This window comes from Candidatus Pelagibacter sp. (assembly GCF_052046145.1).
Taxonomy (GTDB): domain Bacteria; phylum Pseudomonadota; class Alphaproteobacteria; order Pelagibacterales; family Pelagibacteraceae; genus Pelagibacter.
In genome coordinates this window covers 57,672-110,000 of the sequence record NZ_JBNGZR010000001.1, presented here as the reverse complement: position 1 = coordinate 110,000, position 52,329 = coordinate 57,672, and the positions used below count along the sequence as shown (strand labels likewise).

Here is a 52,329-nt window from a genome sequence, read left to right as displayed (position 1 = left end):
CGGCTTTCAGTGCCAAGGCATCCACTACACGCCCTTAAACGCTTGATTTATGCACAGAAAAAAATTCTGTGTTGAATCAAATTTTTACTTTGAACATTAGCTAATAACATTACTAATGTTCGGATATAGATATTGATATTAATTATTATTTTTATTTACAATTTTTCATAACTAAGTGTTTTGGTGGAGGATAGCGGGATCGAACCGCTGACCTCCTGAATGCAAATCAGGCGCTCTCCCAGCTGAGCTAATCCCCCATGATCTAAAATTGGTGGGCCGAGAAAGACTCGAACTTTCGACCCCACCCTTATCAAGGGTGTGCTCTAACCAACTGAGCTACCGGCCCCCATGCAAGAGAAACACTTCTTTAAGAAGAGAAATGAGGACGGTCAACATTATCCTGTGTATTATTTAGAGTAAAATTTTACTTTCACTCATCCTTAGAAAGGAGGTAATCCAGCCGCAGGTTCCCCTACGGCTACCTTGTTACGACTTCACCCCAGTCGCTGACTATACCGTGGTCAAGGGTTTGAAACCTTGCCTTAAGGTAGAACCAACTCCCATGGTGTGACGGGCGGTGTGTACAAGACCCGGGAACGCATTCACCGTGGCACGCTGATCCACGATTACTAGTAATTCCAGCTTCATGCACTCGAGTTGCAGAGTGCAATCCGAACTGAGGTATCTTTTAAGGATTTGCTTAACTTCGCAGTCTTGCTTCCTGTTGTAGATACCATTGTAGCACGTGTGTAGCCCAACACGTAAGGGCCATGAGGACTTGACGTCATCCCCACCTTCCTCCAGCTTATCACTGGCAGTTCTTTCAGAGTGCCCAACTTAATGATGGCAACTAAAAGTGAGGGTTGCGCTCGTTGCGGGACTTAACCCAACATCTCACGACACGAGCTGACGACAGCCATGCAGCACCTGTGTTTCGTCCGGCCGAACCGAAAACTCTAATCTCTTAGAGTCGCGACGAACATGTCAAGTGTTGGTAAGGTTCTGCGCGTATCTTCGAATTAAACCACATGCTCCACTACTTGTGCGGGTCCCCGTCAATTCATTTGAGTTTTAACCTTGCGGTCGTACTCCCCAGGCGGTGTGTTTATCGCTTTCGCTGCGACACTGAAAATAAATTTCCAACGTCTAACACACATCGTTTACGGCATGGACTACGAGGGTATCTAATCCTCTTCGCTACCCATGCTTTCGTTCCTCAGTGTCAGTAATGATCCAGAAAGCTGCCTTCGCAATTGGTATTCTTTCTAATATCTACGAATTTCACCTCTACACTAGAAATTCTGCTTTCCTCTATCATACTCTAGCTGAAAAGTTTTGATGGCAGTTCCAGAGTTAAGCTCTGGGATTTCACCACCAACTTTTTCAACCACCTACGAACTCTTTAAGCCCAGTAATTCCGAACTACGCTAGGTCCCTTCGTATTACCGCGGCTGCTGGCACGAAGTTAGCCGGACCTTCTTATTCGGGTACAGTCATTTTCTTCCCCGACGAAAGAGCTTTACAACCCAAGGGCCTTCTTCACTCACGCGGCATCGCTGCATCAGAGTTTCCTCCATTGTGCAAGATTCCCCACTGCTGCCTCCCGTAGGAGTTTGGGCCGTGTCTCAGTCCCAATGTGGCTGATCATCCTCTCAAATCAGCTATTGATCACAGTCTTGGTAGGCCATTACCCTACCAACAAACTAATCAAGTGCAGGCTCATCCAATGGTGCATAAAGCTTTCTCCGTAAAGACTTATCCAGTATTAGCACAAGTTTCCTCGTGTTATTCCAGGCCAAAGGGCAGATACCTACATGTTACTCACCCGTCTGCCACTAAGTATTGCTACTTCGTTCGACTTGCATGTGTTAGGCGTGCCGCCAGCGTACGTTCTGAGCCATGATCAAACTCTCAAGTTTAAAAACGGCGCACACTAGCTTCCATATAAATTCTAAGAATAAAATTTATATGATGTTGAAGTGTGTACGACAAATTTTGGTAACCTTAACCGTCCACACTTCTCTTCTTAAATTTTAACGTTTTATATAGCTAATTGAGCAAAAAAAGCTCAATAATTCTCGTGTTTTTATTGTGTTAACAATAATTTTATTGAGAAAGTTCAGTGCTTATAGGCTAAAATTATAGGAAATCAAGCATTTAAGAATAAAAAAAAAGAGAAAAATCCTTTATTTTAAAGGGTTTTTTTTGATTTTTAGATGCCTCTAAACTAATAATTAAGGCACTTAAATAATTTAATGATTAAAAATTTAAAAAATAAGATTCAAAAAAATTTAGAAATTTTTGGTTTAACTGCCTTGATTTTGATTACTGTAATATCAACTAGTTATTTTAATTATAAAAAAAATATAAATAACAAAATTTATCATAACTTTATTGATAATATTTACTTCAAAAAAACTCTCAACCACATTATTGAAAATCTAGATCCAAAATATAAAAAAATAAAACATAAAATCAAGTCTGGAGAAACTTTTGATCAAATTTTAGAAGATTATAAAATTGATAATAAAGAAATAATAAAAATAAAAAATTCACTTAAAAAAAAAGTTGATCTTAATAAATTAAATACTAAGCAAATAATACAATTCACTTTAGATAAAACAAATAATAAAATTGAAGAATTTATATTCCAAATTTCAAATACTCAAAAAATATATTTAAAAAGAAATATTGAAAATGACAAATTTACTAATGAAATTAAATCAATTAAGTTAGAAAAAAAAATAATCTATGAAGAAAATATAATACTACAAAGCTTATATAAAGCTGCAACTGATAAAAATATACCTGCAAATGTAATAATTGAATTTGCGGGAATTTATGGTTTTCAAGTTGATTTTCAAAGAGATATTAGACAAAAAGATAAATTTCATGTCATGTATGAAATTTTTTTAAATGAAAAAAAAGAGATTGTTGAAACTGGGGAAATTCTTTTTGCAAATCTAAAACTTAATGGACAAGATAATAGTTTGTATTATTTTGATAAGGAAGGAAGTGAAGGTCATTATGACAGAAATGGTAAAAGTGTAAAAAAAGCTTTAATGAAAACACCAATCAATGGTGCAAGACTTTCTTCTCCGTTTGGAATGAGGAAGCATCCAATAGACGGATTTAATAAAATGCATAAGGGTACTGACTTTGCTGCACCAATGGGTACACCAATAATGGCATCGGGTGATGGTATAATAAAAAAAGCAGGATGGTGTGGCGGAGGTGGAAATTGTATAAAAATTAAACATAATTCAACTTATCAAACTGTATACGCTCATATGTCAAAATTTGCACGAGGAATAAAATCTGGAGTAAGAGTAAAACAAGGCCAGACAATAGGCTATGTGGGATCAACTGGTAAATCCACAGGACCACATTTACATTATGAAGTAATAGTGAATGGTAAAAAAGTAAATTCTCAAAAGTTGAAACTTCCATCTGGAAAAATTTTAAAAGATAAAGAAAGAAAACTTTTTGAAACTATTAAGATTAAAATTGACGTTCTTAAATCTGAAAAAATACTTGGAATAAACTAAATCATTTCGATTTGAGATTTTTCATCTTTCTCAATCTTATTTTCATCGGATGAAGTATCTTGTATTTTTTTTTCAGAATTTTCAATATTTTGCTCAATTTCAGAATTAACTTCAGATCTATTGTCTTGAAATTTTTCTTTTCTAAGACTTTCTTTTTCGTTAAGAATTCTTGTGAAATGATCTGCGTGTTGTAAATAATTTTCCGATAAAATTTTATCTCCATTTGATAAAGCTTCTCTGGCTAAATCATTATACTTTTCAATTAATTTAGGTGCATTATGGTTGTTTCTTCCAGGAGTTTTTCTTTTAAAATTTTCATTATTAGAGAAAGTAGAAGCAAATTTTGAGTTATCACCATTTGATTTAAAATTTCTTGGACTTCTTCTAAATCCACTTCTTCTATTATTGTTGCTATTATTTCTAAATGTTACCATCTTAATTTAATTATATTTTAGTACAAACTATGCATCTATCGTTATTAGCAAGATCTTTTTGAACACTATTTATATAAAAACCTTCTTTTTTTAATAAATTAATAACTTTATTTTTTTGATCAAATCCAATCTCTAAAATTACTTTCCCATTTTTTTTTATCAGTTCAGAGGATTTTTTTATAACTTTTCTGATTTCTGATAAACCGTCTAATCCACCATCTAGTGCTAACCTGGGCTCAAACCTAGCAACATCTCTTTCCAAATATTTAATCTTAGATGATTTAATATAAGGAGGATTAGAAATTATCAAATCATATTTTCCTAAATTGAATTTGTCAACATTTGATTTATATAATTTTAATCTAGCAATAACTTTTAGTGTAATAGCATTTTTTTTAGTTATATTTAAACATTTTTTACTTATATCTAAACCTACCCCATAAAAATTGTCCCTTTCTTTTAATAATGACAGAAGAATGCAACCTGAACCAACTCCAATTTCTAAAATATTAATTTTATTTTTATATTTTGTTAATCTTAATGCATTTTCAACAATAAGTTCTGTGTCAGGTCTTGGAATTAATGTATCATTTGTAACAAAAAACTCAGAGTTCCAAAAAAACTTTTTATTTGTTAAATATGCAATTGGATTACCTGAAGATCTACTTTGTATTAATTTATAAAAGTTGTTTTGATCTTTTTTGTTGAGGATATCATTAGAATTCAATAAAATATAACTTCTGTCCTTATTAATTGTTTTTGCCATTAAAATTTCAGAGTCTAAATGCGAATTAAGAATTAAATTTTTCTTTAAAATTTTTGAACCCTTGCTAATAACTGAACTTATATTCATTTCTTTAAGTTGCTTAAACTTTCTTCTTGTGCCTGCAATGTTAATGACTCGATCATTTCATCGAATGCTTCTCCTTCTAGGAATTCATCTAATTTATGAAGTGTCAAATTAATTCTATGATCAGTTACTCTCCCTTGGGGAAAGTTATAAGTTCTTATTCTTTCTGATCTGTCACCTGTGCCAATTTTTGTCTTACGGTCTTGAGATCTTTCTTGGTCTATTCTTGACCTCTCTAATTCATATAAACGTGCTCTTAAAATTTTCATACCTTTAGCTTTATTTTTATGTTGTGATTTTTCATCTTGTTGAGATACAGATAAACCTGTTGGAATGTGCGTAATTCTTACAGCACTATCTGTCGTATTAACAGATTGTCCACCAGGTCCGCCTGCTCTAAATACATCTATTCTTAACTCAGAATCATTTATTTTTAAATCTACCTCCTCTGCTTCAGGTAAAACAGCTACTGTTGCTGCTGATGTATGAACTCTTCCTTGAGTTTCGGTATCTGGAACTCTCTGTACTCTATGAACTCCACTCTCATACTTTAGTGTTGAATAAATATTAGTACCTTTAATTGATGCTATAACTTCTTTTAAACCTCCTGCATCACTTCTAGATATTGAGATTAATTCTAAAGACCATTTTTTTTTGTGACTAACTTTTTCATACATTTTAAATAAATCTGATGCAAATAAACTTGCTTCTAATCCGCCTGTTCCTGCTCTTATTTCAATAATAGCATTTTTTTTATCTGCTTCATCTTTTGGTAACAAAAATAATTTTAATTTTTTTTCATTAGCTTCATATCGATTTTGCAAATCTATCAATTCTATATCTGCCATCTTTTTTAACTCTCCATCAGCAGAACTATCATTTAATATTTTCTCCAATTCTTCTTTTTCAGTTTGAAAAGAAATATAATCTTTGGCACTTCCAACTATCTCATTTAAATCTGAGTATTCTTTTGATTTTTCGGCAAATAACTTGTTATCTAATACACCGGTAGATAAATCTTTTTCTATGGATGAATGTCTTATTATTAATTCCTCAACTGTTTTTAAGGGTATCATAATTAGTTCTCTAGTTCAGATGCTTTTTTCTCAACTTCGCTTATAACCTTATCAATTATGTCATCAGTCAAAACTTTTTCATTCTGAACACCAGATAAATAAAGCATATTATTTCCTTTTCCCCCTCCAGTAATTCCTATATCTGTCATTGCAGCTTCTCCTGGTCCATTAACAACACAACCAATAATTGACAGTGTTATTGGTGTTTTTATATGGGCTAGTTTCTCTTCCAATATTTTTACAGTGTCGATTACCTGAAATGCTTGTCTTGCACAAGAAGGACAAGAGATGATCTTTACTCCTCTATTTCTCAGATTAAGTGATTTTAATATCTCATTACCAATTTTCACCTCTTGGGTTGGGTCATCAGATAAAGAAATTCTAATAGTATCTCCGATTCCATCCATTAATAAACTACCAAGCCCTATGGATGATTTTATGCTCCCAGATACAAAACTTCCTGCCTCTGTAATTCCAAGGTGTAAAGGATAATCTATAACTTTGGATAGTTGTCTATATGCTGCTATCGAAAGGAATACATCTGATGATTTGACACTTATCTTAAAATTAAAAAAATCTCTATCCTCTAAAATTTTTATATTTCTTAAAGCGCTTTTAACTAATGCCTCTGGACAAGGCTCTTTAAATTCCTCTAAAATATCTTTTTCTAGAGAACCTGCATTTACTCCAATTCTTATTGAACAATTATTATTCTTTGCTGCTTTCAATACCTCGTGTATCTTTGTTTCATCTCCAATATTTCCTGGATTAATTCTTAAACAGCTAGCTCCATTTTCTGCTGCCTCAATAGCCCTTTTATAATGAAAATGTATATCTGCAACTACTGGTATTGATACATGTTTTATTATTTCTTTTAATGCTTTTGAAGAGTCCTCATCTGGACAAGACACTCTTACTATATCAGCACCTTCCTCAGCTATATCGTTAATTTGTTTTATGGTTGCTTTAACATCCGTAGTTAAAGTATTCGTCATTGATTGAACAGAGATTGGATTATCGCCCCCAATCTTTACAGTTCCAACATTTATTACTTTTGTTTTTCTTCTTTTAATATCTCTAAATGGTCTTAAACTCATTATAATTAATCTAATTTAAATTCTTTATGTAAAGCAGCTATTGCTCTTTTAACATGCTTAACAGAAACTAGAACTGAAATTTTTATCTCTGAGGTAGAAATAACTAAAATATTAATTTTTTTTGAGGCTAGTGCCTGGAACATTCTATATGTTATACCTGGAGTAGTTATCATACCAACACCAATGATTGAAACTTTAGAAACACCTTTATCAAAAGATAATTTTTTAAAAGATATTTTTTTATTTTGTTTAATTAATTTTTCTGTTTTTTTTAAATCATCAGCTTTTATAGTAAATGTAAGATCTGTCTCTTTTCCATCTAAAGATATATTTTGAACCACCATATCTACATTGATAAGATTTTTCGAAAGTGGTTTAAAAATAGAAGCAGCAACACCAGGTCTATCTTTTACTCCTACAATTGTAATTTTAGCATCATTTTTTGTTGATGAAATTCCAGTAATAATTTGGTCACTAAATGCTTTTTTAGAATTTGTTATTAAGGTACCAGATTTTGATACAAATGAAGATTTTACTTTAACATCAATCTTATTCAGCTTTGCATCCTGAACCGATGTAGGCTGCATTACTTTTGAACCTAGAGATGCCATTTCTAACATTTCGTCATAAAAAATTTTTTTAATTTTTTTTGCTTTTTTATACTGCCTTGGATCAGTAGTATAAACTCCATCTACGTCAGTATATATTATACACTGATCAGCTTTAATAAATTTTGCAAGCATAATTGCAGTTGCATCAGATCCGCTTCTTCCGATTGTTGTTATTCTTAAATCTTTACTTACACCCTGAAATCCTGTGATTATAGGTATTCCACCTGAATTTATATATCTATTTAGTTCTTTGATACCTACTGAACTAATCCTCGCACTTGAATGAGGGCCATCTGTTAAAATAGGTAATTGCCATGATGTCCAAGATCTCGATTTAAATCCTTTATGTTTTAGTCTGCCAGCAATAAGTGCACATGATGCTTGCTCTCCAGTCGATACTAATGCATCATATTCTGCTCTATCAAAATTGCTACTTATCAGTTTAGACTTATTAACTAACTCATTTGTCACACCACTCATTGCCGATGAAACAACTACTACCTTACTATTTTTCTTTTTGTAAAAAGCAATAATTTTGCATACCTTTTTAATTCTATCTATAGTTCCTACAGATGTTCCACCAAATTTTAATACGATAGTTTTCATGCTAGCTTTAATTATTAATATTTAATAAATAATGGATAAAATACATCTAAATTATTATGTCAACTATTTATCACAATGACTAGTGTAAATAAAAAAGAAATAGATAAATTTTCTAAAATGGCCAATGAATGGTGGGATCCAGAGGGTAAATTCAAACCACTTCATAAATTTAATCCAACACGAATAAAATATATAAAAGAAAATATTATTAATAATTTCAAATTAAAAAATAAATTAAGACCTTTGTCAGGAATAAACATTTTAGATATTGGATGTGGTGGAGGGTTACTTTCCGAACCAATGTCAAGAATGGGAGCAAATGTTACAGGTATTGATGCATCTGATAAAAATATAAAAATTGCAAAACTCCATTCAAAAAAAAATAAACTAAAAATTAATTATTTATGTTCATCGCCTGAAAAGCTTAAAATTACAAAAAAATTTGATGTAATTTTAAATATGGAAATTATCGAGCATGTAGAGGATATAGATTTTTTTTTAAAGTCTTGCTCAAAACTTTTAAAAAAAAATGGACTTATGTTTGTTGCAACAATAAATAAAACTTTAAAATCTTATATTTTTGCAATTGTTGGAGCAGAGTATGTTTTGAGATGGCTTCCAATTGGAACACACGAATGGGAAAAATTTGTTAAACCTGATGATCTTAAAAAGATTTTAATGAAATATGATTTATCTCTAAACAAATTAGAGGGTATGAATTTTAACATTATTAAGGATGAATGGAGTATTTCTAGAGATTTATCTGTAAACTATATAGCAAAATTTATTAAAAACTAATTTTCTTTTTCATCTATCCAAGGGATCATTTGAGCATCTATACCTTCTTCTTTTAATTCTTTCAAATCTTCCTTTGATGCACTACCATAAATACCCTTTGATTTTTTTTTACCATTATAATGAATTGATCTCGCTTCATAAGCAAAATTATCACCAACATAATTAAAATTATCTTTAATAAATTTTTGATAATCTTTTATAGTTTTTTTAACTTTATTATATTTTTCTAAGTTTAATTTTTCATCAGTTTTTGATTTATGACTTATTAGCTGAGGTGCCATAATTGTTTTTTCAACTTTTTCTGAATTGCAATTATGGCAATTCAAAAGTTTTTTCTTTTTTAGTCTTTCATACTCGTTTGAGGATGCAAACCAACTATCAAATTTTAAATTACATTTTTTACAAGAAAGTTTATATTTAATCATGATTATTAGTTAATTATAAAATTTAGGTTTTCAATAAGTTAACTTCTATAGTCTGCATTAATTTCAATATATTTTTTTGTTAAATCCATAGTATAAACTGTGAAGTTTTTATTTCCTGTAAAAGTTTCAATGTTTATTTCTATATTTTCTGATTTCATATAATTTGCTGTTTGTTTTTCATCATAACTTTGATTTAATTTTCCACCTTCTACAATTGTTATATTTCCAAAATTAACAGATAATTTTTTTAAATTAATTTTAGGCCCAGCTTTACCGATTGCCATTATAACTCGGCCCCAATTTGGATCTTCTCCAGAAATTGCGGTCTTCACTAGCGGAGAATTTGCGACAGATAATGCAATTTTTTTTGCATCTATCTCATTTTTACATTTGCTAACATTTATTGTTATGAATTTTGATGCTCCTTCACCATCTGAAACAATTCTTTTAGCTAAATTCAAAAGAACATTATTTAATGCTTTATCAAAATTTTTAATTTTATTTTCATTCACACTTTTTACTTGAGAATTTTTTACTTCATTAGTTGCAAAGATAGTTGCCATATCATTGGTGCTGGTATCTCCATCACAAGAAATAGCATTAAATGTATTGGTTATATTTTTTTTTAATAGCTTTCCTAAAACGTCATTAGATAAAGTTGCATCAGTAAATATATACGCAAGTGTTGTAGCCATATTCGGATGTATCATTCCTGAACCTTTGGCAATTCCGTATATTTTTACTTTTTCACTTCCAATATAACATTCCTCCATAGCTAATTTTGGCTTTGTATCCGTAGTCATGATTGCAAGTGCTGCCTTCATCCAAATAAATTTATTTTGAGTATAAGTAATTTTTTTTATTAAATTTGGAATATTGTTAGAGATTTTTTCATGTGGAAAAATTTCTCCAATAGTACCAGTACAACCAAACATTATATTCTTTGAGGTAATTTTCTTTGGACTCTCTTCGTCTTCTTCTTGTTTTTTATTTAATTGTTTAGCAGTTAAATCTGCTATTTTTTTTAAACTTTCATACCCTTGCTTTCCAGTGAAAGCATTTGCATTTCTTGTGTTTACAATTAGAGAATATATTTTTTTTGGTCTTTGATTGATATTCCATTTTATATTTTCAGATACTATTTTTGACTGTGTATAAACAGAGGCATAATTTGCACCTTCTCTAAAATAAAACATAGTTAAATCATCTCTAATATCTTTATATAAATTTGCTGAAACAACTGAAATTGAAAGACCATCTAGATGATCAAGGTCTTGAAAATCAATCATTTTTGTATTTTTTGATTGAGATGATAAAAAATTTGTTAAATTAATTCCCATATTGTTTAAATTATTTATTTAATACATATATTAAACAATATAAGTAAAGAATAAATCAAATAGTCATGTTTAACCCATTAAATTTAATAACAAAATTTATCAAATCTAGTAATCAAAAAGAGCTAGATAGAATTGGTAAAATTGTTGAAAAAATAAACTTATATGAGGAAGAGTTAAAAAATTTAAATGACGACAACTTTCCAAAAAAAACTAATGAATTTAAAAATCAGATAAAAGATGGGAAAACATTAAACGAGTTACTTCCAGAAGCTTTCGCTTTAGTCAGAGAGGCTGCCAAACGAATACGAAATGAAAGACACTTTAACGTTCAGTTAATAGGAGGTGTGGCCTTACATGAGGGTAAAATTGCTGAGATGAGAACCGGAGAAGGAAAAACCTTAACCATAACACTTGCTGCATACTTAAATGCATTGAGCGGTAAAGGTGTTCATATAGTGACTGTAAATGATTATCTTGCAAAAAGAGACTCGATTGAAATGGGGCAAATTTATAATTTTCTAGGTCTTACATCGGGGTTTATTAACAACTATCAAGATGATGCTGAACGTAAGAAAAATTATAATTGTGACATTACTTATGCAACTAATAGTGAATTAGGTTTTGACTACTTAAGAGACAATATGAAATTTTCTGAAGAACAAATGGTTCAGAGAGATCATAATTTTTCAATAGTAGATGAAATAGATTCATGTTTGATTGATGAAGCAAGAACACCTTTGATAATTTCTGGAGCAGCTGAAGATAAAACAGCCCAATATCTAGCAATTAATAAATTAATCATAAACTTAAATAATAAAGATTTTGAAATAGATGAAAAAGAAAAGAGTATTTTATTAACAAATGATGGAATTAATAATGTTGAAAAAATTTTTTCTGACGCTGGAATTTTAAAAAATAATAATTTTTATGATCCTGAAAATTTACATTTAGTTCACCATGTTAATCAAGCTTTACGAGCAAATCATTTATTCGAAAAGGGTAGAGACTATATTATTAAAGATGGAAGTCTTAAAATTATTGATGAACTTACTGGAAGAATTTTAGAAGGCAGACGCTTCGGAGATGGTTTACATCAAGCATTAGAAGCTAAAGAAAAAATTCAAGTGCAAGCTGAAAATCAAACTTTGGCTTCAATAACTTATCAAAATTATTTTAAACTTTATAAAAAAATATCTGGTTGTACTGGTACAGCTGCTACAGAATCTGAAGAGTTTTTTGAAATTTATAATCTTCCTGTTGTTGTTATTCCAACAAATAAAGAAATGGTCCGAAAGGATTTTAATGATTTAATTTTTAGAACAGAAAAGGAAAAGAATGATGCAATTATAGAAAAAATAATTGAAAAAAATAAATTAGGTCAGCCTATTTTAGTATTTACCTCAAGTATTAATAAATCTGAAGTTTATTCAAATTTACTAAATAAGAAAAACATTAAACATGTAGTGTTAAATGCAAAAAATCATGAAAATGAAGCTGAAATAATTGCAAATGCAGGAAAAGAAAACTCATTAATTATTACAACAAGTATATCTGGAAGAGGAGTTGATATTCAACTTGGCGGTAAAAAAGGTTCTATTCCAGAAGACCAACTTAAAATAAATAAAGATAAAATTAAATCCTTAGGTGGTTTATTTGTAATTGGTACTGAGAGAATGGAGTCTAGGAGGGTGGATAACCAGGCTAGAGGAAGATCTGGAAGACAAGGAGATGAAGGTAGTTCTGTATTTTACGTTAGTCTAGAGGATGATTTGATGAGAATTTTTGGATCAGAATCTATGAATAGTATGCTCGAAAAACTTGGACTTAAGGACGGTGAAAGTATTGATCATCCATGGATTAATAAAGCATTAGAGAGAGCACAGCAGAAAGTAGAAACTAGAAATTTTGATATAAGAAAAACACTTATCAAATTTGATAATGTTCTTAATGATCAAAGGCAAGTTGTATTTTCACAAAGGAAAAATGCGATGAACAGTGAAAATATCTTTGATTATTCAAATGAATTTTTAAAAGAAATATCTGATGATTTGATAAGGTTAAAAATTTCAAATTTATCCAATCCAAAAAGCAATGAATTTATTAATAAAACTAGGCAAATTATTGGAAAAAGTTTTAAAGAAACAGAATTTAAAGATTTAATTGAGGCAAAAGACAAAGATTTTAGAGAAAAAATTTCTAATAAATTTCAAGAAACAAGAAATGATAGGATTAAACTTCTAGGAGAGGATCATGCAAAAGAAATTGAAAAAAGAATTTTTCTTCAATCAATCGATTTAAATTGGAAATCACATATCCAATATTTGGAGCAATTAAGACAAGTTATAGGTTTAAGATCTTATGGTCAAAGAGATCCATTAGTTGAATATAAAAAAGAAGCATTTGAATTATTTTCAAATCTTTTAGAAAAATTAAAGTTAGATTATTTAACAATCCTTATGAACCTAAAAGTAGTAACGGAGTCAGATAATGAACAAATTAATTCTAAGAAAATAAATCCATCTGACAATCCAAAGTGTTTATTGCTAATTAACAAAAATCAAAAAATATCTAGGAATGATAGATGCGAGGCTACAGGAAAAAAATTTAAAAATTGCTGTGGAGCCTTATAGAATTTAAATAAATAAGAAAATTGAAGAAACTAAAATTAATCCACCAATAATCGCTAGTAATATTTTTTTTGATTTAAAAATTTGATCCAAATTATTTTTCTTAATAGTTAATGTACTTAGATCTTCAGTACTAGTCATAAAACCATCATTTCTTCCAATTTTAAGAAATTTATTTTTTCTCTCATTCATTATTTCTTCAGAAGATAATTCATCAAAATAATTTAAATTTTTTGTTAAAGTTTCTCTCACGTTATTTAATATAATATCTCTATCCCTGTGCGCACCACCTAAAGGTTCCTCAATTATTTCATCAATAACTTTTAATTTTAATAAATCTTTAGCTGAAAGTTTCATAGCTTTTGCAGCATCAAGCATTTTTTTTGGATCTCTCCATAGAATAGTTGCACATCCCTCTGGAGATATTACTGAATAAATTGCATTTTCTAGCATAAGAACTTTATTTGATGAAGCTAAAGCAATTGCTCCACCAGAACCACCCTCACCTATAATAATTGCAATTGTTGGAACTTTAAGCTCCATACAGCATTCGATTGATTTTGCAATTGCTTCGGCTTGCCCTCTCTCTTCTGCTCCTACGCCTGGATATGCTCCTGGTGTATCAATAAAAGAAATTATGGGAATATTAAATTTGTTTGCTAAGTTCATTAATCTTATTGTTTTTCTATAACCCTCTGGTCTCATCATTCCAAAATTTCTCTCAATCCTACTATCTAAATCTTCTCCTTTTTCTTGACCTATAACTAAAACAGATTTTCCATTGAACTTTGCAAATCCAGTTAATACTGATTTATCTTCTCCATAATATCTATCCCCAGATAATGAAATGAAGTTTTCAAACAAATTATCAATAAAAAATTTTGCTTTAGGCCTATCTTCATGACGAGCAACCATAGTGGTCTGCCAAGGATCTAAATTAGAATAAATATTTTTTAATTTTTCATCTATTTCTGTTTGAGTGCTTGAAATTTTTTGAGTATCGACTTCTGATAATCCTTCTTGATTGTAAGGATCTTTTAATTTTTCTAGTTCGTTTTCTAGATCTTTAATTTCTGTTTCAAAATTTAGATAATTTTTCATGTTTTATTTATAGCGGATGGTTAAAATACAAAAAAGGCAATAAAATGATGTTAAATAAGGTGTAATTCTTATTAATTGACTTAAATCATTTAACAGATACAAATTCATTATCGGGAGAGACTATTTATAGCGCCGAAGGAGCAACCACCCCGGAAACTCTCAGGCAAAAGGACCGATTAAAGCATAACACTCTGGAAAGAGATTGATTTCCGCCGAAGGAGTAAAGCTCTCAGGCAAAAATACAGATGGGGTACGAAATTAAGTGCTATGCAAGAAAAATACATTAAAATCAATAGTCTTCAAGTATCTGAAAAGCTATCAAACTTTGTAAATGATGAATTATTAATAAATACAAATGTATCTTCTGAAAATTTTTGGTTAGGTCTAGAAAAAACTCTTGATGACTTAGCACCAAAAAATAAACAATTAATTAAATTAAGAGAAGATTTACAGAAGAAAATAGATGATTGGCATATCAAAAATAAAGGTAAAGAATTTAATTTAGATCAATACAAAAAATTTTTATTAGAAATTGGTTATTTAAAAAATGAAGGACCTGATTTTAAAATAGAAACTGAAAATGTTGATGAAGAAATTGCAAGTATAGCTGGACCTCAGCTAGTTGTGCCTGTAATGAATGCGAGGTATGCATTAAATGCTGCTAATGCAAGATGGATGAGTTTATATGATAGTCTTTATGGTACAGATGTAATTGAACAGTCTGAAGACAGCGTATCTGAACGGTATGACCCTCTAAGAGGTGAAATGGTTATTAAATATGGAAGAGATTTTTTAGACAAATACTTTCCATTAGCCGGATTAAGTTGGAATAAAATTACAAGTTTTGCTGTAAAATATGGGAAATTAAAAGTTTTAAAAGGTGCTGATATTTTTGATTTGGAAGATGAAAATAAATTTATTGGGCACAGAGGCGAAAGCGATAATCCGTCAGCAATTATTCTAAAGAATAATAATTTACATATTGAAATTCTAAAAGACTCAAGAGCTTTTGCTGCTCAACAAGATCATGCAGGTATTAGTGATATTATACTAGAATCAGCAGTTTCAACAATTTGTGATAATGAAGATAGTGTAGCAGCTGTTGACTCTGAAGATAAAATTATTTGTTATCGAAATTGGTTAGGTCTAATGAAAGGTGACCTTAAATCCAAATTTGAAAAAGAAGGGAAATTATTTGAGAGAAAATTAAATCCTCACAGAAGTTATATCTCAAAAGATGGGAAAGGTTTAAAATTACATGGTAGAAGTCTTTTACTTGTAAGAAACGTTGGTCATCTAATGACTAACCCTTCAATTTTATTGAGTGATGGAAGTGAAATACCTGAGGGTATTATGGACGCATTTATAACTACAGCAGCAGCACTACATGACATTAAAAATAAAAATAATTCAAGAACTGGATCAGTTTATATTGTAAAACCTAAAATGCATGGCCCAGACGAAACAGCATTTACAGATTTAATTTTTTCTAAAGTTGAGGAAGTTCTTAATTTACCAAAGTACACTTGTAAAATTGGTATTATGGATGAAGAGAGAAGAACGTCAGCAAATTTAAAAGAATGTATTAGAAGTCTTAAAAATAGAGTTTTTTTTATTAATACTGGCTTCTTGGATAGAACCGGTGATGAAATGCATACATCAATGGAAGCTGGTCCTATGATTAAAAAAGGCGATATGAAGTCATCTAAATGGATTACTGCATACGAAAACAACAATGTTGATATTGGTTTAAGTTGTGGGTTTTCTGGTAAAGCTCAAATTGGAAAAGGAATGTGGGCAATGCCTGATAAAATGAAAGATATGATGGAGCAAAAAACAGGACACTTAAAAGCAGGTGCAAACTGTGCATGGGTTCCTTCTCCAACAGCAGCTGCACTACATGCTTTACATTATCATGAAATAAATATTTTTAACGAACAAAAAAAATTAATTGATAGAGAGCCAGCTAAGCTTGATGATCTCTTAACAATCCCAATAGCAGACAGACCTAATTGGTCTGTAGAAGATATAAATAAAGAAATTTCTAATTCTGCACAAACTTTATTAGGGTATGTTGTAAGATGGGTTGACCAAGGTGTAGGTTGTTCAAAAGTTCCTGATATTAACAATATTGGCTTAATGGAAGATAGAGCAACACTAAGAATTTCTTCACAACATATAGCCAATTGGATTCATCATGGAATTACAACAAAAATACAAGTAACTGAAATAATGAAAGAAATGGCCAAAATAGTAGATGATCAGAACAAAGATGATCCACTATATGTTAAAATGAGCAGTGATTATGAAAACTCTATAGCATTTCAAACTGCATGTGATTTAGTATTTAAAGGTAAAGAGCAACCTTCAGGTTATACTGAACCATTACTTCATTTAAATAGATTGAAAAAAAAATCTAATCTGAGTTCGAAACCAAATTAGACCTATTTTTAAAAGCAGAAAATAAAGTTCCGTCATCTAAACTTTCAATTTCTCCACCAACAGGTAATCCTTGTGCTAATTTAGTAATCTTAACATTCAAGTTTTTTAAACTATCTTGAATATAATATGCAGTTGTTTGACCTTCAACAGTTGCACTAGTTGCAAGAATTACCTCTTCAATTTTATCTCTATTAACTCTTTCAACTAATGAGTTAATCAACAAATCTTCTTTTCTTTGGCCAACTGAAGAAATTGTGCCTCCTAAAATATGAAAATAGCCCTGAAATATATTTGAATTTTCAATCGACCATTGGTCTGCAATATCCTCTACTACACAAATTTTATTATATTTTTCTTTTGTGTTCTCACAATTTAGGCATCCATTTGAATTTGACTTTAATGTACCACATGAATTGCATCTAACTACATTTTTATAAACTTGCGCCAACGTATTTGCCATAGGTTTTACAAGTTCGTCACGATTATTTATTAATTTTAAAACAATTCTTTTTGCTGATTTGGGACCTAACCCTGGAAGTTTTGAAATTAATTTAATTAATTCTTCTATCTCACTGATGTTTTGCATCTATCATAAAGGCCATTTAAAACCAGGAATTCCAAAACCTCCAGTTGCTTTTGAAATTTCCTCAGTTGTTTTTGATTTAAGTTGAGATTTAGCACTATTATGTGCTGCAACAATTAAATCTTCAATTATGGTTTTGTCCTCTTTCATAATTTCATCAGATAACTTTATTGTTTGCATCTCTCCCTCTCCATCCAAAGTTATCTTCACAGAATTTGAACCCGAAACTCCCTCAACTCTAATTTCCTTAATTTTTTGTTGGCTTTCTTTCATTTTTGACTCAAGTTCTTTTGCTTTATCTAAAATTTTACTAAAATCAGTCATTATCAACTCCATCTTTGTTTGAATTTATATCTATTAATTCGGCATCAGGAAATTTATCAATTACACTTTTAAATATTTCTGAATTTTTCATTTCATCCATTAACTGTTTTTTTACATGTTTTTCTTTATCTTTTACTGACATTTGCCCTTTTAATTTACTAAACGTAATAATCCATCTTTCACCGGTCCATTCAAAAAGCTTTGATGATAAATCTTTTACAAAATCTTTATCTAAACTTTCATTAAAAGATATTTCAATTCTATTTTTTTCAAATTTTACAAGGTTAACATTTTTTTCTAACTCGTATTTAAGTTTGATCTCTTTTTTTTTTGAACAAATTTCAATTAAATCCTCAAATGCATTTATATTAGTTTTATTTTCTGCTTTAATTTCTGTCTGAACTTCTGGTTTGATTTTTTCTTCCTGTGCAACATTCTTAATTTGATTTATTGTTTTAGAAGTTAATTCAGTTTCTGTATTCTTTACAAAATTTTCACTCTTCAAATTGGCCTCAACATTTTCAATTTTATTTTCAGATTTTACAGAACTTAAATGCATTAGTCTTATTAAGAACATCTCAATTGAAAGGTGTTGATTAGAAACTATGTCTATCTCTTCGAGAGAAGAGATGGCAAATTGCCAAAATAATATTAATACCTCTGAGTCTATTTGATTTGATAAATTTTTAATTTTAGAAAATTCTTCATCATTTAATGAAAAGTTTGTACTTTCTATAGTTAAAGAATTAATATTTTTAAAGTAGTAAAGTAACTCTAAGAAATCATTAATAAAAACCTTTGGTTCAACACCTTGATCATAAATTTTTCTATAAATACTTATTACTTTTGTTTCTTCACCTTTTAAAATTAACTCGAACAAATCGATTAATTGAGATTTATCAAAATATCCAAAAATTTTCTGAGCTGAATTTAAGTCTAATTCTTTTCCTTCATCCAAACTTAATAGTGCTCTATCGAGCAACGATAAAGAGTCTCTAACAGAGCCCTCAGAAATTTTTACTATAAGCTTTAAAGCATCGTCGCTTATTTTTCCATTTTCCTTATCCTTAATTTTTTTAATAAACTCCAATAATTCTGAGGATTTAATTCTAGATAGATCAAATCTTTGACATCTAGATACGACTGTAATTGGAATTTTTTTAATTTCTGTAGTTGCAAAAATAAATTTTAGATATTCTGGTGGTTCCTCTAAAGTTTTTAATAAAGCATTAAATGCTTGTTTGCTTAACATATGAACTTCATCAATAATGAAAATTTTATATTTAGACGAGGTCGGCCCGTATCTTGAAAATTCGATTAAATCTCTTACGTCATCTACACCTGTTTTGCTTGCTGCATCCATTTCAAGCACATCTATATGACTAGACTCACTTATAGATTTACAGCTTTCACAAAAGTTTTCTTTACATAAATTATCGATACTATTTGAACAATTAAGTGCTTTTGCAACAATTCGTGCTGTTGTGGTTTTTCCTATTCCCCTTATTCCAGTGAACAAATACGCATTAGGTGTTTTGTCAGCTTTAATAGAATTAGTAATAGTTTCAGCAACAACCTCTTGACCAATAAGATCATCAAAAGTTTGTGGTCTATATTTAAGCGATAATACTTTTGAGTTATTATTCATATATCTATTAGGAGACTAGAACCTGAATAACTGTCTCTACGACTGCTTCCGTTAAGATCTGGTCGGGTTCAAGCAGCATCCACCTCTAGCCTCCAAGTCTATTATAGCAGTTAAAATTTCTAATCTACAAGAAAAGATTCTTATTTATTTTGTCTCAAACTATCAGCTTCAAAAACACCTAGAACGTGAAAATCCTCACAATGTAGGCCTAGCTCTTCAAGAGATTTTTGAACTTTTAAGTCTTCAATATGTCCATCTAAATCACATAAGAAAAAATAAGAATCGAAACTATTTTTTTCTGGATAACTTTGTAGTTTAGTTAAATTTACACCATTAATAGCAAAACCTCCTAGTGATTGATAGAGGGCAGCTGGCTTACTTTTCAATTTAAATAAAAAAGAGGTTATGTAAGTTTTGTCTTTAAATTCTGGTTGAGAAATATTTTTTCCCATAACCAAAAATCTTGTCAAATTTCCACTTTCATTTTCTATATTTTTTTTAATTACTTCTAAGCCATAAATTTCAGCACTTAAGGAAGATGCTATCGCAGATTGTTTGATATCTTTTGTTTTAGAAATCATTTCAGCAGATCCAGCAGTATCTGCTCTAATATGTTCTGCTAAATTATTTTCTTTTATAAATTTTGAACACTGAGACAATCCTTGAGCATGTGAGTATACTTCTTTAATATGTTTTAATTTAGCTCCAGGTTGTCCTAATAAGTTGTGTTCAATTTTTTGAAAATGCTCTTTATAAATATTTAGCCTATGTTTAAATATTAAATATTCAATTCCAATATTACCAGTAATTCTGTTTGATTCCGGAATTATAATTCTGCTATCTGGCTCTTCGGATGCTTTGTTAAAACACTCATCAAAAGTTTTACATGGCAAAATCTCAGCTTTAGGATCAATAGAAAGCGCTGCTAAATGAGAATACGCACCAAAAGTTCCCTGAAAATAAATTTTACTCATCAATTCTTATATTCCATTATTTTTTTTAAGGCTAGATAATCTTCCTCTGTATCCACACCTATTGGAGATGACATAGCAAGTGAAACATTTATATCAATATTATTATCTAATGCTCTTAACTGCTCTAGTCGATTTTCTATTTCATTTTTGGATTGATCCAATTGAACAAATTTTTTAAGACAATCTCTTGAATAACAATAAATTCCAATATGGTGATAAATATTTTCTACCTGCTCAGATTTTCTTGAAAAAGATAATGCCTTTGGAAAATGATCTCTTTCAAGGCTGTTTTCGGTGATAACCTTAACAATATTTTCATTCTTGAGGTTTTTATTATCTTTTAACTTTGCGGCAAGAGTTCCTAAATTAGAATTATTTTTTACCATTTTGTTATTCAAACTTTTGATATCATCAATGTCGATTGCTGGTTCATCACCTTGTAAATTCATAATAAAATCAACATCTCTAACATTTGATTTTTTAAGTGCTTCGTGAATTCTATCTGTTCCTGTCTTGTGTTTATTGCTTGTTAAAATAGCATTGAAACCATTACTTTTAACATCATCAATAATTTCTTGATCCTCTGTAGCTACAATCACGTCTCCAATATTGGCTTCTTCCGCTTTTTTAGACACATGTGATATAATTGATAAACCATTTATTTTTAATAACGGTTTACCTGGAAGCCTAGTTGCAGACATTCTAGAGGGTATAATTACTAAAGTTTTCATTATATTATCAAATTATTATACTCATTAAACAACTATAGGGGCAAATTTATACATTAAATTTTAGCTTTTTTTTAATTTATCGTGTTATACGTTCACTACATAAATTAGAAAAAATGGATTCTTTTGAAATAAACAAAATAGTTGCTGCAGTTTTAATGGTTGCCCTACTTGTTATCGGTATTGGAAAGTTATCTGATCTTATATTTCACGTAGAAAAACCTGAAACACCTGGTTATTCAGTCGAAGTAGAAACTGCAACCACTATATCCACAACTAGCTCAAGTACAACGTCAGACAAAATTGATATATCGGCCTTAATGGCAATGGGAGATATTGCGCATGGTGAAAAAGTTTTTAAAAAATGTGCAGCTTGTCATTCAATTATTAAAGGAGGAAAGAATGCTATAGGTCCAGCTCTATATAATGTTGTGGGAAGAAAAGTTGGAGCGGTTGAAGATTATAAATATTCTAAAGCTTTAGCAGCGTATGATAAAGAATGGACTTTTGAAGAACTAAATGGATTTTTAATAAAACCTGCAAAATGGATTAAGGGAACAAAGATGGCTTACGCAGGTTTACGAAAAGAAAAAGATAGAGCTTCTGTAATTAAATATCTAAATGAAAATTCAGACAGCCCTTTGCCGCTACCTTAATTTTCCGAAACAATATAATAAAATACTTTTTTGCACATGAACTCTATTAAGTGCTTGTTTCCATACATGAGATTTTTTTCCTAAGAAAACATCGTCACTCACTTCATCTCCTCTTGGCAAACAATGTAAAAAGATGCAATTTTTTTTTGCATAACTCATTAATTTTTTATCAATTTTAAAATTTTTAAATGCTTTTATTTTTTTCTTCTTATTAACTTTGTCATTTAAAGAAATAACTTTATCAGAAAAAATTACGTCTGCATTTGAAACCGCTTTTTTCGCATCATTATAAATATAAATTTGCTTATTATTTTTTTTGACCCAAGCTCTAACTTCTTTTCCTGGTTCAAATTTTTTTGGACAACCAATACTTAGCTTGAAAGAAAATTTAACTGATGCAGCTATTAAACTATCTAAAACATTGTTGGAGTCACCAATCCAGCAAATATTTAAATTAGAAATAGGTTTCTTTATTATTTCCTCAACAGTAAAAACATCTGATAAAACCTGTGTTGGATGAGATGAAGGACTTAGACCATTGATTATGGGTATAGATAAATATTTTTCAAAATTTTCAACCTTTTTATCGCTATCAGTTCTGAGCATAAATCCATCACCATAGGTCGAAAGAATTTTGGCCGTATCAGCAATACTCTCTCCACCTTGACCTAAATGAAGCTCATTAGATCTCAAAGTTAAAGTACCACCACCTAATTGTTTGATAGCTAAATAAAAGCTTAGTCTTGTCCGCAAACTAGATTTTTCAAACATTTGGATTAACAATTTTCCTTTTAGGGGTGCGCCCTTATCAACCTCTAATATATTTAGTTTTTTTCTTAAAATTTTTCTTCTCTTTGCATCAATAATAATCTTTCTAAGATCCTTTGCAGGTATATCTTTTAAATTAATGAAATGTTTCATATCATTTTATCTGTGAACAGACCTTTTCAATAATTTTTAATGCTAAATCTAGCTCATTTTTTTTGACATTTAGTGGAGGTAAAATCCTAACAACATTTTCTGCAGCTCTAATAGTCAGTAGATGATTGTTCATCAATTTTTTTATAAATTCAGTTTGATCTTTATATAACTGTATCCCAATCAAAAAACCTCTTCCTCTTATTTGCTTAATTATATTTGGGTATTTTTCTTTAATTTTATTTAGTTTTAATAAAAAATATTTTGATAAATTTTTTACATTATTTAAAAATTTCTTATTTGATATAATATCCATTACAGTATTTCCAACAGCCATAGCCAAAGGATTTCCTCCAAATGTTGATCCATGAGTGCCTGGTGTCATACCAGAAGCAACTTTTTTGTTCATTAAAACTGCTCCAATAGGAAATCCCCCGCCTATTCCTTTTGCAATTGGCACAATATCAGGTTTAACTTTTGATTTTTCAAAAGCAAAGAAATCACCAGATCTTCCTATTCCACATTGAACTTCGTCAAGAATTAATAATATTTTTTTCTTATTACATAATGCTCTTAATTCTTTTAAACACCAATCTGGAATTACTTTTATACCACCCTCACCCATAATTGTTTCAACCATAATTGCAGCTGTATTTTTATTAATTTTCTTTTTAAGAGAGTAATGATCTCCAAAACTGAAGTGATCGAAACCAGTTACTTTTGGACCAAATCCTTCGGTCATTTTCTTTGATCCACTTGCAAAAATTGTTGCTAAAGTTCTTCCATGGAAGGAGTTTTTAATGCATAAAATTCTATTTTTATTTGGTTTACCTATTGAGTAAAAATATCTTCTAGCAACTTTAATTGCTGCTTCCGTAGCTTCAGCACCACTATTTTGAAACATTACATAATCGGCAAAAGTTTTTTTACATAACTTTTTAGCCAACATTTCTCCCTCTGGAATTTGAAATGCATTAGATACATGCCACAATTTTTTCGATTGTTTTTTTACAGTTTTTACTAATTTTGGATGTGCATGACCTAAAGAATTAACCGCTATTCCCTGTACAAAATCTAAATATTTTTTTTTATCAATGGAATATAGATTGCTACCTTTGCCGTATTTAAAGGAAATATTTTTTCTATTATAATTTTTTGCTAAATAACTCATAAATTTAGTTTGTTTTATAAATTATAATTATTAATACAAGTTAGGATTGAAAACATATATATACTTAATTTGCATATTAATGTTGATAACTCTTAATTTTTGATTGTTTAATTTAATTTTATAACAGTATATAGTTATTCTAAACAAACAAGATACAAGATATTGATAATGAGTTGGACTGAAGAAAAAGTAGCTAAATTAAAGGAACTTTGGGGAAAAGGAAATACTGCCAGTCAAATTGCAGGTATTATTGGCGGTATAAGTAGAAATGCAGTAATAGGTAAAGCTCACCGCCTAAATTTATCAGCTAAAATAAAAACTAGAACAGCTACTTCAAATCAAAAATTTGAAAATTCTTTAGATGAAAAAAATACTAAATCCAAAAGAGTTCGAAGAAGTAAATTCAAATCATTAATAATAGAAAAAGATTTTGAACCAGAAAATCCTAAACAATTAGAAGAGCTTGATGAAAATTCATGTAAATGGCCTATTGGACATCCAGATGAAAAATCATTTTATTTTTGTGGTAGGTCATCATTGAAAGATTTTTCATATTGTAAACTTCATCTACTTTATGCTTACCAGCCTAAAGGGAAAAAAGAAGAGGTAAGTGAAAAAGAAGATGTTCCAGAATTTATAGAAAAAAAAATACAGTCAGCTTAAATATTAACTTATTTTATTTTTTTTGATCATTTTTAGATGAATATTTTTCTGTAGAAAATTGGCCACCATCTCTCCACATATAGCAATACTTTTTAACTTCATCATCAAAATACCTTACGCTAGGCACTCCAATTTCAGCATTAGATTTATATTTTCCAGTTAATACGTTATCATACTTAAGAAGTCTCAATTGATCTCTTGTAAGAAGGGGTTTTGGTAAAATTTCAAATAAACGTGCAGACATATCCGCTAAAAGAAATGGTAAAGGTATTAAAATTCTTTTTTTATTTAAAAGCTTAAGCAATCTCTGTAGAATTTCTTTAAATGTAATTTCCTCAGGACCAACACATTCAATAATTTTAGAATAAATATTTCTCGAAATTATATGATAAATTGTATCGGTCAAATCTGAACAATGAATTGGTGTAAACTTAGTATCACCACCATAATAAAGAGGGAAAAAAGGAAGCCTACTAAGTAATGTCATAAAATTTGTTGTAAAGTTATCATCTACTGAATAAACTACAGATGGTCTTAATATTGTAGCTAAAGGAAAATTATTTAAAACTTCAGTTTCTCCGTTAAGTTTACTTTTAGCATAATCAGAATTTTCAGCTTCATTAATACCTAATGCAGATAAATGTATAAAGTGTTTTAAATTATATTCTTTACAAAGTTTTGCCAAAAGTCCTGGGAAAACAGTATGAATATTTTTAAATGTATTTCCTTTTTTTTGCTCAAATAGGATACCAATTAAATTAATGCAAATGTCAGCTTTCTTAAAAAGTTCTCTTATTTTATTCTCCTCAAAAATATTTGACTCAACAATGTCTATATAACCAGCATTGGCCTGGGTTTTAATAATATAACTTTTTTGATGTACATTTCTCGTTACTACAGTGACTTTATAGTTGTTCTTAGTCAGTTTTCTTATTAAGTTCCTGCCAATTTGACCACTACCACCAAAAATTAGACAATTTTTTGCTTTCATATATATATATTTTAAATGAGTAATAATATTCAATTACACAAAAACGATCTACCAGATGATTTGAAATTAGGCAATACAATAGCAGTGGATGGTGAATTCATGGGTCTTAATGTAAGGCGTGATCCACTTTGTTTGATCCAAGTCTCCTCTGGCAATTCAGATGCTCATATTGTTCAATTTGACAGGAAAAATTATAATTCTCCAAATCTAATAAAGCTACTTGGTGATGAAAAAATAACAAAAATTTTTCATTTTGGTAGAGCAGACATAGCTCATATTAAACATTATCTAAAAACTGATGTAAACAATATTCTAGATACAAAAATTGCTTCAAAACTTGCAAGATCTTATTCAGATAATCATTCATTAAAATCTTTAATTAAAGAATTTATTAACATAGACATTAGTAAACAATTTCAAAGTTCGGATTTTGGAGGTGAACTTGCACCTGCTCAATTAAAATATTGTGCCAATGATGTAATTTATTTACATAAAATTCATGAGGAACTTAACAAAATATTAGTTAGGGAAAACAGAATAAATCTATATAGAGATTGTTTAAAATTTTTAAAAATTAGAGTTGATCTTGATTTAGCTTTATTCAAAGATGATATTTGGGCACACTAGTAATGAATAAAAAATTTTTATTAACTGCTAAAGATGTAATTAATCTTGAGATAAAGGCTCTTCAAAATTTAAAAAGGAGTTTAAATAATTCTTTTAACGAAGCGGTATTTCATATTGCTAAATGTCAATCTAAAATAATTTTATGTGGTGTTGGCAAAAGTGGACTTATTGCATCTAAAATTGCTGCAACCTTTGCGTCAGTAGGTACGCCATCGTTCAGTCTATCTGCTGGTGAGGCTTCTCATGGTGACCTGGGAATGGTTTCAAAAAAAGATATTTTAATATTAATTAGCAACTCAGGTGAAACAAGTGAATTAAAAAATATAATTCAATATGCAAAAAGAAACAGGATATTATTAATTGGAATTGTTTCTAAAAAAGATTCTATTTTGTATAAATCTTCAGATATAAAACTTTTTATACCAAAGATGGCAGAAGCAGAGGGAATTATACCTACAGCCAGCACAACATCACAACTTGCTCTTGGTGATGCTTTAGCAATAGCAACAATGAAATTTAAAAAATTTGGTAAAATGGATTTTAAAAAATTACATCCTGCAGGAAGTCTTGGAGCTCAATTAAAAACCGTTGAAGATATTATGATTACAGGAAAAAAAATTCCTTTTGTAAGTGAGAATCTACGAATGTATAAAGCTTTAAAAGTTTTAAGTGAAAAAAAATTAGGAATTTTAATCGTAAGAGATAAAAATAAAAAAACTTGTGGTATAATCACAGATGGACAAATTAGAAGATTTAGTCAAAAAAAATTAGATTTTCATTCATTGCCTGTAAAAAAAATTATGACAAAAAAACCTATTTACGTTAACAAAGATGAATTGGCTGCAAAGGCCCTTTCGTTGATGAACTCACAAAAAATAACGTCTCTTGTTGTTTATGATAAGAAAAAACCTCTAAAAACAATAGGAGTCATCCACGTGCATACTATTTTGCAATCAAATATTTCTTAATGCAAATAAAAAAAAATTTTAAATTTTTTTTTATATTTTTATCTATTTTTATTATCTCAATATTTGTTTATTCAAAATTTTTAGATAAAAAACAAAAGATATCTGAAGAACCTGAGATAAATGAAGATGAAATTTATCAATCAAATATAATTCAAGACATTTATTATAGTACTAAAGATGCAGATGGAAATGAATACATAATAAAAGCAGATAAAGGAGAAATAGACTACTCTAATAGAAATGTTTTGTATCTGACTAAAGTGGATGGTTTAATTAAATTAAAAAATTCTGACAGTATATTAATTGAATCAAACTTTGGAAAATATAATATTGACAATTTTGATACAATTTTTTCTAAAAATGTAATAATAAATTATTTAAATAATAAAATTACCGGAGAATATTTAGATTTTTCTTTAGAAAGAAATTTAATGATAATCTCTAAAAATGTAATTTTTAATAATTTAAAAAATACTTTAAAAGCTGATGTTATTGAAATTGATATTATGACAAAAGATACTAAAATTTTTATGTATGAAAAAGAGAAAAAAGTAAATATTAAAACTAAAAATAAAGATGGCAATAATTAAAAAATTTAGAATTAAGTCATTTAAAAATATTAATACGATAATTGAGTTTGAGAATATTTCTCTTGCTTATGGTAATCGACTTATTTTAGATAACATAAATTTTAAAATCAATGAGGGTCAAATATTTGGTATGCTAGGACCTAACGGTGTAGGTAAGTCAACTATTTTTAATTTGATTACTGGATTAATTAATCCTGGTAGTGGAAAAATAAAAATTTCTGGTGAGGATGTAACAGATTATCCAGTTTATTTAAGAACAAAAAAATTCAAAGTTGGATATGTCCCTCAGTATGGTGGTTATTTTAATGACTTAACTCTACATCAAAATTTAAAAGCTATTAGTGAAATTGTAATAGATAACAAAAATTATAGATCTGAAAGGATAAATTATTTAATTTCAAAATTTGAGTTAGATAATTTGAAAGATATTAAAGCAAAATTTTTATCAGGTGGTCAGAAAAAAAAATTAGTAATTGCTTTGTCATTACTAAGTGAACCAAAAGTTTTACTTTTAGATGAATGTTTCGCGGCATTAGATGTATTAACAATTAAAATGTTGCAAGAAATAATTGTTAATTTACAAAATGAAAATCAAATTACAATTTGCATATGTGATCATCAAGCTAGAGATCTACTAGCTTGTGTTGATATAGCAATGATATTAAGTAACGGTAAAATAATTGCTGAAGACACTCCATCAAATCTAGTAAAAAATATTAATGCTAAAAATGCTTACTTTGGTGATAATTTCAAATTTAATTAATCTCCAATGTCAAAAATTCTTATAATAAAAAAAAAAATAGATAATTTTAAAAAAGTAATAAAAGTTAGTGGTGATAAAAGCATAAGTATTAGATGGGTTTTATTTTCATCACTAGCAGATGGAACCTCAACTGCAAAAAACTTATTAATGTCTGAAGACGTAGTAGCGTCTTTAAAAGCAATCAAATCCCTGGGAATCAAATTTAAAGTTAATAAAAATATATGTAAAATTTATGGAAAAGGAATTAATGGTTATAATTACAAAAAAAACTTAATTATAAACGCAGAAAACTCGGGAACTTTAGGTAGGTTAATACTTGGTTTAATAATAAATACCCCAAAACCTATTAAGTTGATAGGTGACAAAAGTTTATCTAAAAGAGATTTTAAGAGAATTTCTGATCCCTTAAGTAAATTTGGTACAAGATTTAAGTTAACAAATAACAAAAACTTACCACTAACAATATATAGATCAACAAAACTTAAACCTATAAAATATTTTGAGCAAAAAGGGTCAGCCCAATGCAAAAGCTCTGTGCTTTTTGCTGGGATGAGAACGAGTGGAACTACAGTAATAAGAGCAAAAAAATCAAGAAATCATACTGAACTTTTATGTAAATACTTAAATTTACCAATAACTATTAAAAATAAAAAAAAATATGACGAAATAAAAATTAAAAAAATAAAAAATATAAAAAATCTTAACTATGATATTCCTTCCGACATTAGCTCAAGTGCTTTTTTTATTGTACTAACTGTTCTATCAAATAACTCTGAGCTTATTATAAAAAATGTTAATATAAATGATACAAGAATAGGAATAATACAAATTTTAAAAAAAATGGGTGTTAAAATTGTATTTAAAAACAAAAAAATTTATAAAGGGGAAAAAATAGCTGATATCAAAATTAAAAGTCAAAAATCAATTACTGCAATTAATTGTCCTGAAAAACTTAATAGTGGTGCCATAGATGAATTTTTAGTAATTTTTTTAGTTGCTGCAAAAGCAAAAGGTATTTCGTATTTCAAAGGTTTGAGTGAATTAAATCAAAAAGAAAGTCCAAGACTTAAATGGGCTGAAATAATTCTAAACAAAATGGGAGTTAAAAATATTACTACAAAAGACTCTATAAAAATTTTTGGTAATCCTAATTTAAATATTAGCAAAAAAATCATAATTAAAAATTATTTAAAAGACCATAGGGTATTTATGACCTCTGTAATTGCAGCTTTATCTTTTGGTGGTATCTGGAAAATTTATGATAAAGATTCTATCAAAACATCTTTTCCAAATTTTTTAAAGATTGTAAGAAATTTAACAAAAAAATGATTAAAAGAAAAAATATTATCAAGGTAGCTATAGATTCACCAGCTGCAGCTGGGGCTGGGACTTTAGCAAAAGCTATATCTAAACATTATAATCTGTTTTATTTAGACACAGGTAAAATATATAGGTTTATTGCTTATTTAAAATTAAAATTCCCAAAAAAATATAATGATAGATTTATTCGGTCAAAAATTAAAACTTTAAAAACAAAAGACTTATCAAACAATAACTTATTATCAGATGAAATAGGAACTGAAGCGTCTAAAATATCAAAATTTAAAAGAATAAGAGAAATAGTTCATTCCTTCCAAATAAATTTTGCATATAACCCACCAAAAAAATACAAAGGCTCATGTCTGGATGGTAGAGATATAACTTATAAAATAATACCTGATGCTGAATTTAAATTTTTTATAACTGCAAACATAAATACAAGAGCTCGGAGAAGATACAAAGAATTAAAAAGGCTTAGAAAAAAAATAACTTATAATGAAGTGCTTAAAAGCATTAAAAAACGTGATAAAAGCGACTTTAATAGAAAAATTTCTCCTCTAAAGAAAACAAAAGATTCCCTATTGATTAATACGACAAACCTTAATAAAAGGGCATGTTTTTTAAAAATAAAAAAAATAATAGACAAAAAACTTAAAGATTAATGGAAATATACAAAGATTTATCTAGTCAAGCATCTAAGGAATTTGAAAAATTACTTAATAGTCAGCTCTCAAAAGTACAAATAGAAGAAGGAAAAATTATAGAGGGAAAAATAAATAAAATTACAGAGAAATTTGTGTTTTTATTTGTTGAAGGACTTAAATCTGAACCTGTTTTAGATATAAATGAATTAAAGACTATGGGTCTTAGTGAAAAAATTAAAATCGGAGAAAAAATATCCGTTTTATTAGAAAAAATTGAAGATAAAAATGGAGAAGTTTTAGTTTCAGCAAGTAAAGCTCAAAAAATCAAAGGTTGGGATAAATTAGTTGAAGCGTACGAGAAAAATGAGCCAATTATGGGCAAGATCACTTCTAAATGTAAAGGTGGATGCATTGTGGAGCATATTGATACTGGTTCTCTGATGTTTTTACCAGGATCTCAAATCAGTGACAAACCTCTAAAAGATATAAGTCATTTAATGAATGAACCACAAAAATTTGCATTGATAAAATTAGATAAAATTCGTGGAAATGCATGTGTTTCGAGGAGAGAAATCATTTCTAATTTTAAAAAAGAAGATAAAGCAAAAATTATTGAAAAATACAAAGTTGGAGACATAATAAAAAATGCTGAGGTAAAAGGATATAGCTCATTTGGATGTTTCTTTAATGTTAATGGTGAACTAGATGTATTGGTTCACTTACAAGAAATTTCATATTCAAGAGTGAACCATCCTGATGAAGTTTTTAATATAGGTGAAAAACATGATCTTAAAGTCATAAGTGTTGATAAAGATAAATTACAAGTAGGTTGCTCAGTAAAACAACTGTCACCTGATCCTTTTGAACATATTGAGAATTATGAGTTAAATAAAATTTATAAAGTGAAAGTAGTAAAAATAATGGATTTTGGAGCATTTTGTGAATTAGAACCTGGATTAACAACACTGCTTCATTCTAGTGAGTTAAGTTGGACAAAGAAAAACATTTCAGCAAAAAAAATGTTTAAAGTTGGTGACGAAATAGACTGTGTGATAACTGAGATCGATAAAGATAAGCGAAGAGTTGCTATTTCTCACAGATTGACTAAGGAAAACCCATTCGAAACTTTTGAAAAAAAATATCCTGTTAATAGCGTAGTAGAAGGCGAAATTGTTAACAAAAATGAATACTCATTATTTGTAAAAGTTGAGGATTTAGATATTGATACTTTTTTACATTGTAATGATTTAACTTACTTAAATAATGGTGAGGAAGAATTAGCAAAATATAAAAAAGGAGATAAAATTAAAGTAAAAGTTTTAGAAATTAAAACTTCAGAACAAAAAATAAGAGTTGGTTTAAGACAAACCCAAGCTGATCCTTTTGATTGGTTCAAAGATAAATCCAAAAATCAAACAATAACAGTGAAAGTTATTTCTACAGATAATAAAGGATTAACTGTAAGACCTGAAGGATGTGAAATGGATTTTCAAATTAAAAAATCTGCAATCGCAATTAATTCTGCTGATGCTAGACCAAGTAGGTGGACAGGAGGAGAGAAGCTTGATTGTGCTATTGCTGACTTAGATTTAAACAAACGTAAAGTAACACTAAGTATTAAATTATTAGAAGAGATAGAAAAAAAAGAGGCATTAGAAAAATACGGATCTGAAGGATCTGGTAAAAACCTTCCCTTCTCGTCTTTATCTGATGATTTAAAGAAAAAAAAAGAAGAAAAAGATTAATTAAAAAGAAATTAAATTGGCTATTGTAAAATCAAAGCTTTTAAAACAACTCTCAAATAACTATCCAAATTTCTTAAAAAAAGACTTAGAAAAATTTGTAAATATAGTTTTAAATGAAATGAAAAGAGCTCTCAAAAGAGGCGACAGAGTAGAGTTAAGGGGTTTTGGTATTTTTTCTACGAATATACAAAAAGCTAGGATATCAAGAAATCCAAAAACTGGAGAAAAAGTTAATACTCCAGAAAAAAAAACAATTCACTTTAAAATGTCAAAGGACTTGTTTAAAAAATTAAATAACAATGAAGAATAATACTATATTTGTTGCATGTGATACCTCAAATCTTAAGAAAATTAAAAAAATAATTAACCAGACAAAAACAATAAAACTTAAAATTATTCCAAAATTTGGTCTTCAGTTCTTTTACTCCAAACAAGGAAGGAAATTCTTAGAAAATATTAAAAGTGACTTTTGGTTAGATTTAAAGATTAATGATATTCCGCAGACAGCCTTATCTGCAATAGATAGCTTAAAAGATTTAAAAAAATGTAAATATATAACGGTACATGCAAGTGGTGGAATTGAAATGCTTAAAGCAATAAAAAAAGAAGCAAAAAGTATAAATAAAAATATTAAAATATTAGGTGTTACTATTTTAACAAGTCTTGATAATAAATCTCTTAAAGAAATAGGTCATACTAAAAAAGTTAAACAACTAGTTTTAAAACAAGCAGCATTAATTAAAAAATCAGGATGCGATGGTATAGTTTGTTCTGCTAAAGAAGCTTTGATGGTTCGTAAAAGATACAAAAATTTATTAATAATAACTCCAGGAATAAGACTACCCGGTGATAGTTCAAATGATCAATTGAGAGTTATGACTCCTAAACAAGCATTTGAAAATAAGGTTTCTGGTATTGTTATAGGAAGATCTCTTACAAAAGGTAACATTAGAAACAATACTAAAAAACTTATTGATCATTTAAACAAATGATCAAAGGTTGCAAGATTTGTGGTGTAAAAGATTCTGATACTTTAAATTATATAATTAATCATACACATCCCCCAAAATTTATTGGCTTCATTTGCAATTACCCAAAAAGCTCAAGATATGTTGAACCTCACTATCTAAATAAATTGTTAAATGTAAAAAAAAACAAAAGTGAATTTGTTGCTGTTTTAGTAAAGCCTAACAATAAAACTTTGGAAGAAATAAAAAGTTTACCTTTTGATTATTATCAATTGTATGACTGTACCCCAGATGAAATTAAAATTATAAAAAAAAAATATCAAAAAAAAATTATTACAGCTTTAACAATAAAAGATGAATCTGATGTTCTTAGGTATAAGTCATTTGTTGACGTAACAGATGTATATTTATTTGATAGCAAAGGTTATGAAAAAAGTCATAGCTTTGATCATAACTTGATTAAAAATATCAAATTAAACAAGGAATTGATGCTAGCTGGTAATATAAAATTCGATGATAATCTAAAAAATTATGAGAAAATTGCTAATTACTTAGATTTATCTGGAGGCTTAGAAACTTCTGGATTAAAAGATGTATCCAAAATAAATATTTTTTTAAACAATTTAAATAAATTAATAAATGAAACTTAAAAAAAAAATTCCTCTAATTGACCAGCATGATCGTTACGGTTTTTGGGGTGGTAAATTTGGAGGAAGTTTTATTCCTGAAACTTTAAAAAAACCTGTAGAGGATCTAACACAGGAGTTTTCAAAATTAAGAAATAATAAGAAATTTTTAAAAATGAGGGATTATTACTTTAAGAATTATATAGGATCACCCACATCATTTGTAAAATTAGAAAATTTATCTAATCACCTAGGTGGTGCTCAAATATGGGCTAAAGTTGTATCAGAGGCTAATGGTGGAGCCCACAAAATATATAATGCAACTGTTCATGCTTTAATTTGTAAGGCAATGGGTAAGAAATATATCGTTGGAGATACAGGTGCAGGTTATGCTGGTAAAATGTTAAGTATGGCTGCTAAGAAATTTGGTTTGAAATGTAAAATTTTTATGGGTGCAAAAGATATCAAGAGACAAAAACCAAATTGTGATGCTATGAGAAAAAATGGTGCCGAAATAGTTCCTGTATATTCAGGCAGTCAAACCTTGGTCGATGCAGTCAGTGAGTGTATGAGATATTGGGTATCAAATTGTGATACTACGCATATGTGTGTTGGAAGTACAGTTGGACCAAATATCTTTGTTAAAATTTGTGGATGGAGTACAGCACAAATTTCAAGAGAATTAAAAATACAAATTAAAAAAGAATTCAAAAAAATTCCAAAAAAGATTAAATTAATTAATTGTGTGGGAGGTGGAAGTTCGGCATATGGTTTTTGGAGTGAATTTATAGATTTTAACAAATCACAAATAGAGTTGGTTGGTGTAGAGGCTGGAGGTCCAAAAAAATCTAAACTTCATGCAGCTCCTCTAAGCAGAAATGCTAAAATTGGAATTTTACATGGTGCAGCTTCTTATGTTTGTCAAAACAATGAAGGTCAAATTAATGATACTGAGTCGATTAGTGCTGGATTGGATTACCCGGGTGTAAGTCCTATACATTGTTTTTTAAAAGATACAAAAAGAGCTAGATACACTTACGCAACTGATGAAGAAGCACTAAAAGCACATGTGATGGTAACTAAATTTGAAAAACTTAATCCAAGTTTAGAACCTAGTCATGCATTTGCTGAAGCGATAAAAATTGCACCAAAATTAAGTAAAGACACAATCATAATCGTTAACTCTTGTGGTGATGCTAAAAAAGATAGAGATATTTTAAGAGAAAGGTTAGGTAAAAATTAATGAATTCATTAATCAGCAAAACTTTCTCAAATGCAAAAAAAGAGAACAGACCAGCTTTACTGACATATACTGTTGCTGGTGATAATACTAAAAAAAAATCCTTAGAAATATTAAAATCAATTTCTAATTACGCAGATATTTGTGAATTAGGTTTTCCACATAACACTCCTATAGCTGATGGGGGACAAATACAAACAAGTGCTTACCGAGCAATTAAAAATGGTATAAAAATTAATGATGTATTCTCAATTGTAAAAAATTTTAAAAAAATAAAAAAAAATAAACCAATTATACTGATGGGCTATTACAATATGATCTATCAATATAATGAAAATAAATTTTTAGATAAATGCAAAAAGTCAAAAGTTGATGGCTTAATAGTTGTTGATTTACCTTATCCTGAAAACAAAAATTTTGCATCAAAATGTAAAAAAAAAGGAATTAATTTTATTCAATTAGTTTCACCAACTACTTCCTCGATAAGATTAAAAAAAATTATTAAAGATTCTCACGATATGATTTATTATATAAGCATGTTATCCACTACAGGTGGAAAGCTTAAGGTGTCCCCGAGGAAAATATTAGAAAAATACAATAAAATAAAAAAACAAAATAAATCAAAAAATGTTGTTATTGGCTTTGGTATTACAGAAAAAACAATCAAATCTTTAAAAAAAGCTGATGGTTTGGTGGTTGGTAGTGCAATTTGTAAGGAAATCTCCAAATCAATTGAAAAGAGACAAAATGCTGTCACAAATGTTACTAATATCGTTAAAAGATTAAAAAATAAAATTCTATGAACTGGATAACAAAAATTATTAAAGCAGGTGAAAAAATTAAAACTGCTATACGTGAAAGAGCTACAAAAGAAGATATTGCAAAGAGTGATTGGACATCTTGTTGCAAGGGTCCAATTTTAAAAAAAGAATTAGAAGAAAACTTATGGGTATGTCCAGATTGTAAACGTCATCATAGAATAAAACCACATCAAAGATTTGATATTTTGTTTGGAAAAAATAATTATGAGATTTTCAAAACTCCAATACCAAAAGACGATCCACTAAATTGGACAGATTCTAAACCTTACAAAGAAAGATTAAAAAGTGCTCGTAAAAAAACAGGTTTAGAATGTGGAATGATGGTTGCTTCTGGAACTATAAATAATATTAAAATTACAGCTGTAGCTTCTGATTTTGATTTTTTAGGTGCTTCTATGGCTGCCGCAGAGGGAGAAGCTTTTCTATATGGAATACAACATGCTATTGAAAATCAAACACCTTTTTTATGTATTAGTGCTGGTGGTGGGATGAGAATGATGGAAAGTTTAATTTCATTATCTCAAATGACAAGAACAACACTTGCAATCAATGAATTAAAAAAAAATGGACTTCCATATTTAGTTTGTATCACTGATCCAACAGCAGGAGGTATTACTGCATCATACGCTATGTTAGGTGATATTCACATTGCAGAACCAGGAGCTTTAATTGCATTTGCGGGCGCAAGAGTAATTCAAGGAACAGTTAAAGAAGAATTACCTGAAGGTTTCCAAAAAAGTGAATATGTTGAAAAAACTGGTTTTGTAGATTTAATTGTTGAGCGTAAAGAGCTTGGATCAAAAATTGGAACTTTATTATCAATATTGTTAAAGAAAAATTCTGATATAAGTGCTGAACAAAATGAAACTTCAGAAGATAGTCAGTCGCTTACAAGAGCTGCATCCTAAAGAAATAGATTTAAGTCTAGATCGTATTCAAAGTCTCTGCAAAAAATTAGGCAACCCTCAAGATAAAATCAAAGCAATTTCAATTGTTGGTACTAATGGAAAGTACTCAACTATCCAAGCAATGTTTTCTATTTTAAAGGAAGCAAATTTCAATTGTAATATCTACACTAGTCCTCATATCAAAAGTATCAATGAAAGGTTTGTTTTTAATAATGAAGAATTGAATGATGAAGATTTGGCAAATTTACTTGAAGAAGTTGAGGAAGCTAACAATGGTGAACCAATTACTTTTTTTGAAATACTGACAGCAGCCTATTTTTTAAAAGCATCTCAATACCCAGATAATATCAATTTAATTGAAAGTGGATTATTCTTTAGATTTGACGCTACTAATATCTTAAAAAATAACCTTGCTAGCGTTGTAACATCTATTGGCCTTGATCATTTAGATTGGCTACCTGAAAATGAACAAACTGTTGAAAAAATTATTTTTGAGAAAACATCAAGCTTATTAAACTCAAATATTATAATTGCAAAACAAAGCAATAAAGAAATTACAGATAATATAAAAAAAACAATTTCAAATAATAGATCAAATAAGTTTTTCCATAATGAAAATTATAGTTTTACAATGCAAGAAAATGACTTCTTTTATTATGAAGATCAATTTGGGGGAATAAAATTACCTATGCCAAATGTTAAAGGCCAATTTCAATTAGAAAATGTTTCAACAGCAATTGCGACCCTAAGAATTTTGAAAGACTTAAAAATTAAAGATGACCACATTAAAAAAGGTATTTTAAAAATAAATTGTATTGCAAGATTACAAGAAATTAAATCTGGAAAACTTAAAGAGCTTGTAAAAGATCACAAACTTTATGTTGATGGATCTCATAACCCATTGGGAGCAAAAGTTTTGAATGAATACTTGGAAAGTTTAGATTGCAATAAACACATCATTCTTGGAATGATGGCTAATAAAGATCATAATGAATATATGAGTTTCTTTAAGGATATCTCTACATTGACTACAATAGATATACCTAATCAACCTAATTCAATTAAAGGAGGAGAGCTTAAAGATAAGCTAAACGGCTTTTCAAATATAAATTATAAGGAAAGTATAGAAGATGCTATAAAGTCAATCCCGGTAAAAGAAAACGATATAATACTTATTACTGGATCGTTATATCTTGCGGGTGAAGTTTTAAGTTTAAATTAGATATTTTTATCTAAAAATTCCTTCATGTGACTTTCGGGAACTCCACCAACTTTTCTATCTACTTCAACGCCTTTTTTATAGATAATAACTGTTGGAACACCTCTAATACCTGCTGCACTTCCGGTATTTATTCCACCATCTTCAACATCAGCATAATAGAAACCAGCCTTATCTTTATATTCATCAGATAACTTATCCATTACTGGTTTTAGTGCCTTACATGGACCACACCACTCAGCTGAAAACTGGATGACTGAAACATCTTCATTTTTAATTTTAGTATCAAAATCTTCGTCTTTAAAATTTGTAAGCATATTTCCTTTCTATTAATTAGAGCCTTAAAGTCAACTAGGCAATTTCATATTTTTTTTCTATAGACATAATAAATTCATTTATTTCATCTAATTTTTTTAGTTCCTCTTCATCATCTCGATTTGATGCTTGATCTCTTAAGGTATCAATTTCTTGATAGGCCATTCCTATAGTTTGCCACTTTTCTCTATTTTTGCTTAAAATTCGTCTAGCAATTTCACTTTTTATATTTTTATATAAATCTGGTGGCAAAATATGTGGTGCTTCTTGATAAATAATTTTTTGCCCAAACCAACTACATCTTTTATCTTGAAACTTATCCAACATTCTTAATTTATCTTCCCAAGAAGAACTATGCCAAGTTTTAAATAATTGGGTGTCTTTATTGGGAATGAATTTTTCATATAAAGTTTCTTCAGGTAACAGGTCTTCTTGGGTTTGAGTTTGAGCTTTTTCTTCAGCGGCCTCTCTATTAATGACTTGAATATTTTTACAAAAATTTTCACTATTTCTAACCATTTTTGCTCTTTTCTGGATTGTTTCTAAATCTAAGTCAGCATATGCCTTCTCTTTTAATGCAAACTTTTTATCTAAAACTACAGGAGCTTTGTTGGTTTTGATTACTCTAAGTGCTTTTGGACTAAACTTTTTTAAATAAACTTTAAGATCATTTATTGATAAATTTAACAAAGGTTCAGGATCTCTTCTTAAATCAAATAAATATCCCCAAGATGCATATGATGGATGAAAACAATGATCTGGATGTAATGTAGAGACAAGATACATCATATTTTTTCCCTTAACATTTTCGAAAATTGAATAAATCCCCTCACTTTTTAAGATAGTTTCAACACTATTTTTTGTAGATGTACTTAAAAAATTTTCCCAATTGTCTTTATGTTTATCTTTTATAATTCTTAGAATTTTTAAGCTTGTGAATGCATCATGATAAGCAGTGTGTTGTTGAGATGTATCAAATCCTTGTTGTCTAGCTAAACCTTCTAAAGCTAGACTTTCATTTCCAGCTTCTGTTAATTCAGTCTTTAATGTTTCAGGATTCAAGGTTTGTGCTACTCTTGCAACATGTAAACCGTCATGTTCTTTATTGGGTGAAGAATGTGTAATGTAAGGATATCTATTCCCTTTGAAAAAATTAAAATGAAACATTCGTCTATCAAAATTTAAGTTACTCCAGCCCATAAACAATGCTGGACCAGCTTTAGAGAAAAAATTTTCTACTGCGCCTAAAAAATCATAATGCGAGTAATTGCCTTTGGTAAGTAAATCAATACTTGTTGAATTAACTAATAAGGCCTTTGCACTTGGAACCTCACCCTCAGGCATTCTGCCACGAATATTTAGCTTACCAATTTCTTTTAAGTTTTTATCTACAACTACAGCACCTACTTCAATTATTGAGCCCCAAATTGTACTATTTGTTGTTTCTGTATCGTAAATTACTATTTTATCCATAAAATCCTAAGTTAAATCCGATAGCTCATTAAATTTTTTTAATCTTCCCAAAAACAAATTTTGATAAACAATTAAATCATGCCCTTGAATTTTAAACTCTTGAAATAATTTATCTACTGTGCAAACCAAAATTACACAAGAAGTGATATTGGAGTTATACACAATGTTATGTGCTAATGAATATGCACTTGTTTGAAGAAGCCATGAGTCTATATATTCAGCTTTTTTAGGTTTATTACTTTGTTTAAAATCTATTATTGTTTCTTTTCCTTCATAAACTCCTACACAATCAGCAGTACCTGCATACTTCTCTGGGTAATAAAGAGTGCATTCAACACCCCAAATTTCATCCAATCTATTTTTCAAACCTTTTTCTATAATTTCTTTAGCCATTAATTTGTATTGTTCGTTATCCTCAAAAAAACTTAAATTTTCTCTTCCAAGTAAATAGGACTCTAAATAGTTGTGCATTTGAGAACCTCTACTGCTTGCTGCTTTTGTAATTGCCTCAGCCTCTTTTTGCCCAGTTCTTTCTCTCCAATTTGCTAATGCTGCTTTATCTTCTTCAGATCGAGTTGCATCTAAAATTGAAGTGACACTTGGTAATTTTGTTTCCCCTAATAAGTATCTTCTAATGCCATCAACTGTTGCTCTTGATGATTTTGGATAATCATATTTTTGATTCCACTGCATGAGATTTCTTATAGACGTTATTAATGAAAAAAAGAAATTAATTTTTAAGCTGCCTATTTCGTTCAACAAATTTTTCCACGTTTTCAGTTTGTACAGCTTTCTCAACCTGCTCGGGATCTTTAATATTTTCTAAGGTTCTTGAAATTGATCTTGCATCCGTTCCAAATTTATCAACAACTCCCATAGCATCTTCTAATTTTTTTCTAAGAACTATAATGTTGTCAAAATGTTTAGAAAATCTTGTACTGATTGTTTTTAAATGATTATAAATTTCCGTTGCACCTTTTTGTACCTTCAATGATTGAAATCCCATATGTAAAGACTGTAAGTAAGCAGAAAGAGTATTAGGTCCACATATCACAACTTTATATTTTTTCATTAACTCTTGAGTTAATAATTCTTTTGTACTTGGATCTTGATATTCAGTTAACTCTTTGTATAAACTTTCTGTAGGAGCATATACGATTGCAAAATCAGTAGTTTTTGGTGGAGCAATATATTTTTCATTAACACTTTTAGCTTTTGCTTTAAACGCTGAGGCTAATTTTGCTCTAGCATCTGCTACAGCCCTTTTGTCTTCCGCGTCATGACCATCGGTAATTGCTTTGAATTTTTCTACTGGAAAATGACTATCAACAGGAACTAAAACACCTCCTTGAAGCTTTATTGCAAATTCAACATTTTCACTGGTGTCCTCTTTCATTTTAACATTCGTCATGAATTGAGAGGCTGGTAGCAAATCTTTAATTAGAGCATCTAAGCTAAATTCTGCAAGAGTTCCATATTTCTTAACTCCAGCTAAAATTTTAGTTATCCCCTCTTGGCTTTGATTTAATAGTTGAACTTGTTGATTAAAATTACCAACCTTTTCCTCCACCTTAGTTAAAGTTTCAGTCATATCTTTAGTAACCCCAGTTGATAGATTATTAAATGAAGTCGACATTGCACCAAGTGAGCTATTGATTGTAGTGTTTAAGGTATCTTTTAAACTTGATATTTCTGATTTTAAATTAGCTATTTCCTCAGCTTCTTTGTTTTCATTTTCATCTTTTGGCTTAGTTTTTAAATTTAGATAAAGAATAGCTAAAACGCCGCCTAATAACAAAACTAGTAAAATTAACAATATATTATCCATGATTCTAATTGTTTATTTTATCGTAAATATTTGATTAATGAATTTAAATATTTAAAAATACTTTATGGAACTAATTTTAGTATTAAAAGTATTCTTTATTATTTGTGTTATTGTTGCACTTTATGCAATTATTAGAAATCTAGGTATTATCAAAATTATACTAATTTATTGGAAAGACTTAATTTTTAGAAAGTAATTTTACTATTTTTTTAAGACCCATTTTATTATTGAATGACTTAGAAATCATCATGCAGGCCTCTGATCTTAATATTTCTCCATCCTTTAAAATTCGTAGATTGTTTGCTTTTAACGTTTCTCCGGTAGAAGTGATATCTGTAATTATTTCCGATGAGCCCGTAAAAGGATAAGCTTCAGTTGCACCCAAACTATCAACTAATTTGAATTGAGTAACACCCTTTGAAAACAAAAATTCCCTTGTTAAGTTTGGATATTTTGTTGCTACTCTTAATCTTTTCTTTTTCTTATCTTTAAATTCAAATGCAATTTCTTCTAAATCTGCAACTGTTTGTACATCTATCCAAGGATCTGGAATTGCAACTACTAAAGTGGCCTTTCCAAAATTATATCTTTTTAAAACATTAATTTTTTTTTGAGTGTTAATTTCACTTTCCTTTAATAAATCAAAGCCAGAAAAACCTATATCCAAAGATCCATCTCCAAGTCTTTCGATGATCTCTCTTGCATGAAGATATAAAATCTTAATATTTTTAAATTGTTTTATAGATCCTAAAAGATCTCTTTCTCCTCTTTCTGAAATGAGATTTAATTTATTTTTTTTAAAAATATTTAAAACATCTTTTCTAAGTCTGCCTTTACTTGGGATTCCAATATTTAAAATATTTTTCGTCATTAGTAATTTAAGTTTAAAGCAGCGCCTACAGCTGGAGTTTGTTTTTTTGATCCTAAGTCTGAAATTAGACCATCATAACGACCACCATTAATAATATTTTTTAATGAGTTTTTAGATTTAATATCAATTTTAAAAACCATTCCGGTGTAATATTCTAATTGCCTTCCAAAGGATGTTGAAAATACTACATTTAGTTTTGAAACCTTGTTATCAGAGATTGGAAAATATTTTTGATCTACAGCTAAATTTATTCTGTTTTTTTTAAAAAATTTATTTAATTCTATGGCTGCTTTATTTATTGGACATTTTATTTTTAAGAAATCTTTAATTATTTTTGAAACATTTTTTCCTTTACTAGCTCTTCTAGGATCTTTTATTTTCTGATCAAATCTTTTTAATATTTCGTTAATTGTTCTTCCTGCCACAATGTTTGATAAATCTTCTTTAAGCATTTTCACGTAACGCTTTTTATCTATTTCTACAATTGTTGGATCAACATCTGAATTAGTTTCTAATCTTTTTAATAAATCATTAAAATATTCTTCTCTCCAGAAATGTCTGGCCAATCTTAGCTTCCATCTCTTTGGAATATCTAATTTTGAAATTAATAAATTAAATATTTCAACATTTCCAATAGTGAGTGTTCCTGAAGAATATTTAATATTTTGAAGTGATTTAAGAGATGTATTTATAATTTCTTTATCATCATTTTTCTCGTCCTTAGATCCTAAAATTTCAAATCCAATTTGATTTCTTATGATTGAGTCTTTTTTGTTTTGTGATTTTCGATAAGCTTGACCGCTATAAAAAATTTTTTCCTTACCCTTTAAATTATTTTCTAAATATCTTAGGCAAGATGCAATTGTTAAATCTGGTCTTAGACATAACTCACTTCCATTTTGATCAGTAAAAGAAAAAATAAACTTTCTAAAACTTTCTCCTGATCTTTGAACAATGTGATTAGCCTCAATTACTGAGGGTAAATCAATATATTTAAAACCCTTCGATTTTACAGATCTAAGGATATTTTCAGATAAGTTTTTTGACTTCATCGATTAAATTTTCTTTTGGAAATGTTTTATTATTTTCACCCTTAACACCTTTAAGGCTTTTTATAGTGACTGTATTTTCATTGAATTCATTTTCACCACATATTATTGCAACATCCAATTCGCGTTTATTTGCTAAGGTTAATTGCTTACCTAAATTTTTCTTTGTATCTAAAAAAATTTCAGCATTGATATTATTATCTCTTAATAAATCTAAAATTTCATAATAATTTTTAAGATATTTTTCATCCATTACACAAACTAAAACTGGTTTTTGACTATCTATTTTTATTTGATTTAATTGCATTAAAGCAAATAACAATCGATCTACTCCAAAACTAATTCCTGTACCTGGAATATCCACACCTTTAAATCTCGAGATTAATTTTGCATAGGCTCCTCCTGAACAAATACTGCCTATATCGACCTCTTTGCCTTTGTTATTTGTAACTTTAAAATTTAGATTTGTTTCAACAATGAAATCTGAATAATAAGCCAATCCCCTAACAATTGTAAAATTTGTTTTGACCTGATTTAAATTTGAACTGTAACCCAATACTTCAAATAATTGTTCTAATTCCTTTATACCTTCTTGAGATAATGGATTTTTTAATGTTTCTTTTAATTCTTTTAAATCTTTAATTTTTAAAAAATCTAGTATTTCAGATGCTTGTTCATCTTTTAAATCTGCACCCTTAGTGACTGCACCACTTATATCTTTTCTTTCTTTTTTAAGTAGATCTTCAACACCTTTTAAACCAAAACCTGGTTTATCTAATTTATCAATTGCCCTAATTACTTTTACTTGCTTTTCTTCTGATATTTTTAAGTCATCAATTAATCCTTGAACTATTTTCCTATTACTGATGTTAATTGTAAATTGATCTTTTTTAAGACCACAATCTAACAAAGTACTTGATATTAAATTGCAAAGCTCCGCATTTGCTTGGGCAGGATTAACATTTCCAATAATATCAAAATCTGCTTGCATGAATTCTCTGTATCTTCCATTACCAGCCTTTTCATTTCTAAAGACATTTTGAATGGCATACCTTTTAAAGATTGATGGAAGTTCTTGATTATTTTGTGCAACAAATCTAGCTAGCGGGCTTGAAAGATCATACCTAAGAGTAATGTTTTTTTCTCCATCCTGAAATGAGAATACATCAGACATAGGATTAGCGTCATCTTCTGCCAAAAAAGATCCTATATTTTCACTTATTTCAAACGAAGGGGTTTCCAGAGCTTCTGCTCCAAATTTAACAAAATTATTCTCAATAGCTTTTAAAAGCTTTTTTTTGAGAAGAAGTTTTTTATCCCAACGATCTTCAAATCCTGAAGGTAATCCAGGAATTAATTTTTTTTCTTTATTCATTTTTTGGTACCCGGGCTGAGAGTCGAACTCAAACTTAAAGTTCCACAAACTTCCGTGCTAACCATTACACCACCCGGGCTTATCCTCTTTGTTTTTATCTTATTTTATGTAGATTTAAAATTATAATATAAATAAATAGCCTACTGGCTATGGAAACAGTTTCTGTGAGTACTTCTAAAAGTCTTTCTGTATGTGATATTTATATTCATGAGCAGTCTTTTAGACAAAAAAAATTAATATTCAAGGCCTAAATAGAAAAAGGACGTTTATCTATTTAATAGATAAAACGCCCTTTTAAATAATTTCTAAATTAGTCTATTTTTTTTAAATTAACTGCAGAAGGACCTTTGGGACCATCTTCTAATGTGAATTCAAGTTTATCACCTTCATTGAGATATCTCATACCAGCAGCTTTTACCGCTGAAGCGTGAACAAAGGCATCTTTTTCTTTATCATCTCTTTCAATGAAGCCATATCCCTTTTTACCATTATACCATTTAATTTTTCCTTGTAGTGTACTCATCTTATTTCTTAGTCCTATTGTTATTTATTATCTCTTAAAGTTAATTTCTTTTAAGATTATTTCAAGACGAAAGTTTGTGGTGGTGGCTGAGGAAGGATTCGCACCTCCGACACAAGCCTTTTCAGGGCTCTGCTCTACTCCTGAGCTACTCAGCCTTATTTATCCTCTAAAGATAATTCTTCCTTTAGTAAGATCGTAAGGTGTCATTTCAACTGTCACATTATCACCTTGGAGAACTCTAATTCTGTTTTTTCTTAGCTTACCAGCTGTATGGGCAGTAACAGTATGTCCATTTTCTAATTTTACTCTAAACATAGCATTAGGAAGTAGATCTATCACTGTACCTTTAAATTCCAGTAAGTCTTGTTTTGACAAATTTATTTTCTCCTTATTCGTTTTACTACAGATTGGGCGTGTCCAACCAACCCTTCGTAATTTGCAAGTGTTATAACTGATGGTCCAAGACTTTCAATACCCTTTTTTGATAAGTTTATGTATGAAATCCTTTTATAAAATTCATTTACACTTATACCGCTTGAGTATTTTGCAGAACCATTAGTTGGCAACACATGGTTTGATCCAACATTATAATCAGTCATTGCCATAACTGCATATTTTCCTAAACATATTGATCCTGAATTTTTTATTTTTGGAACTAACGATTTATAATTTTTAATATTTAATTCTAAATGTTCTGGTGCAATTTTATTCACAACACTTATTATTTTAGCATCTGAAGAAATATACATAAGAATTCCATTATTAATTAAACTTCTTCTTGCAACAGAAGCTCTTGGAATTTCTTTTAATTGTTTAGTAATTTCAATTTTTACTTTATCTAGCAAATTTTTATCTTTTGAAATCAAAATACATTGTGCAAGAATATCATGTTCAGCTTGTCCAATTAAATCACTTGCAACCCACTCAGGATTTGAAAATTTGTCACAAACGACAGTCACTTCTGAGGGACCTGCAGTCATACTTTCAATTCCAACAACACCAAAAACTTCTTTTTTTGCTGCTGCAACATATGCATTTCCTGGACCAACTATTTTATGAACTTTTTTAATTTTTTTAGTTCCATAAGATACTGCTGCAATAGCAGAAGGCCCCCCGATAGAATAAATTTCTTTTATTTTGCATTTTTTTGCGGCGTATAATACAGCTGGATTTTGTTTTCCTTTATGGCCTGGATTAATCATAACTATTCTCTTAACACCTGCTACAATTGCTGGAATAGCATTCATCAACACACTCGATGGATATGAAGCTGTAGACCCAGGAACATAAATGGCAACAGACTCTAAAGGCACATATTTATAATCAAGTTTGTTTTTTAATTTATCCGTATAAGAAATATTTTTAAATTTTTGAAGTGAATGAAATTTATAAATTCTATTATAAGCCTCATCAATTGCTTTCTTTACTTTTTTATCAAGTGAATTTACAGATTTTTTTATTTGTTTTGAGCTTGGAATAATTATGTTGTTTTGATTAAATTTTTTCTCATATTTTAATAATGCTTTATCTCCATTTTTTTTAACATCTTTAATTATATTTGTTACAGAAACAGAGTTTGATTCAATTTTTTTCTTTCTCTTTAAAAGCAAATTCTCTAATAATTTATCAAAATTTTTTCTTTTACTATTTAGTATCTTCATAACTATTTAATTTCACTTTGATCCTCTAATCTTGCTTCAATAGTTTCTGTAGTTAAAGCAATATGAGCATTATTATTAAAAATAAGATTTATTTCATAAACATCATTATTTTTCAAATAATCTATACCTATTAATTCTAAAACTATTTCTTGATTTGATTGATCGATGTTTTTTGATCTTACTTTATCAACAAAATCAAACCTACAAATGCTATTGATTTTTTTATCTTCCTGATCACTTTCAACCTTGGTTCTTTCAATTGATAATAAAAAAACCTTATTGGATGCGAGATATTTTATATCTGCAATTTTAACCTTAGCCCCTGAACTACAAGCTGAAATCATTTGCAACCCTTCTTGGTCGCTTGCTATTATTTTTGCTAAATATTTATTCACTATTTTAATCTTTTAATTTTAACACCTATTTTTTTTAATTTATTTTCTATTTTTTCATAACCTCTATCTAAGTGATAAATTCTGTTGATATATGATTTACCAGTAGAAACTACTGCAGCTAGAACTAAAGCAACAGAAGCTCTTAAATCACTAGACATTAATTCGGCACCAATGAATTTAGTATTTCCTTCTATTGCAGCGGTATTATTTTTAATATTTATTTTTGCTCCTAGTCTTTGCAATTCTGCGACATGCATAAATCTATTTTCAAAAATACTTTCGGTTATTGAGCTTTTGCCATCTGCTTTACACATTAAAACCATCAATTGTGCTTGAAGGTCTGTAGGAATACCTGGAAACTCTTTGGTTTTAATACTTTTTATTGATTTTATTTTTTCAGGTCCTTTAATTAAGATTTTATTTTCACTAGTTTTAATTTTAGCACCAACTTTTTTTAGTAATTTTATTTCTGTGTCAATAACTTTAGGATTTAAATTATTTATTTGTAAATTACCTTTCGCAAGTGTTGCAGCTACACAAAATGTGCCTGCTTCTATTCTATCAGCCATTACAGAATATTCAGTTTCATTTAAAGAATTTACACCTATGATTTTACAAACTCTCCCTGTCCATTTTATTTTCGCTCCAGCTTTATTTAAAAAATTTGTAAGATCTTTAATCTCAGGTTCTATTGCACAATTTTTTAAAACTGTTTTTCCTTTAGCTAAACATGCTGCTATTATTGAATTTTCAGTTGCCCCAACACTTATCTTTGGAAAATTTATAGTTGTTCCGCTGAGTTTTCCTTTTGATTTTGCTAAAATATATCCATCTTGTATTTCATATTTCATACCAAGTTTTTTTAATGCTGATAGATGATAATTAACTGGTCTAGCACCAATTAAACACCCTCCAGGTAAAGAAATTTTAGATTTATGGTATTTTGAAATAAGTGGACCTAAAACTAAAATAGAACCACGCATTGTTTTGACTAAAGAATAACTAGCAAACGTTTTCATATTTTTTTTATTTATAATTCTTGCTGTTTTTTTATCTCTTGATAAAATTATTTTAGAACCAAGAGACTTTAATAAATTTAACATTGTATTAATGTCTCTAACTCTTGGTAAATTTTTGATAATCACAGGTTTATCAAATAATAATGTTGCAGCTAATATTGGGAGAGATGCATTCTTCGAACCTGAAATTGAAACATTGCCCTTGATTTTACAAGGGCCATTAATCAGAAATTTATCCATAAATTACTTTTTAATTTTAGCAACTTGAATTGTAGTTTGACCCTGATATTTACCGTTCTTTGATTTATAAGTTGTTTCTGGCTGAGTATCTGATTTGAAAAATAAAAATTGTGCTATTCCCTCGTTTGAATAAATTTTTGCAGGATTAGGTGTTGTATTACTTAGCTCAATTACAATATTGCCCTCAAATTCATTTTCAATTGGAGTAACATTACAAATAATTCCTGTCCTTGCATAAGTACTTTTTCCAACACAAATACATAAAACATCTTTTGGTATTCTAAAATATTCTACTGTTTTAGCTAAAACGAATGAATTTGGTGGGATAATGCAATATGGTCCTTTTCGTTCTATAAAGTTATCATCAGAAAAATTCTTTGGATCAACTAAAGAACTATTAACATTGGTAAAAATTCTATATTCATCTGAGATTCTAACATCATATCCCATACTACTTAATCCATAAGAAATTTTACCTTCAGAAACTTGATGATCCAAAAATGGCTCTATCATATTGTGCTCTTTGCACATTTTTTTAATCCAAGAATCGGGTTGAATTGACATTATTTATTTTTCTTTTTATTTTTTTTTTGGAAAATTTTTCTTTTCTTCAAATTTTTTCTAAGCGCCAAGCTTAAACGCTCATTTTTTTCTTTTGAACTCATTCTTTATTTGGGTTAGTCAGGAAATCTAGAGAAATTGGTTTATTGGGATCTAGTGCAGGCGCTTTTTCCTCTTCTTTTTTTGGGCCTTCTTTAGCTAAACGTTTAGCTTTTTTTTCAGCAAGCTTTCTCTCTCTTTTAGCTTGCTTTTCCATAAGCTTATTACCTTTAGTTGATTTGTAGTCGTAATGAATTCCCATAACATTTTCCTAAAATAGATATAAATCATATTCATCAAAAAATTAAGGCAATAATTTGAAAAAAATGCTTTATTATCAATAAAATACAATTTGTCTCTAAGCTCCTGTAGTTAAATGGTATAACAAGTCATTGGTAATGACTAGTTCCCTGGTCAGTACAGGGTGGGAGCACCACTAATTTCTGTAAAAAAACTTTCTCAAAAATATTGTAATCAAAATTAAAATAAAAAAAGCTGTAATAGGAACATATATATCAGGAGAAAATATTATATCAGTTATTCCTGGTACTTCAGCATTTTGGTCTATAATTTTTTCTAATCCACTACCAATAGAAACTGCTAAAAAAATTTGAGGAACTATTCCAATCAATGTAGCAAAGAAAAAATTTATAACCTTAACATTAAATAAGGTTGGTAAGAGACAGCTTAGCTGCCAAGGTATACCACCTATAAAGCGGTAAATTAATAAATAATTAAATTCAGATTGTTTAAATTTTATTTCTAAGTTTTGAAATTTATTTAAGAACTTTTCTCTAATAAGCTGTTTTAAAAAATAATTTCCAAAAATATATAAAAAAGTAGCACCAATACTCAAGCCTAAAACAACAACAAGTGTACCTATCCATTTTCCAAATATAAAACCTCCCATTAAGGCAACTGGAGATCCAAATCCTAAAAAAGGGAAAACCCAAAGAATAGTTAATACTAAAAAAATAATAGAAATTAAAAATAAGTTAGATTTTTTAAGTTCAAAAAAATAAGATTGGTTATCTCTTAGAAAATCATAGGATGTGATTTCTGAAAGACTAAATTTTGAAAAAAAGAAATACAAAAATACACAAATAATTAATAGATAAAATAACCCAATAAATAATTTAATTTTTTTTGTATTTTCCATGATTCTTCTTATTTTAATGCTTAATCTTCTATTTGCTATTTTAATTATTACTAATATAAAGGTGCAAAAATTATAAAAAACTATATCAAATCTAATTATGAAAAGAACTTATCAACCCTCAAATAAAAAAAGAGCTCGAAAACATGGGTTTCGTTCAAAAATGAAATCTAAAGGTGGTAAAAAGCTTTTAGCTAGAAGAAGAGCAAGAGGAAGAAAATCACTAACTGTTTCTGTATAGAATAATGAAAAGCAAAATACTTGCTCTTTCAAAAAACGAAGAATTTAAAAATTTACTTAAACAAAAAAAGATTACCAATAAATATGTAAGTATTTTTTTTGGAAAATTACTAAATAAAGATAAAAAAAGACTAAATATCAGTTTTGTAACTAAAAAAAAAATTGGTAATGCAGTAAAGAGAAATAAAATTAAAAGAAGATTAAGAAACATCATGAATGAAGCTGTTAAAAAAATAAAGATAAACTTTGATTATTCATTTCTTGTTATAGCTAAGTCTTCTATGCTAAATAATGAATACAAAATTATAAAAGAAACTCTTTTTCAAGATTTTGCAAAAATAAAATAATGAATATATTTACTTTAATTTTAATTAAATTTATCAAAGCCTATAAATATTTGATCAGTCCATTATTGGGTCATTCTTGTAGATATTTGCCAACATGTTCTGAATACAGCATAGATGCTTTAAAAGAATACGGTTTTTTTAAAGGTTTATTAATTAGTATAAAAAGAATTTTATCCTGCCATCCAATAAAATTTTTAGGGGGTGGTGAAGGGTTTGATCCAGTTAAAAAAGAAATGAAGGATAATAAGTAATGGAAACTAGAAATATAATTGCTGCCATAAGTTTATCAGCTGCTGTAATTATATTATACTCGCTATTTTTTGCACCACCTCCTGTAACAAAAGAAAATTTAACTGAAAAAACTAAGACTGAACAGAATTCAGATGCACCTAGTATTGATCAAAAAGAAAATGTAACTGAAATTTCACGAGAAGAAGCGTTACAACAAAGTGAAAGAATTCAATTTGAGAACCAAAGTATTGTTGGATCTATTTCATTAAAAGGGGCTGCAATAGACGATCTAACTTTCAAAGAATATAATGTTAGTTTGGAAAGCGATGAAAAAGTAAAATTTCTTACACCACGGAGCTCTAAAGAAGGCTATATAATAGAAAGTGGTTTTGTAACTACTGATAAAAATATCGATATTCCAAATGCAGATTCAATTTGGTCAGTTTCTGGAAATAATAAATTAACTGATCAATCTCCTATAAAATTAACTTGGACTAATGATCAAGGCATCACTTTTGAAAAAGAAATTGCATTAGATGATAAGTTTTTATTCACAATAAAACAAAGAGTTATAAATTCTACTGATAAAAACTATGACTTCTATTCTTATGGACAAATTATAAGAAATCAAATCCCAGAAGGTTTAACCGATTTTTACATTCTACATGAAGGTCCTATCGCTACATTAGATGAAGAATTAATTGAGGAAGATTATGACGATATAGAAGAGAAAAAATTTTCAAGAACTGCCCAAAAAGGATGGTTAGGTATAGGAGATAAATATTACATATCAACTCTAATTCCACCAAGAGAAAAAGAATTTAAAACCACGATGGATTACAAAAACAAATACAGAATAAACTTTGTTACAACGGAACCATTAGAATTAACTGGAAACTCCTCTATAGAAGAAAACTTGCAAGTAATAGTAGCTGCAAAAAGAGTTGATGTAATTG

At 28.9% G+C, this 52,329-nt stretch carries 55 protein-coding genes, 4 tRNA genes, 2 rRNA genes and 1 riboswitch (2 of these 62 running past the window's edge); of the genes, 24 read left to right on the top strand and 37 right to left on the bottom strand.

Annotated features, from left to right (window positions below):
- From ACTT88_RS00550 to ACTT88_RS00535, 4 genes are all read right to left on the bottom strand, one after another.
- Positions 1-48, bottom strand: a 23S ribosomal RNA gene (locus ACTT88_RS00550); it reaches 2,705 nt to the left of the window's first position.
- Positions 49-181: 133 nt separating this feature from the next.
- Positions 182-257: transfer RNA gene (locus ACTT88_RS00545), tRNA-Ala, on the bottom strand.
- Positions 258-269: 12 nt separating this feature from the next.
- Positions 270-346 (bottom strand) — tRNA-Ile (locus tag ACTT88_RS00540).
- A gap of 98 nt (positions 347-444) precedes the next feature.
- Positions 445-1,919 (bottom strand): 16S ribosomal RNA (locus ACTT88_RS00535).
- Together the 16S and 23S rRNA genes with 2 tRNA genes alongside form the textbook arrangement of a ribosomal RNA operon.
- Before the next feature lie 336 nt (positions 1,920-2,255).
- On the opposite strand from ACTT88_RS00535, the gene ACTT88_RS00530 reads away from it, so the two are divergent.
- Entirely contained in the window at positions 2,256-3,548 is a 1,293-nt protein-coding gene (locus ACTT88_RS00530) for a peptidoglycan DD-metalloendopeptidase family protein (RefSeq protein WP_440907444.1), read from the top strand.
- Here ACTT88_RS00530 and ACTT88_RS00525 read toward each other — a convergent pair.
- The 5 genes from ACTT88_RS00525 to ACTT88_RS00505 are packed head-to-tail and all read right to left on the bottom strand — an operon-like array spanning position 3,545 to position 8,222.
- Positions 3,545-3,982 (bottom strand): DUF4167 domain-containing protein, encoded by a 438-nt coding sequence (locus ACTT88_RS00525; RefSeq protein ID WP_440907443.1) that lies wholly within the window; start codon positions 3,980-3,982, stop codon positions 3,545-3,547. The two genes, ACTT88_RS00530 and ACTT88_RS00525, sit on opposite strands and share 4 nt — an antisense overlap.
- A 10-nt stretch (positions 3,983-3,992) precedes the next feature.
- Positions 3,993-4,835, bottom strand: a complete 843-nt coding sequence (gene prmC, locus ACTT88_RS00520; RefSeq protein ID WP_440907442.1) for a peptide chain release factor N(5)-glutamine methyltransferase — start codon at positions 4,833-4,835, stop codon at positions 3,993-3,995.
- Entirely contained in the window at positions 4,832-5,908 is a 1,077-nt protein-coding gene (gene prfA / locus ACTT88_RS00515) for a peptide chain release factor 1 (protein WP_440907441.1), read from the bottom strand. Before prfA ends, prmC begins: the two co-directional genes overlap by 4 nt.
- A gap of 2 nt (positions 5,909-5,910) precedes the next feature.
- Positions 5,911-7,005 (bottom strand): flavodoxin-dependent (E)-4-hydroxy-3-methylbut-2-enyl-diphosphate synthase, encoded by a 1,095-nt coding sequence (ispG, locus tag ACTT88_RS00510; protein ID WP_440907440.1) that lies wholly within the window; start codon positions 7,003-7,005, stop codon positions 5,911-5,913.
- Positions 7,006-7,010: 5 nt separating this feature from the next.
- Entirely contained in the window at positions 7,011-8,222 is a 1,212-nt protein-coding gene (locus ACTT88_RS00505; protein WP_440907439.1) for an aspartate kinase, read from the bottom strand.
- A gap of 75 nt (positions 8,223-8,297) precedes the next feature.
- On the opposite strand from ACTT88_RS00505, the gene ubiG reads away from it, so the two are divergent.
- Positions 8,298-9,020, top strand: a complete 723-nt coding sequence (gene ubiG, locus ACTT88_RS00500) for a bifunctional 2-polyprenyl-6-hydroxyphenol methylase/3-demethylubiquinol 3-O-methyltransferase UbiG (protein WP_440907438.1) — start codon at positions 8,298-8,300, stop codon at positions 9,018-9,020.
- On the opposite strand, the gene ACTT88_RS00495 is transcribed toward ubiG, so the two are convergent.
- A complete protein-coding gene (locus ACTT88_RS00495; protein WP_440907437.1) occupies positions 9,017-9,445 on the bottom strand; it encodes a DUF1178 family protein in 429 nt (142 codons plus the stop codon). The two genes, ubiG and ACTT88_RS00495, sit on opposite strands and share 4 nt — an antisense overlap.
- 38 nt (positions 9,446-9,483) lie before the next feature.
- Positions 9,484-10,785 carry a bifunctional glutamate N-acetyltransferase/amino-acid acetyltransferase ArgJ gene (gene argJ / locus ACTT88_RS00490; RefSeq protein ID WP_440907436.1) on the bottom strand — a complete coding sequence of 434 codons (1,302 nt, stop codon included), beginning with the start codon at positions 10,783-10,785 and terminating at the stop codon, positions 9,484-9,486.
- A 65-nt stretch (positions 10,786-10,850) separates the two neighbouring features.
- Between argJ and secA the strand changes: the two genes are divergently transcribed.
- Positions 10,851-13,415: a preprotein translocase subunit SecA gene (gene secA, locus ACTT88_RS00485; protein ID WP_440907435.1), complete on the top strand. Its 2,565-nt coding sequence runs from the start codon at positions 10,851-10,853 to the stop codon at positions 13,413-13,415.
- A gap of 3 nt (positions 13,416-13,418) precedes the next feature.
- Here the strand turns inward: secA and ACTT88_RS00480 are convergent, their stop codons facing one another.
- Positions 13,419-14,513 (bottom strand): acetyl-CoA carboxylase carboxyltransferase subunit alpha, encoded by a 1,095-nt coding sequence (locus ACTT88_RS00480; protein WP_440907434.1) that lies wholly within the window; start codon positions 14,511-14,513, stop codon positions 13,419-13,421.
- A gap of 101 nt (positions 14,514-14,614) precedes the next feature.
- Positions 14,615-14,698: riboswitch (glycine riboswitch) on the top strand.
- Positions 14,699-14,780: 82 nt separating this feature from the next.
- On the opposite strand from ACTT88_RS00480, the gene ACTT88_RS00475 reads away from it, so the two are divergent.
- Positions 14,781-16,955: a malate synthase G gene (locus ACTT88_RS00475; RefSeq protein WP_440907433.1), complete on the top strand. Its 2,175-nt coding sequence runs from the start codon at positions 14,781-14,783 to the stop codon at positions 16,953-16,955.
- On the opposite strand, the gene recR is transcribed toward ACTT88_RS00475, so the two are convergent.
- The 5 genes from recR to kdsB form a co-directional block, all read right to left on the bottom strand.
- Positions 16,930-17,541 (bottom strand): recombination mediator RecR, encoded by a 612-nt coding sequence (gene recR / locus ACTT88_RS00470; RefSeq protein ID WP_440907432.1) that lies wholly within the window; start codon positions 17,539-17,541, stop codon positions 16,930-16,932. The genes ACTT88_RS00475 and recR overlap by 26 nt on opposite strands.
- Before the next feature lie 3 nt (positions 17,542-17,544).
- Positions 17,545-17,862: a YbaB/EbfC family nucleoid-associated protein gene (locus ACTT88_RS00465; protein WP_440907431.1), complete on the bottom strand. Its 318-nt coding sequence runs from the start codon at positions 17,860-17,862 to the stop codon at positions 17,545-17,547.
- Positions 17,855-19,510 carry a DNA polymerase III subunit gamma/tau gene (dnaX, locus tag ACTT88_RS00460; protein ID WP_440907430.1) on the bottom strand — a complete coding sequence of 552 codons (1,656 nt, stop codon included), beginning with the start codon at positions 19,508-19,510 and terminating at the stop codon, positions 17,855-17,857. The genes ACTT88_RS00465 and dnaX overlap by 8 nt, the downstream gene beginning before the upstream one ends.
- Before the next feature lie 140 nt (positions 19,511-19,650).
- Positions 19,651-20,484 (bottom strand): prephenate dehydratase domain-containing protein, encoded by an 834-nt coding sequence (locus tag ACTT88_RS00455; RefSeq protein WP_440907429.1) that lies wholly within the window; start codon positions 20,482-20,484, stop codon positions 19,651-19,653.
- Positions 20,484-21,215 carry a 3-deoxy-manno-octulosonate cytidylyltransferase gene (gene kdsB / locus ACTT88_RS00450; protein ID WP_440907427.1) on the bottom strand — a complete coding sequence of 244 codons (732 nt, stop codon included), beginning with the start codon at positions 21,213-21,215 and terminating at the stop codon, positions 20,484-20,486. Before kdsB ends, ACTT88_RS00455 begins: the two co-directional genes overlap by 1 nt.
- 113 nt (positions 21,216-21,328) lie before the next feature.
- Here kdsB and ACTT88_RS00445 point away from each other — a divergent pair, with 113 nt between their 5' ends.
- Positions 21,329-21,868 (top strand): c-type cytochrome, encoded by a 540-nt coding sequence (locus tag ACTT88_RS00445; protein ID WP_440907426.1) that lies wholly within the window; start codon positions 21,329-21,331, stop codon positions 21,866-21,868.
- Here ACTT88_RS00445 and argF read toward each other — a convergent pair.
- Both argF and ACTT88_RS00435 read right to left on the bottom strand, forming a co-directional pair.
- Positions 21,860-22,789 carry an ornithine carbamoyltransferase gene (argF, locus tag ACTT88_RS00440; RefSeq protein ID WP_440907425.1) on the bottom strand — a complete coding sequence of 310 codons (930 nt, stop codon included), beginning with the start codon at positions 22,787-22,789 and terminating at the stop codon, positions 21,860-21,862. The genes ACTT88_RS00445 and argF overlap by 9 nt on opposite strands.
- A 1-nt stretch (position 22,790) precedes the next feature.
- Positions 22,791-23,957 (bottom strand): aspartate aminotransferase family protein, encoded by a 1,167-nt coding sequence (locus ACTT88_RS00435; RefSeq protein WP_440907424.1) that lies wholly within the window; start codon positions 23,955-23,957, stop codon positions 22,791-22,793.
- A gap of 168 nt (positions 23,958-24,125) precedes the next feature.
- On the opposite strand from ACTT88_RS00435, the gene ACTT88_RS00430 reads away from it, so the two are divergent.
- The gene (locus tag ACTT88_RS00430) at positions 24,126-24,620 is read left to right on the top strand and encodes a GcrA family cell cycle regulator (RefSeq protein WP_440907423.1); all 495 of its coding nucleotides are present in this window, start codon (positions 24,126-24,128) and stop codon (positions 24,618-24,620) included.
- Between the two features lie 13 nt (positions 24,621-24,633).
- On the opposite strand, the gene ACTT88_RS00425 is transcribed toward ACTT88_RS00430, so the two are convergent.
- Complete coding sequence (locus ACTT88_RS00425; protein ID WP_440907422.1) at positions 24,634-25,611, bottom strand: complex I NDUFA9 subunit family protein; 978 nt, start codon at positions 25,609-25,611, stop codon at positions 24,634-24,636.
- A 15-nt stretch (positions 25,612-25,626) separates the two neighbouring features.
- Between ACTT88_RS00425 and ACTT88_RS00420 the strand changes: the two genes are divergently transcribed.
- The 14 genes from ACTT88_RS00420 to ACTT88_RS00355 are packed head-to-tail and all read left to right on the top strand — an operon-like array spanning position 25,627 to position 38,053.
- Positions 25,627-26,238: a ribonuclease D gene (locus tag ACTT88_RS00420; RefSeq protein ID WP_440907421.1), complete on the top strand. Its 612-nt coding sequence runs from the start codon at positions 25,627-25,629 to the stop codon at positions 26,236-26,238.
- Positions 26,239-26,240: 2 nt separating this feature from the next.
- On the top strand, positions 26,241-27,206 hold the full coding sequence (locus ACTT88_RS00415; protein ID WP_440907420.1) for a KpsF/GutQ family sugar-phosphate isomerase: 966 nt from the start codon (positions 26,241-26,243) through the stop codon (positions 27,204-27,206).
- Positions 27,206-27,796: an LPS export ABC transporter periplasmic protein LptC gene (lptC, locus tag ACTT88_RS00410; RefSeq protein WP_440907419.1), complete on the top strand. Its 591-nt coding sequence runs from the start codon at positions 27,206-27,208 to the stop codon at positions 27,794-27,796. The genes ACTT88_RS00415 and lptC overlap by 1 nt, the downstream gene beginning before the upstream one ends.
- The gene (locus ACTT88_RS00405) at positions 27,783-28,559 is read left to right on the top strand and encodes an ATP-binding cassette domain-containing protein (RefSeq protein WP_440907418.1); all 777 of its coding nucleotides are present in this window, start codon (positions 27,783-27,785) and stop codon (positions 28,557-28,559) included. Before lptC ends, ACTT88_RS00405 begins: the two co-directional genes overlap by 14 nt.
- Before the next feature lie 6 nt (positions 28,560-28,565).
- Positions 28,566-29,888, top strand: a complete 1,323-nt coding sequence (gene aroA, locus ACTT88_RS00400; RefSeq protein WP_440907417.1) for a 3-phosphoshikimate 1-carboxyvinyltransferase — start codon at positions 28,566-28,568, stop codon at positions 29,886-29,888.
- Positions 29,885-30,541: a (d)CMP kinase gene (gene cmk, locus ACTT88_RS00395; RefSeq protein ID WP_440907416.1), complete on the top strand. Its 657-nt coding sequence runs from the start codon at positions 29,885-29,887 to the stop codon at positions 30,539-30,541. Before aroA ends, cmk begins: the two co-directional genes overlap by 4 nt.
- On the top strand, positions 30,541-32,268 hold the full coding sequence (locus tag ACTT88_RS00390) for a S1 RNA-binding domain-containing protein (RefSeq protein ID WP_440907415.1): 1,728 nt from the start codon (positions 30,541-30,543) through the stop codon (positions 32,266-32,268). Before cmk ends, ACTT88_RS00390 begins: the two co-directional genes overlap by 1 nt.
- Before the next feature lie 16 nt (positions 32,269-32,284).
- A complete protein-coding gene (locus tag ACTT88_RS00385) occupies positions 32,285-32,578 on the top strand; it encodes an HU family DNA-binding protein (RefSeq protein ID WP_440907414.1) in 294 nt (97 codons plus the stop codon).
- A complete protein-coding gene (pyrF, locus tag ACTT88_RS00380; protein ID WP_440907413.1) occupies positions 32,568-33,260 on the top strand; it encodes an orotidine-5'-phosphate decarboxylase in 693 nt (230 codons plus the stop codon). Before ACTT88_RS00385 ends, pyrF begins: the two co-directional genes overlap by 11 nt.
- Positions 33,257-33,886, top strand: coding sequence for a phosphoribosylanthranilate isomerase (locus ACTT88_RS00375; RefSeq protein ID WP_440907412.1), 630 nt, complete (start codon positions 33,257-33,259; stop codon positions 33,884-33,886). The genes pyrF and ACTT88_RS00375 overlap by 4 nt, the downstream gene beginning before the upstream one ends.
- Complete coding sequence (locus ACTT88_RS00370) at positions 33,876-35,105, top strand: tryptophan synthase subunit beta (protein ID WP_440907411.1); 1,230 nt, start codon at positions 33,876-33,878, stop codon at positions 35,103-35,105. The genes ACTT88_RS00375 and ACTT88_RS00370 overlap by 11 nt, the downstream gene beginning before the upstream one ends.
- The gene (gene trpA, locus ACTT88_RS00365; protein ID WP_440907410.1) at positions 35,105-35,905 is read left to right on the top strand and encodes a tryptophan synthase subunit alpha; all 801 of its coding nucleotides are present in this window, start codon (positions 35,105-35,107) and stop codon (positions 35,903-35,905) included. The genes ACTT88_RS00370 and trpA overlap by 1 nt, the downstream gene beginning before the upstream one ends.
- Positions 35,902-36,831 (top strand): acetyl-CoA carboxylase carboxyltransferase subunit beta, encoded by a 930-nt coding sequence (locus tag ACTT88_RS00360; protein ID WP_440907409.1) that lies wholly within the window; start codon positions 35,902-35,904, stop codon positions 36,829-36,831. The genes trpA and ACTT88_RS00360 overlap by 4 nt, the downstream gene beginning before the upstream one ends.
- A complete protein-coding gene (locus ACTT88_RS00355; RefSeq protein ID WP_440907408.1) occupies positions 36,785-38,053 on the top strand; it encodes a bifunctional folylpolyglutamate synthase/dihydrofolate synthase in 1,269 nt (422 codons plus the stop codon). The genes ACTT88_RS00360 and ACTT88_RS00355 overlap by 47 nt, the downstream gene beginning before the upstream one ends.
- Here ACTT88_RS00355 and ACTT88_RS00350 read toward each other — a convergent pair.
- The 17 genes from ACTT88_RS00350 to ACTT88_RS00270 all read right to left on the bottom strand — a co-directional run bounded on the left by ACTT88_RS00350 (position 38,050) and on the right by ACTT88_RS00270 (position 50,558).
- Positions 38,050-38,367 (bottom strand): thioredoxin family protein, encoded by a 318-nt coding sequence (locus ACTT88_RS00350; protein ID WP_075504453.1) that lies wholly within the window; start codon positions 38,365-38,367, stop codon positions 38,050-38,052. The genes ACTT88_RS00355 and ACTT88_RS00350 overlap by 4 nt on opposite strands.
- A 34-nt stretch (positions 38,368-38,401) precedes the next feature.
- Positions 38,402-39,838 (bottom strand): exonuclease domain-containing protein, encoded by a 1,437-nt coding sequence (locus ACTT88_RS00345; protein ID WP_440907407.1) that lies wholly within the window; start codon positions 39,836-39,838, stop codon positions 38,402-38,404.
- Positions 39,839-39,844: 6 nt separating this feature from the next.
- Positions 39,845-40,531, bottom strand: a complete 687-nt coding sequence (locus tag ACTT88_RS00340) for a hypothetical protein (protein ID WP_440907406.1) — start codon at positions 40,529-40,531, stop codon at positions 39,845-39,847.
- A 37-nt stretch (positions 40,532-40,568) separates the two neighbouring features.
- On the bottom strand, positions 40,569-41,666 hold the full coding sequence (locus tag ACTT88_RS00335; RefSeq protein WP_440907405.1) for a DNA recombination protein RmuC: 1,098 nt from the start codon (positions 41,664-41,666) through the stop codon (positions 40,569-40,571).
- Between the two features lie 178 nt (positions 41,667-41,844).
- Positions 41,845-42,537, bottom strand: a complete 693-nt coding sequence (hisG, locus tag ACTT88_RS00330) for an ATP phosphoribosyltransferase (RefSeq protein ID WP_440907404.1) — start codon at positions 42,535-42,537, stop codon at positions 41,845-41,847.
- Positions 42,537-43,589, bottom strand: coding sequence for an ATP phosphoribosyltransferase regulatory subunit (locus ACTT88_RS00325; protein ID WP_440907403.1), 1,053 nt, complete (start codon positions 43,587-43,589; stop codon positions 42,537-42,539). Before ACTT88_RS00325 ends, hisG begins: the two co-directional genes overlap by 1 nt.
- The gene (hisS, locus tag ACTT88_RS00320) at positions 43,567-44,961 is read right to left on the bottom strand and encodes a histidine--tRNA ligase (RefSeq protein WP_440907402.1); all 1,395 of its coding nucleotides are present in this window, start codon (positions 44,959-44,961) and stop codon (positions 43,567-43,569) included. The genes ACTT88_RS00325 and hisS overlap by 23 nt, the downstream gene beginning before the upstream one ends.
- A 4-nt stretch (positions 44,962-44,965) precedes the next feature.
- A tRNA-His gene (locus ACTT88_RS00315) sits at positions 44,966-45,040 on the bottom strand.
- Between the two features lie 231 nt (positions 45,041-45,271).
- Positions 45,272-45,484 (bottom strand): cold-shock protein, encoded by a 213-nt coding sequence (locus ACTT88_RS00310; protein WP_023854396.1) that lies wholly within the window; start codon positions 45,482-45,484, stop codon positions 45,272-45,274.
- Between the two features lie 80 nt (positions 45,485-45,564).
- Positions 45,565-45,639 (bottom strand) — tRNA-Phe (locus ACTT88_RS00305).
- Between the two features lie 4 nt (positions 45,640-45,643).
- Complete coding sequence (infA, locus tag ACTT88_RS00300; RefSeq protein WP_023854397.1) at positions 45,644-45,859, bottom strand: translation initiation factor IF-1; 216 nt, start codon at positions 45,857-45,859, stop codon at positions 45,644-45,646.
- A 2-nt stretch (positions 45,860-45,861) separates the two neighbouring features.
- A complete protein-coding gene (gene hisD, locus ACTT88_RS00295; RefSeq protein WP_440907401.1) occupies positions 45,862-47,145 on the bottom strand; it encodes a histidinol dehydrogenase in 1,284 nt (427 codons plus the stop codon).
- Positions 47,146-47,147: 2 nt separating this feature from the next.
- Positions 47,148-47,540, bottom strand: a complete 393-nt coding sequence (locus ACTT88_RS00290) for a DUF2948 family protein (protein WP_440907400.1) — start codon at positions 47,538-47,540, stop codon at positions 47,148-47,150.
- Positions 47,540-48,799, bottom strand: a complete 1,260-nt coding sequence (gene murA / locus ACTT88_RS00285; RefSeq protein ID WP_440907399.1) for a UDP-N-acetylglucosamine 1-carboxyvinyltransferase — start codon at positions 48,797-48,799, stop codon at positions 47,540-47,542. The genes ACTT88_RS00290 and murA overlap by 1 nt, the downstream gene beginning before the upstream one ends.
- A gap of 3 nt (positions 48,800-48,802) precedes the next feature.
- Positions 48,803-49,363, bottom strand: coding sequence for a dCTP deaminase (gene dcd / locus ACTT88_RS00280; protein WP_440907398.1), 561 nt, complete (start codon positions 49,361-49,363; stop codon positions 48,803-48,805).
- Between the two features lie 97 nt (positions 49,364-49,460).
- The gene (locus ACTT88_RS00275; protein ID WP_023854402.1) at positions 49,461-49,661 is read right to left on the bottom strand and encodes a hypothetical protein; all 201 of its coding nucleotides are present in this window, start codon (positions 49,659-49,661) and stop codon (positions 49,461-49,463) included.
- A 174-nt stretch (positions 49,662-49,835) separates the two neighbouring features.
- Positions 49,836-50,558 carry a TVP38/TMEM64 family protein gene (locus ACTT88_RS00270; RefSeq protein ID WP_440907397.1) on the bottom strand — a complete coding sequence of 241 codons (723 nt, stop codon included), beginning with the start codon at positions 50,556-50,558 and terminating at the stop codon, positions 49,836-49,838.
- A 97-nt stretch (positions 50,559-50,655) separates the two neighbouring features.
- Between ACTT88_RS00270 and rpmH the strand changes: the two genes are divergently transcribed.
- The 4 genes in view from rpmH to yidC are tightly spaced (at most 4 nt apart) and all read left to right on the top strand, a layout consistent with a single transcriptional unit that may run on beyond the window.
- On the top strand, positions 50,656-50,796 hold the full coding sequence (rpmH, locus tag ACTT88_RS00265) for a 50S ribosomal protein L34 (protein ID WP_440907396.1): 141 nt from the start codon (positions 50,656-50,658) through the stop codon (positions 50,794-50,796).
- Between the two features lie 4 nt (positions 50,797-50,800).
- Positions 50,801-51,142: a ribonuclease P protein component gene (gene rnpA, locus ACTT88_RS00260; protein WP_440907395.1), complete on the top strand. Its 342-nt coding sequence runs from the start codon at positions 50,801-50,803 to the stop codon at positions 51,140-51,142.
- On the top strand, positions 51,142-51,393 hold the full coding sequence (gene yidD, locus ACTT88_RS00255) for a membrane protein insertion efficiency factor YidD (RefSeq protein WP_023854406.1): 252 nt from the start codon (positions 51,142-51,144) through the stop codon (positions 51,391-51,393). Before rnpA ends, yidD begins: the two co-directional genes overlap by 1 nt.
- Positions 51,393-52,329, top strand: partial view of a membrane protein insertase YidC gene (gene yidC / locus ACTT88_RS00250; protein WP_440907394.1) — the 5' portion only. Its footprint extends 743 nt past the window's final position; the window shows 937 of its 1,680 coding nt (coding positions 1-937); the start codon lies at positions 51,393-51,395; its stop codon lies off the right edge, out of view. The genes yidD and yidC overlap by 1 nt, the downstream gene beginning before the upstream one ends.

Coding starts and splice junctions, on each gene's coding strand:
- ACTT88_RS00360 (WP_440907409.1), top strand. CDS start 35,902: ATGAACTGGATAACAAAAATTATTAAAGCAGGTGAAAAAATTAAAACT.
- secA (WP_440907435.1), top strand. CDS start 10,851: ATGTTTAACCCATTAAATTTAATAACAAAATTTATCAAATCTAGTAAT.
- ACTT88_RS00480 (WP_440907434.1), bottom strand. CDS start 14,513: ATGAAAAATTATCTAAATTTTGAAACAGAAATTAAAGATCTAGAAAAC.
- aroA (WP_440907417.1), top strand. CDS start 28,566: ATGTCAAAAATTCTTATAATAAAAAAAAAAATAGATAATTTTAAAAAA.
- ACTT88_RS00310 (WP_023854396.1), bottom strand. CDS start 45,484: ATGAGTACACTACAAGGAAAAATTAAATGGTATAATGGTAAAAAGGGA.
- lptC (WP_440907419.1), top strand. CDS start 27,206: ATGCAAATAAAAAAAAATTTTAAATTTTTTTTTATATTTTTATCTATT.
- dcd (WP_440907398.1), bottom strand. CDS start 49,363: ATGTCAATTCAACCCGATTCTTGGATTAAAAAAATGTGCAAAGAGCAC.
- recR (WP_440907432.1), bottom strand. CDS start 17,541: ATGCAAAACATCAGTGAGATAGAAGAATTAATTAAATTAATTTCAAAA.
- ACTT88_RS00475 (WP_440907433.1), top strand. CDS start 14,781: ATGCAAGAAAAATACATTAAAATCAATAGTCTTCAAGTATCTGAAAAG.
- argF (WP_440907425.1), bottom strand. CDS start 22,789: ATGAAACATTTCATTAATTTAAAAGATATACCTGCAAAGGATCTTAGA.
- argJ (WP_440907436.1), bottom strand. CDS start 10,785: ATGGGAATTAATTTAACAAATTTTTTATCATCTCAATCAAAAAATACA.
- yidD (WP_023854406.1), top strand. CDS start 51,142: ATGAATATATTTACTTTAATTTTAATTAAATTTATCAAAGCCTATAAA.
- ACTT88_RS00325 (WP_440907403.1), bottom strand. CDS start 43,589: ATGAAGTCAAAAAACTTATCTGAAAATATCCTTAGATCTGTAAAATCG.
- ACTT88_RS00405 (WP_440907418.1), top strand. CDS start 27,783: ATGGCAATAATTAAAAAATTTAGAATTAAGTCATTTAAAAATATTAAT.
- hisS (WP_440907402.1), bottom strand. CDS start 44,961: ATGAATAAAGAAAAAAAATTAATTCCTGGATTACCTTCAGGATTTGAA.
- ACTT88_RS00345 (WP_440907407.1), bottom strand. CDS start 39,838: ATGGATAAAATAGTAATTTACGATACAGAAACAACAAATAGTACAATT.
- ACTT88_RS00445 (WP_440907426.1), top strand. CDS start 21,329: ATGGATTCTTTTGAAATAAACAAAATAGTTGCTGCAGTTTTAATGGTT.
- ACTT88_RS00335 (WP_440907405.1), bottom strand. CDS start 41,666: ATGGATAATATATTGTTAATTTTACTAGTTTTGTTATTAGGCGGCGTT.
- ACTT88_RS00270 (WP_440907397.1), bottom strand. CDS start 50,558: ATGGAAAATACAAAAAAAATTAAATTATTTATTGGGTTATTTTATCTA.
- prfA (WP_440907441.1), bottom strand. CDS start 5,908: ATGATACCCTTAAAAACAGTTGAGGAATTAATAATAAGACATTCATCC.
- ubiG (WP_440907438.1), top strand. CDS start 8,298: ATGACTAGTGTAAATAAAAAAGAAATAGATAAATTTTCTAAAATGGCC.
- ACTT88_RS00465 (WP_440907431.1), bottom strand. CDS start 17,862: ATGACTGATTTTAGTAAAATTTTAGATAAAGCAAAAGAACTTGAGTCA.
- ACTT88_RS00420 (WP_440907421.1), top strand. CDS start 25,627: ATGAGTAATAATATTCAATTACACAAAAACGATCTACCAGATGATTTG.
- murA (WP_440907399.1), bottom strand. CDS start 48,799: ATGGATAAATTTCTGATTAATGGCCCTTGTAAAATCAAGGGCAATGTT.
- ACTT88_RS00525 (WP_440907443.1), bottom strand. CDS start 3,982: ATGGTAACATTTAGAAATAATAGCAACAATAATAGAAGAAGTGGATTT.
- ACTT88_RS00375 (WP_440907412.1), top strand. CDS start 33,257: ATGATCAAAGGTTGCAAGATTTGTGGTGTAAAAGATTCTGATACTTTA.
- ACTT88_RS00435 (WP_440907424.1), bottom strand. CDS start 23,957: ATGAGTTATTTAGCAAAAAATTATAATAGAAAAAATATTTCCTTTAAA.
- ACTT88_RS00275 (WP_023854402.1), bottom strand. CDS start 49,661: ATGGGAATTCATTACGACTACAAATCAACTAAAGGTAATAAGCTTATG.
- ACTT88_RS00430 (WP_440907423.1), top strand. CDS start 24,126: ATGAGTTGGACTGAAGAAAAAGTAGCTAAATTAAAGGAACTTTGGGGA.
- hisD (WP_440907401.1), bottom strand. CDS start 47,145: ATGAAGATACTAAATAGTAAAAGAAAAAATTTTGATAAATTATTAGAG.
- ACTT88_RS00455 (WP_440907429.1), bottom strand. CDS start 20,484: ATGAGTAAAATTTATTTTCAGGGAACTTTTGGTGCGTATTCTCATTTA.
- kdsB (WP_440907427.1), bottom strand. CDS start 21,215: ATGAAAACTTTAGTAATTATACCCTCTAGAATGTCTGCAACTAGGCTT.
- pyrF (WP_440907413.1), top strand. CDS start 32,568: ATGAAGAATAATACTATATTTGTTGCATGTGATACCTCAAATCTTAAG.
- ACTT88_RS00495 (WP_440907437.1), bottom strand. CDS start 9,445: ATGATTAAATATAAACTTTCTTGTAAAAAATGTAATTTAAAATTTGAT.
- rpmH (WP_440907396.1), top strand. CDS start 50,656: ATGAAAAGAACTTATCAACCCTCAAATAAAAAAAGAGCTCGAAAACAT.
- ACTT88_RS00340 (WP_440907406.1), bottom strand. CDS start 40,531: ATGCAGTGGAATCAAAAATATGATTATCCAAAATCATCAAGAGCAACA.
- ACTT88_RS00505 (WP_440907439.1), bottom strand. CDS start 8,222: ATGAAAACTATCGTATTAAAATTTGGTGGAACATCTGTAGGAACTATA.
- dnaX (WP_440907430.1), bottom strand. CDS start 19,510: ATGAATAATAACTCAAAAGTATTATCGCTTAAATATAGACCACAAACT.
- cmk (WP_440907416.1), top strand. CDS start 29,885: ATGATTAAAAGAAAAAATATTATCAAGGTAGCTATAGATTCACCAGCT.
- ispG (WP_440907440.1), bottom strand. CDS start 7,005: ATGAGTTTAAGACCATTTAGAGATATTAAAAGAAGAAAAACAAAAGTA.
- hisG (WP_440907404.1), bottom strand. CDS start 42,537: ATGACGAAAAATATTTTAAATATTGGAATCCCAAGTAAAGGCAGACTT.
- ACTT88_RS00370 (WP_440907411.1), top strand. CDS start 33,876: ATGAAACTTAAAAAAAAAATTCCTCTAATTGACCAGCATGATCGTTAC.
- ACTT88_RS00390 (WP_440907415.1), top strand. CDS start 30,541: ATGGAAATATACAAAGATTTATCTAGTCAAGCATCTAAGGAATTTGAA.
- trpA (WP_440907410.1), top strand. CDS start 35,105: ATGAATTCATTAATCAGCAAAACTTTCTCAAATGCAAAAAAAGAGAAC.
- rnpA (WP_440907395.1), top strand. CDS start 50,801: ATGAAAAGCAAAATACTTGCTCTTTCAAAAAACGAAGAATTTAAAAAT.
- ACTT88_RS00530 (WP_440907444.1), top strand. CDS start 2,256: ATGATTAAAAATTTAAAAAATAAGATTCAAAAAAATTTAGAAATTTTT.
- ACTT88_RS00355 (WP_440907408.1), top strand. CDS start 36,785: ATGAAACTTCAGAAGATAGTCAGTCGCTTACAAGAGCTGCATCCTAAA.
- ACTT88_RS00350 (WP_075504453.1), bottom strand. CDS start 38,367: ATGCTTACAAATTTTAAAGACGAAGATTTTGATACTAAAATTAAAAAT.
- ACTT88_RS00415 (WP_440907420.1), top strand. CDS start 26,241: ATGAATAAAAAATTTTTATTAACTGCTAAAGATGTAATTAATCTTGAG.
- ACTT88_RS00425 (WP_440907422.1), bottom strand. CDS start 25,611: ATGAAAGCAAAAAATTGTCTAATTTTTGGTGGTAGTGGTCAAATTGGC.
- prmC (WP_440907442.1), bottom strand. CDS start 4,835: ATGAATATAAGTTCAGTTATTAGCAAGGGTTCAAAAATTTTAAAGAAA.